The 57041-nt window shown below is 67.9% G+C and carries 52 protein-coding genes (2 of these 52 cut by a window edge); 32 read left to right on the top strand and 20 right to left on the bottom strand.

Annotated elements, in window-relative coordinates:
* On the bottom strand, positions 1-1383 hold the 5' portion of the coding sequence (locus DTA22_RS06320) for a purine-cytosine permease family protein (protein ID WP_112298809.1). 30 nt of this gene lie to the left of the window's left edge; only the first 1383 of its 1413 coding nucleotides appear in the window; its start codon is at positions 1381-1383; its stop codon lies beyond the left edge, outside the window.
* A 146-nt stretch (positions 1384-1529) separates the two neighbouring features.
* Between DTA22_RS06320 and DTA22_RS06315 the strand changes: the two genes are divergently transcribed.
* A complete protein-coding gene (locus DTA22_RS06315; RefSeq protein WP_112298808.1) occupies positions 1530-2273 on the top strand; it encodes a DUF429 domain-containing protein in 744 nt (247 codons plus the stop codon).
* A gap of 112 nt (positions 2274-2385) precedes the next feature.
* Positions 2386-2841 carry a tellurite resistance TerB family protein gene (locus tag DTA22_RS06310; RefSeq protein WP_037226807.1) on the top strand — a complete coding sequence of 152 codons (456 nt, stop codon included), beginning with the start codon at positions 2386-2388 and terminating at the stop codon, positions 2839-2841.
* A gap of 42 nt (positions 2842-2883) precedes the next feature.
* On the opposite strand, the gene DTA22_RS06305 is transcribed toward DTA22_RS06310, so the two are convergent.
* Together DTA22_RS06305 and DTA22_RS06300 are read right to left on the bottom strand one after the other, a co-directional pair.
* Entirely contained in the window at positions 2884-6156 is a 3273-nt protein-coding gene (locus DTA22_RS06305; protein WP_112298807.1) for an arabinosyltransferase domain-containing protein, read from the bottom strand.
* 321 nt (positions 6157-6477) lie between these two features.
* A complete protein-coding gene (locus tag DTA22_RS06300) occupies positions 6478-7056 on the bottom strand; it encodes a DUF4232 domain-containing protein (RefSeq protein ID WP_112298806.1) in 579 nt (192 codons plus the stop codon).
* A gap of 164 nt (positions 7057-7220) precedes the next feature.
* Between DTA22_RS06300 and DTA22_RS06295 the strand changes: the two genes are divergently transcribed.
* Together DTA22_RS06295 and DTA22_RS06290 are read left to right on the top strand one after the other, a co-directional pair.
* A complete protein-coding gene (locus tag DTA22_RS06295; protein ID WP_112298805.1) occupies positions 7221-8645 on the top strand; it encodes an aldehyde dehydrogenase family protein in 1425 nt (474 codons plus the stop codon).
* 105 nt (positions 8646-8750) lie between these two features.
* Positions 8751-9548 carry an SDR family NAD(P)-dependent oxidoreductase gene (locus tag DTA22_RS06290; RefSeq protein ID WP_112298901.1) on the top strand — a complete coding sequence of 266 codons (798 nt, stop codon included), beginning with the start codon at positions 8751-8753 and terminating at the stop codon, positions 9546-9548.
* On the opposite strand, the gene DTA22_RS06285 is transcribed toward DTA22_RS06290, so the two are convergent.
* From DTA22_RS06285 to DTA22_RS06275, 3 genes are all read right to left on the bottom strand, one after another.
* On the bottom strand, positions 9542-10894 hold the full coding sequence (locus DTA22_RS06285) for a flavin monoamine oxidase family protein (protein ID WP_112298804.1): 1353 nt from the start codon (positions 10892-10894) through the stop codon (positions 9542-9544). The genes DTA22_RS06290 and DTA22_RS06285 overlap by 7 nt on opposite strands.
* A gap of 179 nt (positions 10895-11073) precedes the next feature.
* Entirely contained in the window at positions 11074-12144 is a 1071-nt protein-coding gene (locus DTA22_RS06280) for an LLM class flavin-dependent oxidoreductase (protein ID WP_112298803.1), read from the bottom strand.
* Position 12145: 1 nt separating this feature from the next.
* Positions 12146-13444, bottom strand: coding sequence for an O-acetylhomoserine aminocarboxypropyltransferase/cysteine synthase family protein (locus DTA22_RS06275; protein WP_037226821.1), 1299 nt, complete (start codon positions 13442-13444; stop codon positions 12146-12148).
* A gap of 219 nt (positions 13445-13663) precedes the next feature.
* Between DTA22_RS06275 and DTA22_RS06270 the strand changes: the two genes are divergently transcribed.
* From DTA22_RS06270 to DTA22_RS06235, 8 genes are all read left to right on the top strand, one after another.
* The gene (locus DTA22_RS06270) at positions 13664-14362 is read left to right on the top strand and encodes an alpha/beta hydrolase (RefSeq protein WP_112298802.1); all 699 of its coding nucleotides are present in this window, start codon (positions 13664-13666) and stop codon (positions 14360-14362) included.
* A 53-nt stretch (positions 14363-14415) separates the two neighbouring features.
* Positions 14416-15780 carry an aminotransferase class I/II-fold pyridoxal phosphate-dependent enzyme gene (locus tag DTA22_RS06265; RefSeq protein WP_112298801.1) on the top strand — a complete coding sequence of 455 codons (1365 nt, stop codon included), beginning with the start codon at positions 14416-14418 and terminating at the stop codon, positions 15778-15780.
* Positions 15781-15930: 150 nt separating this feature from the next.
* A complete protein-coding gene (locus DTA22_RS06260; RefSeq protein WP_112298800.1) occupies positions 15931-17322 on the top strand; it encodes an LLM class flavin-dependent oxidoreductase in 1392 nt (463 codons plus the stop codon).
* Positions 17323-17356: 34 nt separating this feature from the next.
* Positions 17357-18880: an ABC transporter substrate-binding protein gene (locus DTA22_RS06255; RefSeq protein ID WP_037226827.1), complete on the top strand. Its 1524-nt coding sequence runs from the start codon at positions 17357-17359 to the stop codon at positions 18878-18880.
* Positions 18877-19902, top strand: a complete 1026-nt coding sequence (locus tag DTA22_RS06250) for an ABC transporter permease (RefSeq protein ID WP_037226828.1) — start codon at positions 18877-18879, stop codon at positions 19900-19902. The genes DTA22_RS06255 and DTA22_RS06250 overlap by 4 nt, the downstream gene beginning before the upstream one ends.
* 7 nt (positions 19903-19909) lie before the next feature.
* Positions 19910-20767 (top strand): ABC transporter permease, encoded by an 858-nt coding sequence (locus DTA22_RS06245; RefSeq protein WP_112298799.1) that lies wholly within the window; start codon positions 19910-19912, stop codon positions 20765-20767.
* Positions 20757-21623, top strand: coding sequence for an ABC transporter ATP-binding protein (locus DTA22_RS06240; protein ID WP_112298798.1), 867 nt, complete (start codon positions 20757-20759; stop codon positions 21621-21623). Before DTA22_RS06245 ends, DTA22_RS06240 begins: the two co-directional genes overlap by 11 nt.
* A complete protein-coding gene (locus DTA22_RS06235) occupies positions 21616-22443 on the top strand; it encodes an ABC transporter ATP-binding protein (protein WP_112298797.1) in 828 nt (275 codons plus the stop codon). The genes DTA22_RS06240 and DTA22_RS06235 overlap by 8 nt, the downstream gene beginning before the upstream one ends.
* A 41-nt stretch (positions 22444-22484) precedes the next feature.
* Here DTA22_RS06235 and DTA22_RS06230 read toward each other — a convergent pair whose 3' ends face one another.
* Genes DTA22_RS06230 through DTA22_RS06220 form a run of 3 tightly spaced genes read right to left on the bottom strand, consistent with a single transcriptional unit; the run spans position 22485 to position 25039 of the window.
* Positions 22485-23147, bottom strand: a complete 663-nt coding sequence (locus DTA22_RS06230; protein WP_005252476.1) for a methionine ABC transporter permease — start codon at positions 23145-23147, stop codon at positions 22485-22487.
* Positions 23144-24166, bottom strand: a complete 1023-nt coding sequence (locus DTA22_RS06225) for a methionine ABC transporter ATP-binding protein (RefSeq protein WP_112298796.1) — start codon at positions 24164-24166, stop codon at positions 23144-23146. The genes DTA22_RS06230 and DTA22_RS06225 overlap by 4 nt, the downstream gene beginning before the upstream one ends.
* Complete coding sequence (locus DTA22_RS06220; protein WP_112298795.1) at positions 24167-25039, bottom strand: MetQ/NlpA family ABC transporter substrate-binding protein; 873 nt, start codon at positions 25037-25039, stop codon at positions 24167-24169. It abuts the gene before it with no gap.
* 200 nt (positions 25040-25239) lie between these two features.
* Between DTA22_RS06220 and DTA22_RS06215 the strand changes: the two genes are divergently transcribed.
* Genes DTA22_RS06215 through DTA22_RS06205 form a run of 3 tightly spaced genes read left to right on the top strand, consistent with a single transcriptional unit; the run spans position 25240 to position 26491 of the window.
* Positions 25240-25749, top strand: a complete 510-nt coding sequence (locus tag DTA22_RS06215) for an NADPH-dependent FMN reductase (RefSeq protein WP_037226838.1) — start codon at positions 25240-25242, stop codon at positions 25747-25749.
* Positions 25746-26246, top strand: a complete 501-nt coding sequence (locus DTA22_RS06210; protein ID WP_112298794.1) for a flavin reductase family protein — start codon at positions 25746-25748, stop codon at positions 26244-26246. Before DTA22_RS06215 ends, DTA22_RS06210 begins: the two co-directional genes overlap by 4 nt.
* Before the next feature lie 5 nt (positions 26247-26251).
* Complete coding sequence (locus tag DTA22_RS06205; protein ID WP_245973453.1) at positions 26252-26491, top strand: hypothetical protein; 240 nt, start codon at positions 26252-26254, stop codon at positions 26489-26491.
* A 24-nt stretch (positions 26492-26515) separates the two neighbouring features.
* Here the strand turns inward: DTA22_RS06205 and DTA22_RS06200 are convergent, their stop codons facing one another.
* The 6 genes from DTA22_RS06200 to DTA22_RS06175 form a co-directional block, all read right to left on the bottom strand.
* Positions 26516-27790 carry an NtaA/DmoA family FMN-dependent monooxygenase gene (locus DTA22_RS06200; protein WP_112298793.1) on the bottom strand — a complete coding sequence of 425 codons (1275 nt, stop codon included), beginning with the start codon at positions 27788-27790 and terminating at the stop codon, positions 26516-26518.
* Positions 27790-28716 (bottom strand): MetQ/NlpA family ABC transporter substrate-binding protein, encoded by a 927-nt coding sequence (locus tag DTA22_RS06195; RefSeq protein WP_112298792.1) that lies wholly within the window; start codon positions 28714-28716, stop codon positions 27790-27792. Before DTA22_RS06195 ends, DTA22_RS06200 begins: the two co-directional genes overlap by 1 nt.
* A gap of 39 nt (positions 28717-28755) precedes the next feature.
* A complete protein-coding gene (locus DTA22_RS06190) occupies positions 28756-29448 on the bottom strand; it encodes a methionine ABC transporter permease (RefSeq protein WP_037226844.1) in 693 nt (230 codons plus the stop codon).
* Positions 29445-30461: a methionine ABC transporter ATP-binding protein gene (locus tag DTA22_RS06185; protein ID WP_112298791.1), complete on the bottom strand. Its 1017-nt coding sequence runs from the start codon at positions 30459-30461 to the stop codon at positions 29445-29447. The genes DTA22_RS06190 and DTA22_RS06185 overlap by 4 nt, the downstream gene beginning before the upstream one ends.
* A 146-nt stretch (positions 30462-30607) precedes the next feature.
* Positions 30608-31534 carry an LLM class flavin-dependent oxidoreductase gene (locus DTA22_RS06180; protein ID WP_112298790.1) on the bottom strand — a complete coding sequence of 309 codons (927 nt, stop codon included), beginning with the start codon at positions 31532-31534 and terminating at the stop codon, positions 30608-30610.
* Positions 31535-31577: 43 nt separating this feature from the next.
* Positions 31578-31970: a DUF3592 domain-containing protein gene (locus DTA22_RS06175; protein ID WP_112298789.1), complete on the bottom strand. Its 393-nt coding sequence runs from the start codon at positions 31968-31970 to the stop codon at positions 31578-31580.
* A 248-nt stretch (positions 31971-32218) separates the two neighbouring features.
* Here DTA22_RS06175 and DTA22_RS06165 point away from each other — a divergent pair, with 248 nt between their 5' ends.
* The 11 genes from DTA22_RS06165 (at position 32219) to DTA22_RS06115 (ending at position 44890) form a co-directional block, all read left to right on the top strand.
* Positions 32219-33184, top strand: coding sequence for an ABC transporter permease (locus tag DTA22_RS06165; protein WP_174233745.1), 966 nt, complete (start codon positions 32219-32221; stop codon positions 33182-33184).
* Positions 33181-34044 carry an ABC transporter permease gene (locus tag DTA22_RS06160; protein ID WP_174233744.1) on the top strand — a complete coding sequence of 288 codons (864 nt, stop codon included), beginning with the start codon at positions 33181-33183 and terminating at the stop codon, positions 34042-34044. Before DTA22_RS06165 ends, DTA22_RS06160 begins: the two co-directional genes overlap by 4 nt.
* Positions 34044-35726, top strand: a complete 1683-nt coding sequence (locus DTA22_RS06155) for a dipeptide ABC transporter ATP-binding protein (RefSeq protein WP_245973454.1) — start codon at positions 34044-34046, stop codon at positions 35724-35726. The genes DTA22_RS06160 and DTA22_RS06155 overlap by 1 nt, the downstream gene beginning before the upstream one ends.
* Positions 35727-35782: 56 nt before the next feature.
* Positions 35783-37408 (top strand): ABC transporter substrate-binding protein, encoded by a 1626-nt coding sequence (locus tag DTA22_RS06150; protein ID WP_245973455.1) that lies wholly within the window; start codon positions 35783-35785, stop codon positions 37406-37408.
* A gap of 105 nt (positions 37409-37513) precedes the next feature.
* The gene (locus tag DTA22_RS06145) at positions 37514-38413 is read left to right on the top strand and encodes an LLM class flavin-dependent oxidoreductase (protein ID WP_112298786.1); all 900 of its coding nucleotides are present in this window, start codon (positions 37514-37516) and stop codon (positions 38411-38413) included.
* Positions 38414-38441: 28 nt separating this feature from the next.
* Positions 38442-39671, top strand: a complete 1230-nt coding sequence (locus DTA22_RS06140; protein ID WP_112298785.1) for an acyl-CoA dehydrogenase family protein — start codon at positions 38442-38444, stop codon at positions 39669-39671.
* A gap of 16 nt (positions 39672-39687) precedes the next feature.
* Positions 39688-40983, top strand: a complete 1296-nt coding sequence (locus tag DTA22_RS06135; RefSeq protein WP_112298784.1) for an LLM class flavin-dependent oxidoreductase — start codon at positions 39688-39690, stop codon at positions 40981-40983.
* A 27-nt stretch (positions 40984-41010) separates the two neighbouring features.
* Entirely contained in the window at positions 41011-41739 is a 729-nt protein-coding gene (locus DTA22_RS06130) for an IclR family transcriptional regulator (RefSeq protein ID WP_037226859.1), read from the top strand.
* Between the two features lie 113 nt (positions 41740-41852).
* Positions 41853-42809 carry a TauD/TfdA dioxygenase family protein gene (locus DTA22_RS06125; protein ID WP_112298783.1) on the top strand — a complete coding sequence of 319 codons (957 nt, stop codon included), beginning with the start codon at positions 41853-41855 and terminating at the stop codon, positions 42807-42809.
* 74 nt (positions 42810-42883) lie between these two features.
* Positions 42884-43825, top strand: coding sequence for a TauD/TfdA dioxygenase family protein (locus tag DTA22_RS06120; protein ID WP_112298782.1), 942 nt, complete (start codon positions 42884-42886; stop codon positions 43823-43825).
* A gap of 15 nt (positions 43826-43840) precedes the next feature.
* The gene (locus tag DTA22_RS06115; protein ID WP_112298781.1) at positions 43841-44890 is read left to right on the top strand and encodes an ABC transporter substrate-binding protein; all 1050 of its coding nucleotides are present in this window, start codon (positions 43841-43843) and stop codon (positions 44888-44890) included.
* A gap of 51 nt (positions 44891-44941) precedes the next feature.
* On the opposite strand, the gene DTA22_RS06110 is transcribed toward DTA22_RS06115, so the two are convergent.
* Positions 44942-45769 (bottom strand): alpha/beta fold hydrolase, encoded by an 828-nt coding sequence (locus DTA22_RS06110; RefSeq protein WP_174233743.1) that lies wholly within the window; start codon positions 45767-45769, stop codon positions 44942-44944.
* A 245-nt stretch (positions 45770-46014) separates the two neighbouring features.
* Between DTA22_RS06110 and DTA22_RS06105 the strand changes: the two genes are divergently transcribed.
* Positions 46015-46599 (top strand): C40 family peptidase, encoded by a 585-nt coding sequence (locus DTA22_RS06105; RefSeq protein WP_112298779.1) that lies wholly within the window; start codon positions 46015-46017, stop codon positions 46597-46599.
* Between the two features lie 70 nt (positions 46600-46669).
* Here the strand turns inward: DTA22_RS06105 and DTA22_RS06100 are convergent, their stop codons facing one another.
* The gene (locus DTA22_RS06100) at positions 46670-48259 is read right to left on the bottom strand and encodes a GMC family oxidoreductase (protein WP_112298778.1); all 1590 of its coding nucleotides are present in this window, start codon (positions 48257-48259) and stop codon (positions 46670-46672) included.
* 48 nt (positions 48260-48307) lie between these two features.
* Positions 48308-50053, bottom strand: a complete 1746-nt coding sequence (locus DTA22_RS06095) for an aldehyde dehydrogenase family protein (protein ID WP_112298899.1) — start codon at positions 50051-50053, stop codon at positions 48308-48310.
* A gap of 198 nt (positions 50054-50251) precedes the next feature.
* On the opposite strand from DTA22_RS06095, the gene DTA22_RS06090 reads away from it, so the two are divergent.
* The 3 genes from DTA22_RS06090 to DTA22_RS06080 all read left to right on the top strand — a co-directional run bounded on the left by DTA22_RS06090 (position 50252) and on the right by DTA22_RS06080 (position 54793).
* Positions 50252-51433 (top strand): PucR family transcriptional regulator, encoded by a 1182-nt coding sequence (locus tag DTA22_RS06090; protein ID WP_112298777.1) that lies wholly within the window; start codon positions 50252-50254, stop codon positions 51431-51433.
* Positions 51434-51548: 115 nt separating this feature from the next.
* The gene (locus tag DTA22_RS06085) at positions 51549-53492 is read left to right on the top strand and encodes an acyl-CoA thioesterase/BAAT N-terminal domain-containing protein (RefSeq protein WP_112298776.1); all 1944 of its coding nucleotides are present in this window, start codon (positions 51549-51551) and stop codon (positions 53490-53492) included.
* Positions 53492-54793: a type I glutamate--ammonia ligase gene (locus DTA22_RS06080; protein WP_112298775.1), complete on the top strand. Its 1302-nt coding sequence runs from the start codon at positions 53492-53494 to the stop codon at positions 54791-54793. Before DTA22_RS06085 ends, DTA22_RS06080 begins: the two co-directional genes overlap by 1 nt.
* Here DTA22_RS06080 and DTA22_RS06075 read toward each other — a convergent pair whose 3' ends face one another.
* A complete protein-coding gene (locus DTA22_RS06075; RefSeq protein ID WP_037226872.1) occupies positions 54794-56014 on the bottom strand; it encodes a fatty acid desaturase family protein in 1221 nt (406 codons plus the stop codon).
* A 173-nt stretch (positions 56015-56187) separates the two neighbouring features.
* Between DTA22_RS06075 and DTA22_RS06070 the strand changes: the two genes are divergently transcribed.
* Positions 56188-56613: a hypothetical protein gene (locus DTA22_RS06070; protein ID WP_322789937.1), complete on the top strand. Its 426-nt coding sequence runs from the start codon at positions 56188-56190 to the stop codon at positions 56611-56613.
* On the opposite strand, the gene DTA22_RS36690 is transcribed toward DTA22_RS06070, so the two are convergent.
* Positions 56586-56885, bottom strand: a complete 300-nt coding sequence (locus DTA22_RS36690; protein WP_245973457.1) for a hypothetical protein — start codon at positions 56883-56885, stop codon at positions 56586-56588. The two genes, DTA22_RS06070 and DTA22_RS36690, sit on opposite strands and share 28 nt — an antisense overlap.
* A gap of 54 nt (positions 56886-56939) precedes the next feature.
* On the opposite strand from DTA22_RS36690, the gene DTA22_RS06065 reads away from it, so the two are divergent.
* A protein-coding gene (locus DTA22_RS06065) for a TPR repeat region-containing protein (protein WP_255309414.1) crosses the window boundary here: on the top strand, positions 56940-57041 show its 5' portion. It continues 1920 nt past the right edge of the window; the window shows 102 of its 2022 coding nt (coding positions 1-102); the start codon lies at positions 56940-56942; its stop codon lies off the right edge, out of view.

The following is a 57041-nucleotide window of genomic DNA, read 5'->3' as shown; positions in this document are numbered from 1 at the left end:
GGAGGTGGTCTTCGCCCCGGTCGGGCCGCGCCGCGCCAGGAGCAGGTAGATGGGTCCGGTCACCACCAGTCCGGCCACCCAGGACAGGTCGGCGCCGCCGAGGAACGCGGACGCCGGGCCCGTGTAGAGCGACGTGGCCATGAACGGAATCTGGACGACGATGCCGAGCAGGTAGGCGGTGATGGCCGTCCAGTTGAAGCGGCCGTAGATGCCGCCGTCGAAGCGGAAGATCGAGTCGAGGTCGTACACGCCCTTGTGGATGATGTAGAAGTCGATCAGGTTGATCGCCGTCCACGGCACCAGGACCACGAGCAGCACGACCACCAGATCGACGAAGTGCGAGACGAAGTCGGCCGACAGCGCGATGGCGACGACGGACGCCGCGACGAGGATGATCGTCGAGAGGATCACCCGGGCGCGGGCGGTCGGAATCCAGCGGGCACGGAAGGTCTGGACCGACGTGATGATCGCGAGGACGGCGCCGTAGAGGTTCAGCGCATTGTGGCTGATGACGCTGAGCAGGAACAGCACCAGCATGATGCTGCCGAGGCTTCCCGTCGTCGCCTTGACGCCGTCCATGGTGCCCATGCCGACCGGTGCGGCGAGCGTGACGACCGCGCCGAACGCGAAGGCGAGGAACGAGCCGAGGGTGCAGCCGAGGTAGGTCGCCCAGAACGTCGACGGCACACCCACGTCCTTGGGGAGGTACCGCGAGTAGTCGGAGACGTAGGGCGCGAACGCGATCTGCCAGAGTGCGCCGAGTGACACGGTGGCCAGCCAGCCGGCGAAGTTGAAGTTGCCCCGGGTGAGGAAGTCCGACGGCAGGTCGCCGGTGAGGATGGCGAAGAAGCCCACGAGGATTCCGATTCCGAGAACCCAGGTTCCGATCCGGTTGAGGATGTGGATCAACCGGTAGCCGATGATGCAGATGACGGCGGAGCCGAGGGCACCGACCACGATCCCCACGTCCACGGGTATGCCGTTCACGATCCCGTGCATCGACTGGCCGGCCAGGACGATGTTCGACGAGAAGAACCCGAGATACATGACGGCGGCGATCACCACGATGATGAGCGCCCCGAACGTGCCGAACTGTCCGCGGCTCTGGATCATCTGGGGGATCCCCATCTGGGGTCCCTGCGCCGAATGCAACGCCATCAGGGCTCCGCCGGCGAGATGTCCGACGACGAACGCGACGAGGCTCCACCACAGCGAGAGTCCGAACAGGCTGGGGCCGAGGGCACCGGTCACGATCGGTAGCGGGGCGAGGTTGCCGCCGAACCACAGCGTGAACAGATCGCGAACCTTGCCGTGGCGATCGGATTCCGGGACGAACCCGATCGTGTGCTTCTCCAGCATCGGGGCGACGTGGGTGTCGGGCATCAATCCTCCGAACGGCGCGCAAGTGCGCCACTTCTAGGTCGAGTAGTGCAGACCACAATGGTCGGAGGCAGTGAATCTGTACAGAACAACTAACTGATGCGTTGCATCACTTCTTCTGATTCAGCAGGTCGGGCTAGCCTGGGTCGATGCGCACCGTGGGAGTCGACCTGGCGGCCGAACCGAAGAAGACGGCCCTGGCGATCGTCGACTGGTCCGGCGGTGTGGCCCGCGTCGAGTCCGTCCGGCTGGGAGCCGGGAACGACGCCGTCACCGAGGCCGTGCTGGCGTGCGACAGGGCCGGTATCGATGCACCGTTCGGCTGGCCCGACGCGTTCGTCCGCATGGTGTCCGAGCACCACGCCGGCCGACTGTCCGCGACCAGCGGTCTCGCGAACCGAGAGGGGCGTCGTCCGCTGACCAAGCGGCGCACCGACCTCGTGGTGCAGGCGGCGACGGGGATATCCCCGCTCAGTGTGTCGGCGGATCTCATCGCGCACGTCGCGTTGCGCTGCGCCGGAATCCTCGCCGACCTGGGCCGGCTCGGCGTCGACGTCGGCCGCGTCGACGGCCGCGTGGTGGAGGCGTATCCGGCGGCCGCGCTGCGCACCTGGGGCCTGGTGTCGCGCGGATACAAGAGCGCCCAGAACCGGGTGACGCTGGGGGAGTTGGTCGACGCGCTCCTGGCGGCCGCGGACTGGTTGGATCTCGGTGCATTTCAGACGATCTGCCGCGAGTCGGACGACGCCCTCGACGCCGTGCTGGCCGCCGTCATCGCGCGGGCCGCGGCCGTCGGCTGCACGGCACTACCCGAGGGCGACGACCGCGCCGTCGCCGAACGGGAAGGCTGGATTCACGTGCCGACGGGAGACCTGCAGTCGTTGCGGCCGTAGCGGCGGATTTCTGCGACTGTGCTGGTAGACCGACCGCGGCGACGCCCTCGGGTGAAACCTGGCAAATTGGACACCACACGCACCGTGCGTGGGCACACGACGAAGGAGTCCAATGGCTTTCTGGGATCAGCTGAAGGCAAAGGCGTTCGAGATGAACGGCCAGCTCAAGACCAAGACGGCACAGTTCCAGAACAAGGAGTTCGCCAACGCCAGCATGGCCATGTGCGCCCTCATCGCCGCGGCGGACGGGACCATCGACCCGTCCGAGCGGCAGAAGACCGCGGCGCTGATCACCAGCAACGAGGCGCTGAGTGTGTTCCCGTCGGACGAGCTGAGTCAGAAATTCGACTGGTACTGCAGCAAGCTGCAGTCGGATTTCGAGTTCGGCAAGATCGAGGCCACCGCCACCGTCGCGAAGCTGAAGTCCAAGCAGGATCAGGCACGTGCCGTCATCCAGATCGGCATCGTCATCGGTGGCGCCGACGGAAACTTCGACCAGCACGAGCGAAACGTGGTGCGCGACGCGTGTTTCGCCGTCGGCATCGCCCCGGCGGAATTCGAACTCTGACGTGATCGGTGACGCGCCCGGCGGCGGGCGCGTCACCGACGCTCAGTAGGCCGTAATGATCGGCGCCGGGTTCCACAAGCCCGAACGCTGAATCCGGGTGGTGTCGATCTCCGCGGTCTTCGCGCCGGGGTCGAGCGGCGAGTACTGCTCCACTCCGCCCCAGTCGCGGTCCCAGTCGTCGCGCAGATACGACGGTATGGTGCGGCTGGCCCGGGTCATCTCGATCCAGCCCAGCGGGCCTCCGCCGTACCGGTCCTGCCACAGGCTGGTCATGATCGCGCCGGGACGGTCGGGGAGGATCCGGTATTCGGGCGCCTCGGCGACACCCGCGCGGTGGTCGAACGGTCGCTGGCACGGAAAGGCAAGTCCCACAGCCCAGTCGATCATGACGGGCGCATCGGATCCGATCACATCGTTCAGTGTCTGCGTCCGCGGAACACGCGGCGGCGTCACCGCCAGCCACTGCTGCGGGTCGCTGTCCGAATCCGACGCCACCAGACGGATGACATCCGTATCGTCCGGCAGGGAGTCCAGCGGAACGCGCAGATTGCGCCACGACGGTGCCGGGCCGATGTCGATCGGCGTCACGCGTCCCGACACCCCGACCGTGCCGTCCGGTTGCGTGGTGCCGTACTCCACCTCGAGGTTCTGGCCGTAGGTGACGACGCCGTCCGCGTCGACGGAGTGGATGCGGCCCGCCGCGGCGATGGAGACGATGTCGCCCGCCCCGGCGTCCGTGTCGGGGTTCGGCAACCGGTACCAGCCGGTGGTCAGTGACGCGTCGCCGTCGCTGCCGTCGCTGCCGAGGACGGGCGTGCGGTCGGGGTCGAGGCCGAACGGCAGGGCCACGGCGCTGCCGTTGACACCCACCGCGCCTGCGCCGCCGCCGGTGCCCGCGGCGTTGCTCGACGCCGTCTGGTCGGTGTTGTCGGTCTTGACGGAGTTGGCGACGCCCGCATCCGACGATTCCTCGTCGGCACTGAGGTCGCCGGCGACGCCGTTCGGTGTGAAGCCCACGGTGCCGGTGCCCGCGAGGGCGGTGGCGGCGTCACCGGACAGTGGTTGCAGCAGCGACGCGTTCGGATCGGTTTCGAGCAGGACGTCGTTGGCGAGACCGCACGGTGCGCCGGTGACGGCGTCGACGTTGGAACGGGCGAGGGAGAAGGCGGGGTATTGCGCGACCGCGCCCTTCGCCATCGACAGCACCTCGAACAGCACCATCGCGGCGGCCGCCACCGTCAACGGCGGGATCGCCCACAACCGGCGTCGCCGCACGGAGTCGGCCCGGGTGTAGGGCTCGCGGAAGTAGCACCACGCCGCGATCAGCAGCATCACCAGCGTGGCGCCGAGCAGGATCGTGCCGGCGCCCAGGCCGGCGATCGACACCGGCTTGTCCCACCACGGGACGCTGTAGCTGGACACGTACCACCACCCGTTGGTGCTGGTGAAACACATCGCGAGCAGGAACAGCACGGCGGCCGCGAACAGGGCGCGGTTGCGCGGCGAGCGCACCACGGCGGTGCTCACCGCCACGGACGCCAGGACGGCGAGCGACCCCGCGAGTCCCGCGTAGATGCCGAAGTGGTGCGTCCACTTGGTGGGCGTGAACATCATCAGCCCCATCGCGGCGAGCGTGATACCGATGAGCCGTCGCGACGGGCCGGCCGCGGTCCCGGGAATCCGGCCGCCCTTGCGCAACATCACGAGGACCGTCACGGCGATGCTCAGCACCATCGCGAACACGCCGAACCGGCGGGAGAGGGAACCGTCGACGGAGATGTTCAGCAGGTACTGGTAGCGGAGGTACTCGTCGAACCAGGGAACGTTGGGGCCGATCGCATGAACGTGCTGCATCTCCATGACGGCGGCGAGGGTCTGATCGGCGAACACTGCCACCAGGATCACGGTCCCCGACGCGACGAGCGGCGCGAGTAATGCGACGTATCCCACGGTCTTGGCCCGGGCGATCACGATCTGCAGGATCGGCCGGGCGCCCGCGACCAGGGCTCCGAAGCAGATCAACCCGGACGGGCCCGCGGTCAGCGTCGCCGCACCGACCAGGATCGCCACCGCGGCGGGCAGCAGTCGCCGCGTCGCGACGGCACGTTCCACCGAGCACCACGTGAGCAGCACGCCCACCGCGACGATCGGCTCGGGCCGCAGACCGTTGTTGTACGGGAGCCAGAACGCGAGAAACACCAGGCCGCCGGTCCACAGCGCGAGCCGGTTGCCCCGGACCGCGGCGCCGAGTCGCGGTGCGACTTCACGGCTGATCACCAGCCACGCGACGATGCCGGCGAGCAGCGCGGGCAGACGCACGAACGGGCTCGCCGGGGTGATGTTCGCCAGCACCGCGAGGACGTCGTAGTACGGAGAACCGAACGGCGCCTCCGGGACGCCGTACCAGCGGAAGTAGTTGGCCATATAGCCCGCGGCCTCGGAGGTGCGGGCCATGTTGAACTGATAGCCGTCGTCGGAGGTGGAGGCGCCGATGAAATGCCACAGCACCAGCGTGCCGAGGACGACGGCGTCGACCGCCCCGAACGACCACCAGCGGGTGGGCAGGAATCGTCGTGCCCGGCGCCCGTCCACGTTGTCGAGACGGTGCAGCGCCACCAGCGCCAGAATCGTCGCGAGCGCACCCACCACCATGGCCACGAACTTGATCGTCGACGGCGTCGACGAGAAGCGGCTGTCGATCTGGGCCGTCACCCGCAAGCCGTCGGGCACCGCACCGTCGAGGTCGCTGAAGATGCCCACCATCTGCGGTCGGAGGTCGCCGTCGACGACGGTCGGCGCGTCCTCGCCCACCCCGACGAAACCGGCGGTGGTCCGTGTGGAATCCGACGACACCACGAGCGCGCAGTCGGCGGGCAGCTGGTCCAGCGGCGACGACAGCAGCACCTTGTTCCGCAACTGCACCTCGACGCCGGCGGGACCGTCCGGGGTCGCACGATTCACTCTGGCGACCAGTCCGTACTTCCCGGCGTCGGCGGCGCCCGCGGGCGCGGTGGACGTCAGGACCCCGCCGCGGTCGGCGAGTGCACCGACCGCCGAACAGGGGATCTGCACGTCGAGGCTCAGCGGCGCGTAGGAGACGAGCGGCGCCTCGACGCTTCCGGTGCTGCCGTTCTGCGGCCAGGTGAGGGTCGCGCTGTCCTGCTCGACCGGAAGGAACGGGAGCGACAGCGTGAGCAGCACTCCGAAGACGGAGGCGATGATCGCGAGAAGGCGGGCGGAGCGGACCGACTGACCGAGGGGCGAGGACTGGGGCGGGGTCCCGATCGGCGACTCGTCCGAGTCGTCTCTGGACACATTCGCCGATTCCAGCCTGCTGTCAGTCACGACGTCGGATAGTACCCATCCGCGCCAATGGTTAGCGAAGGCAAGGAACGGGCCTGGTCGGCGGCCCGCGGTCCCGGCCGATCACATGTGAAAGTGTTTCAGGATCCGCGATCGGCGCTCCGCTCGAGTGAGGAGATGGTGGTGGTGCCGCGGACCACGGCGGTGCTGAACTTCGGAATGCACTTCGCGGATGATCTCGAACATGCCTCCGCCTTCCTGCTACGCGAGTCGGTAGCCCGACGGTAGGTCGGGGCCGGGGTGAGCCGATTCACCCGACGCGGGTGAACCAGGTCACCCGGTCACGGGCTGCACCGACAGCTGTTTCACCCAGGTCTGCGCACATCCGGTGGTGGGGTAGGGAAGGAACACCGACCCCGTGTCGTTCGGTGGGTACACCCTGAACCCGGCCACGGGGGTGGGTCCACACGTCTCGGCCGGATAGTTCTGCACCACCGTGGCACGCACCGCTGCGGTGGCCCGTGCGCCCGGGGCAACCGTCACCGGAGTCTCGGCTCCCCCGTCCCGATCGGCCGCGGCACCCACCTGCGGACCGTCCGGGGCCGCGACGTAGGACACCCCCGGGTAACCGTGGAGGACGCAGTCGCGGGTGCCGGTGTTGGTGAAGACGAGCGGGATCTCCTGAGATCCGGCGGCCCCACTCGCCTGTCCGAGCGTCACCTGCAGTTCGCCGATCAGGCAGCGGTCGGGGTGCGGTGCGGTCGTCTCGGTGGGCGCGGATCTCGTGGAGGTGATGTCACGTGAGGGTTCGGCGGTCCCGGTCTCGTCCGTCGAGCCGCACGCCGAGGCGGTGAGCACGGCGGCGATTCCGACCACGCCGAGAAGGGTGCGTGCCGGTGACTGCGTGCGCATCCGATCGCTCCTCTTCGCTGATGTGCTGCGGTACGTCGATGGTCCGCGATCGGTGCCGTCCCGGTGGGTGGTTCGGGGAGATCGCATTCGCCCCTTGCCGGAGGGTTCCGGTCGTAGGCTGCGGGGCGCAGGGGATCCGCGACACTTTCACTGGAGGCTGACCGATGAGCGAAGTTCTGGACCGGACCAAGATCTACATCGACGGGTCCTGGGTCGATTCGCAGGGAACGGGCCGGATCGACGTGGTGAATCCGGCGACCGAGGACGTCATCGCGGTGGTCGCCGAGGGCACTGCCGACGACGTCGATCGCGCCGCGACAGCTGCGCGAGCGGCCTTCCCCGCATGGTCCGCGCTCAGCGGCAAGGAACGTGGCGAGTACCTCCGGAAGGCTGCTGCCCTGATCCAGGAGCGCCTCGACGACTTCACCGCCCTCGTATCCGAGGACATGGGCATGCCGCTGGGATTCGCGAAGCCCATCCAGATCGGAATGCCGCTCGCGAACCTCGCCGCCTTCGCCGAACTCGCCGCCACCTACGACTTCGACGCCCACGAGGTGGGCAACTCCCTGATCGTGCGCGAGCCCATCGGTGTCGTCGGTGCGATCACCCCGTGGAACTTCCCGCTCCACCAGGTGGTGCTCAAGGTCGGCGGTGCTCTGGCCGCGGGATGCACCGTGGTGCTCAAGCCGACCGAGGTGGCGCCGCTCGCCACCTACGCGCTCGCCGACGTCTTCGACGAAATCGGTCTGCCGGCAGGCGTGTTCAACCTCGTCAGCGGATTCGGGCCGGTCGTGGGCGAGGCGATTGCCGGCCACCCCGAGGTGGACATGGTCTCGTTCACCGGCTCCACCCGCGCGGGCAAGAGGGTCGCGGTGGTCGCGGCCGAGACGGTGAAGAAGGTGGCACTCGAGCTGGGCGGTAAGTCGGCCAACGTCATCCTCGACGACGCCGACCTGACGAAGGCAGTCACCGACGGCGTGGCCAAGTGTTTCCTCAACTCCGGTCAGACCTGCTCGGCACTGACTCGGATGCTGGTCCCCGCGGACAAGGTGAACGAGGCCGCCGCCATCGCGGCGCAGGTCGCGCAGAACTACTCCGTCGGCGATCCCACGGTCGCCACGTCGATGCTGGGGCCGTTGGTGAACTCGAACCAGCTGAAGCGGGTGCGCGGCTACATCGAACAGGGCATCGCGGAAGGCGCCCGCGCCGTCGTCGACGGCCGGGAGACCGGCCAGGAATCCGGCTACTTCGTCGGACCCACCGTGTTCGCCGGTGTCACCGAGGACATGACCATCGCCAAGGAGGAGATCTTCGGCCCCGTCCTGTCGATCATCGGGTACCGGGACGAGGACGACGCGGTGCGTATCGCCAACGCGACGGAGTACGGACTCGCCGCCGGCGTCTGGTCCGGTGACCAGGATCGTGCCGACCGCGTCGCACGGCAGCTACGTGCCGGTCAGGTCGAGGTGAACGGCGGGGCGTTCAACACCAACGCCCCGTTCGGCGGGTACAAGCAGTCGGGCATCGGCCGCGAGGCCGGCGTCCTCGGCTTCGAGGAGTTCCTCGAGATCAAGTCGATCCAACGGTAGGCGGCGGAGCGCAATTGGCCTCACGCTGAACCGAATCCGTGACTCCCGACCGTCGCTGTCCTACCCTCGAACCGAGGGGTGGACAGCGGAATAGAGGAGAACTACATGGATCTCGGTCTGGGCGGCAAGCGGGCCGTCGTCACCGGCGGCAGCCGCGGAATCGGTCTCGCGATCGCCCGCAGCCTCGCGTCGGAGGGGGTCGACGTCGTGCTCGCGGCCAGGAGTGTCGAGGCGCTGGAACTGGCGGCGAAGACGCTGTCGCAGGAGACCGGGCGGCGGGTGATCGGGGTACCCACCGACACCGGCGACGAGAATTCGGTGCGCGCCCTCGTGCAGCGGACGGTGGACGAACTCGGCGGCGTCGACATTCTGGTGAACGCCGCGGCCACACCGTGGAGCGCCGGCAAGCCGAGCGATTTCGCCTCCACCACCGACGACGTGGTGCGCGCCGAACTCGAGATCAAGGTGCTCGGCTACCTGCGGACCGCCCGTGCCGTGGCACCGCACCTCGTGGAGCAGGGGTGGGGACGGATCATCAATATCAGCGGGCTCGGTGCCCGCCAGGCCAACTCCATCGCGCAGACCGTGCGGAACGTCGGTGTGTCGGCGCTGACGAAGAACCTCGCCGACGAACTCGGGCCCCACGGCGTCAACGTCACCGTGGTCCATCCGGGACTGACGCGGACGGAACGCCTCGTCGACCGGCTCGCGGCACAGTCCGAGGAAGAAGGGGTGCCGGTCGCCGAGCTGGAGTCGCGGCTGGCCACCAACTCGATCCACCGGCTGATCGACGCGAGCGAGGTCGCGGACGTCGTCACGTTCCTGGCGTCACCGCGCAGCGTCGGGATCACCGGCGACGCGGTGGCCGTCGGCGGGGGCGCTCCGGGCGCTGTCTATTACTGAGCGGTGACCTCCCGGGCGGCGCGCTCCCCGGATCGGACGGCCCCGTCGACCCAGCCGCACATCACGGACGAACTCTCCGTGCCTGCCCAGTGAATGCGACCGCAGGGCTTGCGGAGGGCGTGCCCGAATTGGGTGAGCACACCCGTCGGCGCATGACTGAGCATGCCGCCGCCGGAGTAGCGCTCGACGCTCCAGTTCTGCTCGATGTAGTCGACGGGGGAAGCTGCCTTACTTCCGAACCTCGAGGTCAACTCGCCGAGCACCTGGTTCTTGCGTTCCGCTTCCGGCAGCGTCCCCAGCTTGCGGGCGATCGGTCCCTCGACGATGACGCACAGAACACCGGGACGTCCCGTGTCCGTGCTCGCGTCGATGGTGATTGTCGCGGGGGAGTCGGGTGCCGCCGACTGCCCGGACAAACCGTCGGCGCGCCAGAAGGGTTCGTCGTAGAGGACGGCGATCTTCATGACCGCGCCACTCGGCATTCTCTGATGGAGGAAGGCCCGATCCATCGGAAGCAGCGGCTCGTAGAGGATCTGGCTCGCGATCGCGAGGGGGACCGCGACGATCGCCCTCTGTGCCCGCACGGCCATGTCCGCGGATCGGACGGTCACGCCGTCGCCGTCCTGCGCGATGTCCCGCACGGGTTGCGACAGATGGAGGGCGTCGCCGATCTCCGCTGCCATCGGACGGTAGACGGCACCCATCCCGCCGACCGGCCGCGCATCCTCGGCAGCGTCCTTCACACCGAGAACGAAACTCGGACCGCCGCCGGACGCCATCTGGTACAGGACGAACAGCATCGACACCTCGGACGCCGCGGGCGTGTAGCAGCCGGCGATGGCGGTCTCGAGAAGGTCGTGGGCGGGACGGGACAGCGTGTTGTCGCCGAGCCACTTGGCGAGGCTGATCGCGTCCCACTTGGCCGCCTTCTTCGCCTCCCACGGCGCGTCCAGCGGGATCGACTTGCACATCTCACCGAGTTCGACGAACACGGCGCCGAGATTGGCGGCGGCCCAGGGGCTCATCGTCAGGGGAATCGTGCCCTTGTACCGGTACTGCTTGCCGTCGACGACCATCATCGCCTCGCCGTCGGTGTACTGCTTGTAACTCTTGACGCCGAATTCGTCCATCAGGGCGTAGATCCGGTCCTGTCCCGGCCCGATCCACGCACCGCCCCGATCGATCCACGAACCGTCCTCGCGGACTTCGGTGAAGGTTCGCCCACCGATCCGGTCACGCGCCTCCAGGAGCGCGACCGATCGTCCGGCCTGTTTCAGGCGCAGTGCCGCCGTCAATCCGGCGAATCCGGCGCCGACGACGCAATAGTCGACCTCGATGTCTGCCATGGCAAATCCCCTCGCGCTCCGCGCGCGGCCCTCGTGCGGCCGTATGTAATGGGTGCGCAGCCATTGGTCCTGGGGGTGTGAATTCCTCTCTCCGGGAATGAAATCGCCGCGCACAGAACATCTTCATCCTTACTCGCGGCGAGTCGTGCGGTCAAGGGCGTCCCGCTCGTGAGTACTTGTTAACCGCCCGTGGTTAACAAGTACTCACGGGTGGGGACGAGCGGGAACACCTGCTCGGCGATGCGCTCGAGTTCCTGGTGTGCGGGGGAGCACTGGATGAGCAGCAGGGTGAGACCGGCGTCCTGGTAGGCGCGGATCTTCTCGGCGACCTGTTCCGGTGTGCCGACGAGGTCGGGGCGCAGTCCGCGCGTGCCGACGGAGTACTCGCGCCTGGACAGCTCGACGTCGAGTTCGGAGTTCTTCACGAACTCCTCGAACGAGGCGTATCCGGGCGAGTGCGGATCGACGGTGGTGATGCGTTCGAGTTCGGCGCGGGCTTCGGCTTCGGTGTCGCGCACGATGATGTACGTGGACATGCCGAATTCGGCCATGTCCCGCTGGTGGATTCGCTGCGACCGGGCGTTCATGTCCGCGATCTTCGTCCGCACCTCGTCGACGGTGCCGCCGTGCAGCACGTACGAGTCGGCGAAGGTCGCGATCGATTCGCGGCCGCTCTCGCTCTCCCCCCCGGCGAAGACCGGGGGATGGATGCCGGGTTTCGGAGACAGGATCGAGTCGCGCACGCTGAAATGCTCGCCCTGGTAGGTGAACGGGGTGTGCTCCCAGAGCCCACGGAGAACGTCGACGAATTCGGTGGCTTGCCGGTATCGGTCGTCGTGCCGGGTGAAGGCGCCGCCGTATTGCCGGGCTTCCTCCTCCCACCAGGCGGCGACGACGTTGAGCGCGAACCGTGCCGCACCGGCCTCGGTTGTTCCGGCGATGTCGGTGATCGTCGCCGATTCCTTCGCGGTGACCGCAGGCAGGTGGAATCCGGGTCGCACCGCGGTCATTACCCGGAGCTGTTCGGTGACCGCGAGGATCGCCGACGACAGCGACCACGCCTCGAGGCTGGGCGCGTCGACGCCCTTGCGGTCGTTGAGATAGAGCTCGGGCACGAGGGTGGTGTGGTATCCGAGCCGGTCGGCGAGCTGGGAGAGCTTCTTGACGTAGTCCCAGGTGGCGGGCATCCCTTCGTCGCCGAGGTTGCGCAGGAAGCCGCCGTAGATGGGCGTCCAGTAGCCGAAGTGCATGTCATTCCTCCGTGATGGCGTCGAGCGAAGCACGCAGATCGTCGACGAGGTCTTCCAGGTTTTCCAGTCCGATCGACAATCGGACGGTGCGGTAGCCGAATCCGGCGTCCCGGAGTTGTGTGTCGCCGAGGTGGCTGTGCGTGGTGGTGGCGGGGTGCACTACCAGCGAACGGGCGTCGCCGATGTTGGCGACGATGGCGAACAGTTGCAGCGAGTCGATGAACTTCGCCACCTTCGAGTCGTCGACGGCGAGATCGAAGGAGAAGACCGAGCCGGCGCCGCGCGGCAGGTACCGCTGGGCGGCGTCGTGCCACCGGTTGTCCGGCAGTCCGGGGTAGTTCACCTTCGCGACCGCGGGATGACCGTCGAGAAAGTGGGCGATCGCCAGCGCCGAACCGACCTGCCGTTCGAGCCGCAGGTCCAGCGTCTCCAGCCCCTGCAGCAGCTGGAACGAATTGAACGGGGACAGTGCGGGACCGAGATCGTGGACGATCTTCGTCTTCGCGTAGACCAGGTAGGCGCTTCGCTCGCGGCCGAACTCCTCCCACAGCACGAGGTCGCCGATGCGGGGGTAGGGCTCGGTGAACTGGGTCCACCGCTGCGGTTCCGCGCCGAAGTCGAATGTGCCGAGGTCCACGATCACACCGCCCAGCGAACTGCCGTGCCCACCGATGAACTTGGTGGCCGAGTAGACGGTGATGTCGGCTCCGAAATCCTTCGGGCGCAGCAGGTACGGGGTGGCGATCGTGTTGTCGACGATCAGCGGGACCCCCGCCTGGTGCGCGATGTCGGCCACGGCCCGGACGTCGAGCACGGAGGCGACGGGGTTGCCGATCGTCTCGGCGAAGAAGGCCCTGGTCTCGGGACGCGCGGCCGCACGCCAGGCGTCGAGGTCGTCCTGATCGACGAGCGTGACCTCGATCCCGAAGTCCGCGAACGTGTCGGTGAGGAGATCGACGGTTCCCCCGTACAACTGCCGAGCCGCGACGATGTGCTGTCCGGACTTGGCGAGCGTGAGAAGTGCGACCGCGACGGCGGATTGCCCGGATCCCGTGGCCAGGGCGGCGACGCCACCGTCGAGATCGGCGAGGCGCTGCTCGAACACGGCCTGGGTGGGATTCCCGGTGCGGCTGTACAGGTTCCCTTTCCGGCGGAGAGAGAAGATGTCCCGGGCCTGTTCGAAGCTGCCGAAGTCGTAGGCAACCGATTGGTAGATCGGGGGGATCGCGGTGTTCTGCGGCGTTCCGGGTTGATAGCCGGTGCGGACCTGCCGGGTCGCGAACCCTGTGGTCTCGGGCATCGGTGTGCCTGTCCCTTCGTCGATACGTCTGATGGGGTCTGGGTGAATGAGAAAGCGGGTGAGTGGCAGAGCAAAACGAATATGTTCGGAACAAAACACGAAGCGGGGCGAGAAGACACGCGTTTTGTTCTGCTCGAGCTTTAGTCTTGTTCGACCTCGCGCGTGTGGGTCAGGGTGACGCAGTCAATCCTGCGAACAACCCCCCGAATGAGGTAATCAGTGGACATCGACTGGCTGGAACCCGAAGCGACTGTGCGTGGCTCGGTGATCGTCGTCGCCGGCCGCGGTGAGCATGCTCACGTGTACCGCCGGTTCGCCCGCCGGATCGCCTTCGATGGTTACCGTGTCGCGGTGGTGGAGAACGATCCCGCTGCGACTGCCCGGGTGATCGACGATGCCGCCACCGATCTCCCGCTCACCGTCGTCGGGTCGGACAGTGGCGCCCTGACCGCCCTCGACCTCGCGGCGACGCATCCGGCCGTGTCCGGGGTGGTGGCAGCCGGTCTTCTCGTGGCGAGCGCCGACGCCTTCACCGGAGAGTGGGACGGCGAACTCGAGATCCGTTCCGCGTGTCCCGTGCATCGGGGGGTCCTGTCCTCGGCCGACGCTCTCGAGCGGGGAACGCTCGGTGCGGAGGCGCCGGTGGCCACGGCGGATTCGCTGAACCACGTGCAGGTTCCCGTCCTCGTCGTGCACGGAGGCGCCGACGCCCTGAGCCCGTCGGCGGATGTTCTCGCCGTCACGTCCGCGTTGCCCGACGCCCGGGTCGTCGTCGTCCACGAGGGGCGGCACGACATCCTCAACGACGTGTCCCACCGGTCGGTCGCCGCGGAGATCGTGCAGTTCCTCGAGCGCCTGCGCCTGCCCGGCATTCCCGACATCATCCTCCGCGAACCGGCCGGGGCACTCGCGCAGTGACCCGGACTCGCGGGGCGCGGGGCCGGTAGTGGTTGTCGATCGAAGGGGTGTGGATGTCAGCGGTGCTGGAGTCGGAGACGATTGCTCCGGAGTGGTTGCTCGAGCGGATCGACGGCCGCACCACGGAACTGGCCGATGCCGTCGCCGACCTCATCAGGTCGGGTGAGCTCAGCCCCGGCGATCGCCTGCCGACCGTCCGCGCACTCGCGAAGTCGACCGATCTCAGTGTCGGCGCGATTATCAGCGCCTGGGGCCGGCTGCAGGAACAGGGGTTCGTGCAGACCCGCCGCCGCGGCGGCACCGTCGTTCTTCCGCCGCTCGACAGCGTGCCCGAGCGCGGCATACCCGACTGGCGTGGCGTCGACCTGGCGCAGAATGCGCCCGACCTGGCTCTGCAGCCGTCCCTGTCCGACGCTTTGTTGTCCAGTCTGGACGCCGAGACGCTGAATGTGTTCGGCCGCGAACTGATGACCGAGCGGTTGAGGAATGCCGTCGCCCCGGGTTGGCCGTTCGAACCCGAGGCCTGGGCCACGGCGGGCGGTGGCACCGAGGCCCTGTTGCTGGCCGTGGAGGCGGCAGCGCCACCCGGTTCGATGGTGGCCGTCGACGAGCCCCTGGGCCCGGGTGTTCTCGACACCCTCCGCGACCTGGGCCTGGATGCGGTCGGCGTCGGCGCGGACCGCGACGGCCCCCGGCCGGACGCTCTCGACGCGGCCCTGACCGCCGGCGCGGTGGCGTTCGTGTTCCAACCCGGTGCGCCGTTCGCCGTCGATCATGCGGTCAGTGCGAGGCGCACGAGTGAACTCGCCGAGGTGCTGCGGCGGCATCCGGCGGTGTGGGTCGTGGAGGACGACTCGATCGGACCGCTCGAACCGCAGCAACCTCCCTCTCTGGGATCGGTACTGCCGCAGCGTGTCGTCCGGATCCGCAGCTACTGCAAGGCATATGGGATCGATGTGCGGACCTCCGTTCTCGGCGGGTCCCGCGAACTGATCGAGAAGGCGATGAAGGTGCGCAGTCACGGAGTCGGCTCGAACAGCCGGATCCTGCAGAACACCCTCGCCCATCTGATCGGCAGCGCCGACGCCGAGCACGCGGTCACGGCGGCGCACGAGCGCTACGCGTCCAGACGCACGTCGCTGCTGGAGGCGCTGATCGACCGTGGTATCGAGGCTTTCGCGGGCCCGCACAGTCTGGTCGTGTGGGTCTCGGTGTCGGACGAGACCGCCGCCCTCGTCGCGCTGGCGCGGCAGGGCATCTCCGTGGGGGCCGGCTCCCGCTCGTTCGTGCAGGCGCCCGCGCGTCAACTCCTGCGCCTGTCGGCCACCCAACTGCCCGACGACCCGGACCTGATCGGGCAACTCGCCGACGTCGTCGCGGTGGCCGTCGCGGAGTCGTCACGCGAGTTCTTCGACTGATCGGACTTTGTTCGACAGCCCTGCGGGACATACGAAATATGTTTTGAAACATCGAGAATTTAATACTCTGCACGCGTCTGTTTGCTCCATACACTTCAACGCGGCGTGCCGAGGCAGGTGCCTGACGGCGGACGACGAAGGAGCGAGAACATGACGAGACGGCAACTGAAATTGGGAGCTGTCCTCACCCCCACGGGTGGGCCCGGGCACCCGTACACCTGGCTGGACCCGGAGATTCCCGCCGACGCGAGCGTCGACATCGACTGGTACATCCAGTACGCGCGGCTGGCCGAGCAGGCGCGGTTCGACCTCGTGTTCATCGTCGACAGCCAGTTCATCACCCCGGACTCGCCCCCGCACTACCTGAACCGGCTCGAGCCGCTGACGCTGCTGTCCGCGCTCGCGGTGGCCACCGAACACATCGGGCTCGTCGGAACACTGACCACGTCGTTCAACCAGCCGTTCAACCTCGCGCGACGGTTCGCGTCCCTCGACCTGATCAGCCGTGGCCGTGCCGGCTGGAACGTGGTCACCAGTGGCGACTCGGGTACCGCCGGAAACTACGGCCTCGAGGAGCATTACGACTACGCCACCCGCTACGGCCGGGCCCTCGAACACGTCGAGGTCGTCAAGGCTCTGTGGGACTCCTACGAGGACGATGCGTTTCCGCGCGACCGGGAGGCCCGGCGCTTCCTCGACCCGGACAAGCTGCACACCCTCGATCACCGGGGTGAGCACTTCTCGGTGGTGGGCCCGCTCAACATCGAACGCTCGCGGCAGGGGCAGCCGGTGATCTTCCAGGCCGGCGACTCCGACCAGGGCCGCGACCTCGGAGCGCGCATCGCCGACGGGATCTTCACGCACGCGCCGAGTTTCGAGGCGGGCGCCGCGTTCTACGCCGACATCAAGACCCGCGCCGCGGCCTACGGGCGCGCTCCCGAGGACATCGTGATCCTGCCGGGAGTCAGCGTCACCGTGGGCGACACCGACACCGACGCACGCGAGATCGAACGCGCAACCCAGCTGGCGGACAACGACTTCGGAAAGTCCCTCCGGGAACTCGGCCGGCCCTTCGGCTGGCACGACTTCCGGCAGTACGACCTCGACGCGCCGTTCCCCGCCGAGGCACTGCAGCACGCCGAGCGCAGCTTCTACACGCAGGCGAAGAAGATCGCCGACCTCGCCGCCGACCGCGGGCTGACACTGCGGCAGACGGTCGAGGCGCTCAGCGCGCCGAAGACGTCACCGTTCACGGGCAGCGCCGAGACCGTCGCGAACGAACTGCAGCGCTGGCTGGACGGCCACGCCCTCGACGGCATCAACATCCACATCGGCCACCCGGCACAGTTTCAGCGCTTCGTCGACGAGGTGCTGCCGATCCTGCGTGAGCGCGGGGTCGTCCGGGAGGACTACGAGCAGAACACGTTGCGCGGCAACCTCGGCCTGCCGTTCGCGGAGAACCGCTACACCCGGGCGCGGCGTGCGGGAATCGACCCCGCCCCGCTGCCCGGCACCACCGCATCGCTGCCCGCGAGCGTCTGAATCACCACCCCCTCTGCATGGTCAGGAGCACCCAGTGAGCAAGAAGAGCCGGCGGATCGTCGGCGCGGTAGTACTCGGAGTGATCGTCGGGCTCGTTGCCACCGCGTGCGGTGGCGGCAGCAGCTCGGACGGCGCCGAGGTCAAGTGGGCGTTCAACCTCCCCACCTCCTGGGATCCGGTGACGAGCCGGACAGGAAACGACATCAACACGATCAGCCTCGCGTACGCGTCGCTGACCCGGCTCGACGCCGAGGGCAACGTCGAACCGTCACTCGCCGAGAGCTGGAAGTACAACGCCGACGGCACCGCCGTGACGTTCACCCTGCGTGACGGTCTCACCTTCTCCGACGGGACCACCCTCGACGCCCCGGCGGTCAAGGCGTTCTTCGACCGCGGCAAGACCCAGGACGACTCGTTCCTGCGCGATCAACTCGCCGGTGTCACCGAGACCACGGCCGACAGCGCCACCGACGTCACACTGCACCTGGCCGACGCCGACTACCAGATCCCGTACCTGGTCGCCGGGCGCACCGGTGCGATCGCCAGCCCGACCGCGGCCGCCGACCCGCAGAAGCTCAGTGTGTGGCCGGTCGGCGCCGGTCCCTTCCGGATCACCGATTTCGTCGCCGAGGATCACGCGTACTTCGAGAAGAACCCGAACTACTGGGACGCCGAGAACATCCACATCGACCACTTCGAACTCAGCGTCGCCCCGGACCCGGCCACACTCGTCGCCGGGGTCCAGTCCGGCTCCATCGATTTCGCGACGCTGCCGGCCCTGCAGTCCAAGGAAGCCGAGGCCGCGGGTCTCGATGTCACCGTGAAGCCGTCGCTGGCCGCGAACGACGTGTCCATCAACCTGAACAAGGCCCCGTTCGACAATCCGAAGGTCGTCGAGGCGTTCCGTTACGCATTCGACCGCCAGGCGTTCGTCGACGTCATCACGAACGGGTTGGGCAGCACGACGAGCCAGCCCTTCCCGGAGGGATACCTCGCGTTCAACCCGGAGATCGAGAAGCTCTGGAACTACGATCCGGACAAGGCATCTCGTCTCCTCACCGAGGCGGGCTTCGGTCCCGGACAGTTGTCGATCGAGATCACCGCGCAGTCGGCGGCCACCAACCGGGCGGAGCTCGTGCAGTCGCAGCTGAAGAAGATCGGCGTCGAGTCCACCATCAAGGTGGTGCCGCCGGGATCGTCGACGTGGCAGAGCGAGGTCTACATCGCGAAGAACCCGCAGCTGGCGACGGACGGCACCATCGGGCGTGAATCCCCGGTGCAGAATCTGCTCGCCGTCTACGGTCCGGAAGGCATCATGAACCTCAGCGGCCCGCACGCGTCGCCGGAGTTCACTGCCGCGCTCGACGCCGTGCGTCGCACGCCCCTCGAGGACCCGGAGTACAAGCCGCGGCTGTGGCAGGCCGTCAAGGTCGGCGTCGAGCAGTCGCCGACGAATTACATCTTCAGCAATCCGTGGATCATCGTGTCCAACCCGGACCTGAAGAACCTGAACATCCTGCCGTCCCAGGTGCGGTGGGAAGGCGTCACGGTCTCGTGACCACCGCCGACGTCCAGGCCGCAGGCACCGGGAGGACATTCGCTCTCCCGGTGCCTGCGGGCGCGCTCGGCACGGCGCTGCGGGTCGTGCTGAGTACCGTGCTGATCGTGGTCCCGGTCTTCCTGTTCTCCACCCTGATCACCTTCCTGCTCGGCGCGGCCAGCGGGCTGAATCCGGCCGCCGGGATCGCCGGCGACGCCGCGACGCCGGAGACGATCGCCCGCATCAACGCCGAATTCGGGCTGGACAAGCCGGTCTGGCAGCAGTACGTCGACTGGATGTCGAGCATGCTGAGCGGCGACCTCGGGGTCTCGTGGTTCAGCAAGATCCCGGTCAGCGAGTTGATCGGCGAGCGGCTGGCCGTCAGCGCCTCGATTGCGGGTGTGGCTCTGGTCATCGGACTCGTCCTCGGTGTCGGACTCGGTGTGCTCGCCGCCGTCTACAAGGGCAGCCTGATCGACCGGCTGATCACCGCCTACACGTCGGTGGCCTCGACGCTGCCGCCGTTCGTCATCTCGATCGGACTGATCCTCGTCCTCAGCGTCGGGTTGCACTGGCTGCCGTCGGCCGGGTACGTCCCGCCGGACGAGGACTTCGGCCGCTGGCTGTCGCTGATCATCATGCCCGCGATCGCGTTGAGCATGGACGTCGTCGCCGACATCGCGCGACAACTCCGCACCGGATTGGTCGCGGAGCTGGACCAGAACTACGTCACCGGCGCGGTGGTCCGGGGTATCGGTCCGTCCCGGATCCTGTTCGTGCACACACTGCGCAACGGCAGCGGTCCCGCGCTGTCCATCCTGGGTATGAAGATCCCCACGCTCATCGGCGGCGCCGTCGTGATGGAGACCATGTTCTCCATGCCCGGCTTCGGTCGCCTCGCCGCCGACTCCGCGCTGCGCGGAGACGTTCCCATCGTCCAGGGAACGCTCGTCGTGGCGATCGTGTTCGTGCTGTTCTGCAACATCGTCGTCAACGTCGCCCAGAGCGTCTTGCAGCCGGCAACCAAGCGGAGAGACTGAAAATCCCATGCTCACAGCAATCCTGCGCTACCACTCCGCTCGCGCCGCGGTGGTCGTCCTCGGGCTGATCGTGGTGCTCGCGGTGTTCGGGCCCGCCCTCGCGCCGTTCGACCCGCTCGAGCAGGACACGTCGGCGATCCTGCAGGGCCCGAGTGGAACTCACTGGCTCGGGACGGACAACGTCGGACGGGACGTGTTCAGCCGGCTTCTGGCGGGTTCGACCGTGTCGGTGCTGTCCGCACTGCAATGCGTCGTGGTCGGATTCCTCCTCGGCGTGATCCCGGGCTTCCTGTCGGTGTACCTCGGGCGCGGCGTGGAATGGTTCACCCTCCGGTTGATGGATGCGCTCATCACGCTGCCGTTCCTCGTGTTCGCCGTCGCGATGACCGCGCTGCTCGGAAACGGGCTCGCGCAGGCGATGTTCGCGGTCGGCATCCTCATCGCACCCGCGTTCTACCGGGTCACGCGTGCCGCGGCACTGACCGTGGCCAACTCCCAGTACGTCGAGGCCGCCGAACTGATGGGCGCCGACACGTCCTGGATCATCCGTCGTCACGCGGTGCGCAAGGTGCTGCCTGCGGTGGGGGTGACCTTCGCGGCGATGACCGGAGCCAGCCTCGTCATCGTGTCTTCGCTGACGTTCCTCGGGATCGGCGTCGTTCCGCCGGACCCGACGTGGGGCGGACTCCTCGCCAGCGGATTGCAGTACCTCTACCAGGTTCCGTTCGGCCCCGTCGTCCCCGCCCTGTTGATCGTGGCGACCGTGTGGGCGCTCAACGCCATCGCCGACGCGCTGCGGGATGCAACGGGGCAACCCCAACGCCGCGCCCGCGGGAAACAGGAGGTCACCTCGGATGTCCACTGACACATTGGATGCCACATCGGCACCCGCAACGACGCGCCACGACAGGCCGGTGCTCACCGTGAGCGACCTGCGCATCGCACTCGACGACGGAACCGAACTGGTCCACGGCGTCGACTTCTCCCTCGCGCGCGGCGAAGCCCTCGGGATCGTCGGCGAATCGGGCAGCGGCAAGTCGCTGACCTGCCGCGCCATCCTCGGAATCCTGCCCGGCGGAATCGACGTCACCGCAGGCTCGATCGACTTCGACGGCATCGAACTCACCGATCTCGGTCGCAAACACTGGCGGCCACTGCGCGGAACCCGCATCTCCGCGGTGTTCCAGGACCCGGCGTCCTATCTGAACCCGTCCATCCGGGTCGGTGAACAACTGGCCGAGGCGCTCCGGTCGACCCTCGGCCTGTCCCGCGCGGACGCCCGGCGGCGCGGCGTCGAACTGTTCCGGAAGATGGGGTTGAACGACGCCGACACCGTGTACCGCCAGTACCCGCACGAACTGTCCGGGGGAATGCTTCAGCGCGTGCTCATCGCAATCGCGGTGTCCGCGGAACCGGAACTCCTGATCGCGGACGAGGCGACCACAGCCCTGGACGTCACCGTTCAGGCCGAGGTGCTCGACCTCCTCGAGGACCTGCGCGACGAACTGGGCCTCGCCCTCGTCCTCGTCTCGCACGACCTCGCCGTGGTCGCTCAGGTCTGCGACAGCGTGATCGTGATGCGGGACGGCGCCGTCGTCGAGTCGGGGCGTGCGGAGGACCTGCTCACCGCGCCCCGACACGAGTACACCCGCCAACTCGTCGAGAACCATCGGGAGTACGGGCTCGAGTCGTTCACCGGGAAGGAGGCGGCTCGTGTCTGAGTCGTTGCTGCGCATGACCGGCGTCCGGGTGGAGCGTGGGCCCCGGGGGGCCCGCAAGCAGATCCTGCACGGCGTCGACCTGACCATCGATGCCGGTGAGAAGGTGGGACTCATCGGTGAAAGCGGCTCCGGGAAAACGACACTGGCCCGCACGATTCTCGGTCTGATCACTCCGACGTCCGGGTCGATCGAGATCCGCGGGCAGCGCGTCGACGATCTGTCCACGGCGCACCGCAGGGCGCACCGCCGCACGGGGACCGTCCAATACGTGTTCCAGGATCCGCTGCTGAGCCTCGATCCGGACATTCCGGTGGGTGAGTCGATCGCCGAGGGACTGCTCGTGCGGGGCGGACTCGACCGCGGCGTCGTGCGGTTGCGGGTGGCAGCGGTACTGAGCAGTGTCGGACTCGACGCCGGCATCGCGGCGCGGATTCCCGCCGACCTGTCGGGTGGGCAGCGTCAGCGGATCGCGATCGCGAGGGCCCTCGTCCTCGACCCGGCGCTGCTGCTGCTCGACGAACCGGTCAGCGCCCTCGACTCGGTCAACCGCATCCAGATCCTGAAACTGCTCACCGAACTCGGGCACTCGCGGCAACTCGCTCAGCTGTTCATCTCACACGACCTGGGGGCGGTCGCGGCCCTCGTCGACCGGATCGTCGTGCTGTACCGCGGCAACATCGTCGAGGACGGACCGACCCGTCAGGTGATCTCCGATCCCCAGCACCCGTACACCGCGCTCCTTGTCGGTTCGGCTCCCACGTTGAGCGGCGGCGCGGTGACGCGGGAACGTCGCCGCGAACTGAGGCTCCGCCTCCCGTGAGTACTTGTTAACCGCGGGCGGTTAACAAGTACTCACGGGAGCTAGCGGCGCAGTGCCTTTCGTGCCAGCCAGTTGCCGAAGAACTGGGAGGCCTGGACGAGCAGGATGATGACGAGGGTGGCGACGAGGGTCACCTGCCAGTTGAATCGCTGATATCCGTAGACGATGGCGAAGTCGCCGAGCCCGCCGCCGCCGATCGTCCCCGCCATCGCGGACATGTCGACGATGCCGATGAGGACGAACGTGTAGCCGAGAATCAACGGGCCCAGGGCTTCCGGGATGAGCAGGGTGACGATGATCCGCAGGGGTCCCGCACCCATCGCGCGGGCAGCCTCGATCACGCCGGGGTCGACGGTCACCAGATTCTGTTCCACGATGCGTGCGATGGCGAACGACGACGCGATGATCATCACGAAGATCGCGGCCTCGGTTCCGATGGTCCGGCCCACCACGGCAAGGGTCACGGGCCCCAGCGCGGCGAGCAGAATGATGAACGGAATCGGCCGGACGATGTTCACCAGAATGTTCAGCACCGTGTAGGCGGCCGTGTTCTGGAGAATCCCGCCCTTCCTCGTGGCGTACAGCAGCGTGCCCACCACGAGCCCGATCAGCCCGCCGACCACCAGGGTGATCACCACCATGTAGATGGTGGTGCCGATGGATTCGAACAGTACGGGGCGCAGTTTGTCCCAATTCGTGGTCATGCCTGTACTTCCTCGACGTCGGTGACGGTCCGCAACCGGCGGATCACGTCGTCGACGCCGTCGTCGGGACCGACGAGTTCGAGCGTGAGACTGCCGAACGAGCGGTCCTGCAGGGTGGTGATGCCGCCGTAGACGATCTCGAACCGGACGCCGTGCCCGCCCGCGTCGGAGAGGACCTCGCCGATCCGGCTGCCGTCCCGCACGTCGGCGGTGACGATCCGGCCACCGAATCGCGACCGCAGCCGTTCCAGGTCGGCGGGCTCCGGGCGGTTGCGCAGGATCGTGCTCACGAAGCTCTTCGACGCCGGCGCCTGGGGTTCGGAGAAGACGTCGAACACCGTGCCGAGTTCCACGACACGACCCTCCGCCAGCACGGCGACACGATCCGCGACGGCCCGGACGACGTCCATCTCGTGCGTGATCACCACGATCGTGACCCCGAGCTCCCGATTCACCTTGCGGAGCAGGCGGAGTACGTCCTGCGTGGTCTCCGGGTCCAGGGCACTGGTGGACTCGTCGGCGAGCAGCAGGTCCGGCGACGTCGCCAGCGCGCGGGCGATCCCGACGCGCTGCTTCTGCCCGCCCGACAGCTGGTCGGGGTAAGCCCGCGCCTTGTCGGAGAGACCGACGAACTCGAGGAGTTCGGCGACGCGTTCGCGGCGCTTCTGCCGCGGCCACCCCGCCACGACGAGGGGGTAGGCCACGTTCCCGGCGACGGTCCGGGAGCGGAACAGGTTGAACTGCTGGAAGATCATCCCGATCTTCGCGCGCACGTGCCGGAGTTTCGATTCCGACAGCGCGGTGATGTCGACGTCGTCGACGACGACGCGCCCACTGGTTGGGCGTTCCAGACCGTTGATCAGCCGAACCAGCGTGCTCTTCCCGGCCCCGGAGTACCCGATGACCCCGAAGATCTCACCCCTCTCGATGGTGAGATCGACGGCGTCGACGGCGGTGAGAGTCTTCCTTCCCGACTGGAAGGTTTTCGTGACGGATTCGAATCGGACGATCGGTGTCATCTACTTGGCCGAACGAATTCCCTCTTCGACCCGCGACAGGATCTGCTGCAGTTGGGCACCGTCGCGTTCGACCTCGACCGACGTTCCCTTCGACTCCTCGCGCACGGCGGCCTGGATCTCGGGGTCGTGCCAGATCTTCACGAGTTCGAGGTAGGTGGCGTTGTCCTTGTCCTCCGCGCGGGTGACGAACGTGTTGATGTACGGCTCGGCGGCAGGGCTGGACGGGTCGTCCTTGTAGAGAGCCGATTGGGGGTCTATGCCCGAACGCTCCAGGAACGTGTTGTTGACGATCGCACCGTCGACGGATGCGAGCGACAGCGCCGTCTGGGCGGCGTCGACCGGGGTCACCTTCACCTTGGACGCAGCCGTGTCGATGTCGGCGGGTGTCGGGGACGGGTTGTCACCGGTCAGCGTGAGCAGGCCGGCGCCCTTCAGCACGAACAGGGCACGAGCCTGGTTGCTGGGGTCGTTGGGGATCGCGATCTCGCCGCCCTGCGGAATGGCGGCCAGGCTCTGGTGCTTCTGCGAGTACAGGCCGAGCGGCACGATCTGGGTGGCACCGATCGGGGTGAGGTCGTCGTCCGCGCCGGTGTTGTACTCACCGAGGAACTGCAGGTGCTGGAAGAGATTGGCGTCGATCTGCCCCTGCGACAGGGCGATGTTCGGCTGCGAGTAGTCGGAGAAGTTCACGACGTCGAGCGTGATGCCCGCGTCCTTCGCCTTGTCCTCGAAGATCTCCCACGAGCGGTCACTGGCCTCGGTGGTTCCGATCCGGACCGTGTCGCCGTCGGCGCCGCCGGATCCACCGGAGCACGCTGTCAGTGCCGCCAGGAGTGGAACGGCGGCAAGGGCGAGAGAACGGCTGAACTTCACGGAAAATCCCCACGATCGATCGGATGACCACGGAGTGTGGCCGCTGGCACGGTAGCGCGTCCGGGCGCCGCGCGGAATGGTTTGGATCGCCGTGATTCGAAGGAATGTGTCGCGACTTCCGTTCCTGCACTGCATTATTCGACCGGAACCCCCGAGTGCTCTAGGGTGGCCGGGGTAGGCATGCGAGAGGTGATGAAGCAATGAAGGTAACGGTAGTTGCGGGCAATCCCAAGCCCGGTTCACGGACGCTGGACGCGGCCGGTCTGGTGGCCGCCGCGGTGACGGGTGCCGCCGCGGATTCGACGGTCGATGTGATCGAGCTCGGTGCGGGACTGCTCGGGTGGGGTGACGAGAAGGTCGCGGCGGCCGTGGAGACGGTGGCGTCGTCGGACCTCGTCGTGTTCGCCAGCCCGACGTTCAAGGCGTCGTACACGGGCGTGCTGAAGCTGTTCCTCGACCAGTTCGCGACCGGAGACGGCCTGAAGGACGTCGTGGTGGTGCCGCTGATGCTCGGGGCCGGGCCCGCACACGCCATGGCGCCGGACCTGCTGCTCAAGCCGGTGCTCGTCGAACTCGGCGCGACGTCCCCCGCCCCCGGCCTGTACCTCATCGACACCACGTACACGACCGACACACGCATCGCCGACTACGCCGAGCGGTGGGGTCCGATCCTCACCGCGGCGGCCCGGACCCGGACGGAACTCTCATGACGCAGGCAGGCGGCACACTGGACACGACTTCGCTCCGGGAGGCGTTCGGACATTTCCCGAGCGGCGTCGTCGCCGTCTGCGCCGAAATCGACGGTGAGCGCGTCGGGATGGCGGCGAGCACGTTCGTGCCCGTGTCGCTGGAGCCGCCGCTGGTCGCGTTCTGCGTGCAGAACACATCCACGACGTGGCCGAAACTCGAGGACCTCGCCCACGTCGGGATCAGCGTGCTCGGGGAGGCGCACGACGCCGCCGCCCGTGTGCTGGCCGCGAAGACCGGCGACCGGTTCGCGGGCCTGGACACCGAAACCACCGACGGCGGCGCATTGTTCATCGACGGGGCGTCGGTGTGGTTGGACACCACCGTCACCCAGCAGGTGCCCGCGGGGGATCACGCGATCGTGGTCCTGCGGATCAACGAGCTCAGGGTGCAGTCCGAGATCGAGCCGATCGTGTTCCACCGCAGCCGGTTCCGCTGGTTGCGTACCGTCGCGTCGTAAACCCGGTGGCGACTGAACTGACGACGCCGTCGGGGACGGGTGTTCATCCTCTGGACGACGCCATCCGGGAATCCCTGCGCGGTGCGCACGCGCATTTCGCCAGGTGGTCGGGCCGGGTTGCGCGGTACCACCCGGACGTCGCGCCGCACGTGGGCCACCCGGCGACGCTGGGGGACGGGGATTGGGCAGATCTCGCGACGCTGCTCGGGTCGACGGCGAACTGGAGGCGGCTCCGCCGCCCGTGAGTGGTTGACGAGTACCTGCACTCGTCAACCACTCACGGGGAGCGGGGCGCCCTCGAAGCGTTCGCGGAGGGTGGATTCGGCGTACTCGTACCGGAAGATCCCCTTCTCGCGCAGCAACGGCACGACGTGATCGACGAAATCGGTGAGCCCGGAGGGGAATCCGTCCGGCATCAGGTTGAAGCCGTCCGCCGCATCCGCTAGGAACCATTCCTCGATGGTGTCGGCGATCTGTTCGGGTGAGCCGACGACGAGCCGGTGGCCGAAGCCGCCGGCCTTGCGGAGCAGTTCGGACACCGAATACCGGCTTTCGAGTGCCAGTCGCACGACGGCTTCCCGGAACCCCAGTGAACCGGAGAACGACGGATCGACGGGAGCGAGGAGCAACTCCTCCGGGATCGGCCGGTCCGGGTCGAGCGAGCTCATGTCGACGCCGAGCATCCCGCCGAGCCGTTCGGCCGAGAAACCGTCGGCAGCTTTGGATTCCCAGTCTTCGTACCGGGCGATCGCCTCGGCCTCCGTGCTGCCCACCACCGTGACGAGACCGGGAAGGATCTTCACCGCCCGGGGATCGCGACCGGCTGCGCGGGCGACGTCCTTCACTTCCCGGTAGTGCTGCCGCCCGGCGTCGAGCGTGAGCTCCGCCGAGAACACCGCGTCGGCGCTGCGTCCGGCCAGTGCGCGTCCCTGCGGGGAACCGCCGGCCTGCACGAGCAGCGGATGGCCCTGCGGCGACGGCGGCACGGGGAGTGCGCCGTGAACGTGGAAGTACTCCCCGTCGTGCTGAATCGGGACCCTGGTGGTCGCCGATTCCCACAGCGCCGTGACGACGTCCACGAACTCCGTCGCCCGGCGATACCGCGACTCGCGGTCGGGAATCCGGGAGAGCCCGAAGTTGTGGGCGGTCCCGGCGTGGAACGTGGTCACCACATTCCATGCCACCCGTCCGCCGGACACGACGTCGAGGGAGAGGAACCGGTCCGCCAGGTCGAACGGGTCGTTGAACGTCGTCGACGCCGTGCCGATCAGCCCGAGATGCTCCGTCGCGCTCGCGACCACACCGAGCACGGTGGTGGGTTCGAGGGCCCGCGTCGGCTTGACGGCGGGATCCTCGCGGAGCGCAGGTCCGTCCGCGAGGAACAGCGCGTCGAGGGTGCCGCGCTCGGCGATCTTCGCGACCTCGGAGTAGTAGTCCGGGTCGACGAACGACGTCGGGTGCAGGTCGGGCGCCCGCCACGCGGACGGGTGAAATCCCACGTCCAGCACGTTGACGTTGAGGATGACCTCTCGTTGCGCGGGCATCAGCCGGCAGGCTTCGCGGCCGCGCCGTCGACGTTCGTCTGGCTGCGGTCGGTGGCCCGCGCCGATTCGATGCTCTGCGCCACCCGGGAGAAGAACGGGTCGCTGTCGATGAGCTGGCCGATCCGCGGGTCGTGGTAGGTGTCGAGCAGCGGCGCGAAGTCGGGGTTGTCCTTGTTCTTCTCGTTGATGACGACCTCGATCCAGTACAACTCGTAGGCGGGGGCGTTGAAGACGATCTTGTCGTCGGGGACGTCGGCGAGGTCGAAGTTGGACCGCCAGCCCAGCGCCAGGTCGACGTCGGGGAGCGTGCGCGGCAACTGCGCCAGCGCGGCCTCGGTGAACTCGAACGACTTCGGGTTGTCCTTCACGTCGCGGATGGTCACCCGCGACGGGTCGACACCGTCCAACAGGGTCAGCTGGCCGAGGTCCTGCAGGGTCTGCAGCGCCTGCGCCTGATTCGACGGGTCGTCGGGGATGGCGACCTTCGCGCCCTTCGGGAGGTCCTCGAGCTTGCCGTACTTCTCGGAATAGCCCGAGAACTTGAGGACGTACCAGTCTCCGGCCGCATACAGTCCGAGGTTGCCGTCCTCGTTCTGCACGCGCATCCATTCCTGATGCTGGCTGTGGTTGGCATCGATGTCGCCCTGGGAAACCGCCAGGTTCTTGAGCTTCGAATCCTCGATCTGAACCGGTTCGACGGTGATGCCGTGGTCGGGGGCGAGTTTCGCGACTTCCTTGGCGAGCTTCTCGTCCAGGATCGATCCGGCGGTGTAACCGATCTTGAACGTGGTCTGCGGGCCGTCGCCCTCGGTTCGGTCGTTGCCCCCGCCCGCGCCGCATGCGGTGAGGAGGAGAAGCAGCGTGGCCGTCAGTCCGCCTGCCGCCACAGCACGGGCGCGCGTCACCGAGCGGGGTCGAGTCGTCATGGGTGTTGTCCTCTGATCTGGGTGAATGTGAAGGAAGGCTCAGCGCCGGTTGGTGAGGCGGGCGGCCAGATCACCGACGAGCTGGATGACCTGGACGAGTACCACGAGCGCGATGACCGTCGTGATCATCACGGTGTTGTCGAAACGGTTGTAGCCGTAGGCGATGGCGAGGTTGCCGATGCCGCCTGCGCCCACCGCTCCCGCGATCGCCGACATGTCGAGGATGCCGATCAGCGCGATGGTCAGGGCGCCGATGATCGTCGGGACCGCTTCGTGGAGTTGCACTTTGCGGATGATCTGAAAGTTCGACCCGGCCGAGGCCCGGCCCACTTCGACCACTTCGGGGGGAACGTCCCGCAGCGAATTCTCGATCAACCGCGCGACGTACGGTGTCGCGGCCAGGGTCATCGGAACCGCCGCGGCCTGCACCCCGAGCGAGGTGCCGACGACGAATCGGGTGAACGGAATGATGGCGGCCATCAGCACCAGGAAGGGGAGTGATCGACCGAGGTTGACCACCCAGCCCGCCACCGCGTTGACCGCCGGGTTGGGGAACAGCCCGCGGGGAGCGGTGTTGTGCAGGACGACCGCCAGCGGGGTGCCCAGCAGGATGGCCAGGATCACCGTGATCCCGACCATCTGCACGGTCTGCTGCAGGGCGGGGAGGAACAGCTCGGGAAGTTCCTCGACCGGAGTCGAGATGGCCAGGACGACACTGCCCGGGGCGCTCATGCCGCGGCCTCCTCGGTGGCCCGGGCGGATGCGTCGTCGTCGACCCGGGTTCCGTGCAGACCCCACGACGACAGCAGCTCGCCGACGGATGGATGCTCACCGGCCACCGAGATGGTGACCCGCCCCGCCGGGCGTCCGCCGACCGACTCCACGGTCCCGGACAGCACACCGATCGACCGGCCGGTGGCCTTGCCGAGAAGCTCGATCCAGTTGGTGGGAACGGTGTCGGAGCCGTAGGTGACGTGCCAGAGCACGTCCCGGTCCTCCGCAGTGATGTGCGAACGGTCGGGGAGGAGGCCGACGCCGAGTTCGGAGTGCGGATCCCGGAGGAGTTCGATCACCGGGCCCGATTCCACCACCCGCCCCGCGTCGAGGACGGTGACCACGTCCGCGACCTGCCGGACGACATCCATTTCGTGGGTGATCAGCACGATCGTCAGCCCGAGGTCGTCGCGCAGTTCGCGCAGCAACGCGAGGATGGAGCGCGTGGTATTGGGATCGAGCCCCGACGTTGCCTCGTCCGACACCAGGACCTTCGGAGCGAGTGCCAGCGAGCGGGCAATCCCCACGCGCTGCCGCTGCCCGCCGGACAGTTGCCGGGGGTAGAGGTCGGCCTTGTCGGACAGGCCCACCCGCTCGAGCAGTTCCTCCACCCGTGCCCGCCGCTCGGAGCGGCCCACACCGGCGAATTCGAGCGGCAGCGACACATTCTCGGTCGCCGTGCGACGGGCGAGGAGGCTCGACGCCTGGAAGATCGTGCCGATCGCGCGACGCTGATCCCGGAGCCGGCGTTCGGACAGCCCCGAGACGTCGGTGCCGTCGAGCAGTATGCGACCCTCGGACGGGCGCTCCAGCAGGCTGATGATGCGCGACAGCGTGGTCTTGCCCGCACCGCTCTGGCCGATCACCGCCGCGATCTGGCCGGTGCCGACGGAGAAGTCGATGTCGTGGAGCACTTCTACGGAACGGGACCTCTTCCCGAATCGCTTCGTGACGGAACGGACTTCGATCATGCTGTACCACCTGTGTCGGATGACGGCGCCTCGGGTCGGCCGTCGGGGCGGAATGCCGGCCCGCGGAAGGGCCGGTGGATTCCCGAAACGTTAGGCGTGAGTAAACGGAAAGTCATGCCTAAGAATCGACTTGATCAGAAGGACTGCTAGTTCTGCGCGCCCGGATAGACCGGACGGCGGTGCGCCGGTGCCGGTGCCGGATCGGGCAGCCGCAGCGTCGCCCGGAGCGATCGCTGCCGGTACCCGCGGGGCCGGCTCGGCCTCGTCCACGCGGCGAAGCCGGCGTCGAGGTCGGTGACGGTGGCGATGTGACCATCCACCCCGGTGGCGTCGGGATCGTCGACGACGAACAGCAATGCGCGCTCACGCACCGCCGGCCCGTGACGGTCGACCTGACTGCCGTCCAGCACGACGATGTCGGAAACCTCGGCGGCGGAGACGATGTCGTCGCCGTCCTGCGCCCACCACGCGACGGGAATCTTCTGCTGCGGCGGGGTGGGGACGTTGAGGGGGCCGGCGATGTCGAAGACCCCGCGGTGGTCGGCGTAGACGATCCGGTCGGAGTCCGCGAAACGCACGTCGTCCGGGCGTCCACGGATCGTGTCGGCTGGCCAGCTCTCCCACAGTGTCCGGGAGGCGTGGATCGCATCGGTCGTGGCTGCGGGACTCGGCCCGGCATCGATCCAGACCCCCGCCGAGGCCAGGTTGCCCGGCGCCGATCGGTCTTCCCCACCGGTGAGCCAGCCGACCCGGCCACGGCTGGTGTGATCGAGCGATGCGAGCCGGCGAGCCAGGTTGTACGGATGGTCGAGGTGGGGGACCGCAGTGACGAACACACCGACGTCGTCGGTGGCAGCGATCAGGGCTGCGGCGGACACGCTGGGGGACAGGGCTGCGGTGGGCCGGGGAGCGGTCCGCGACACCCGCTCGACGCCGAGCAGGACGAAGTCCGCGCCGGTGCGGGTGATGAATGCGGCGAGTTCGTCGACCCGGCCGCGGCGAATGGCGTCGACGAGCAGATGCTCACCGAGTGCGAGCCCGTAGAAGGTCCTGCTGCGCTGGATCACACTCATCGGAGGTCTCCCGTTGTCGGTTCGAGGGTCTGCTGTCGTGATGTCAAGGGGCATCTCCTGAGAAGAGGGTGGATGTCGCGAGGGCGAGGGATGTCAGCCCCAGGACGACCAGCAACATCGATACGAACGCACTGCGCCGGAGGACACTGGACTGCGGATTCCGCGGGTCGTACCACAGCCAGAGGGACTGTCCGACAACGAATTCGCCCCTACCCGCGTCGGACAGCGAGGCGCCGAGTGCCGGACCGGGATCGAATGTCCTGCGCTGACCGACGAACTCGTCGCTTCCGACCCGATACGAGTAGGTGATCGACGGCCGTATGCCGACGATCGAGCACTCGGATCCGGTCCACGACCGGGACCTCCACAGCGCGAGGACGCCCGGAACCCCACGGAACAGGAGGAACGCACCCGCGATGACCCAGACGGTGATCACACGGGCGACGTTACGGCCCGGTCGGTGTGTCGTACAGCCTTCTCCGCAGCGTGAGCGGAACGCGAACCTGCGTGTTCCTGGCAGGCCGCAGGGGTTCGAATGGCATTGGCCGGCAGCCGGTTAGGAAGTTCGTTGAAATCAGGACGAGCGGAAGACTCGGATAACGGAGGGTCGACGGCCTACGGTTGCCGGGCAGGAAAACTTCGCAGAACCTCCACATCCGGCAGCATTTTCCGAAGGTGCGCGCAATGAGACCGAATTACTGGTACCTGGCGCGACGGGTGGGGCAGGCGTTCGTCGTGATCGCGCTGGCCTACACGCTCGTGTTCTTCGTACTCAACGTTCTTCCGGGCAATCCGATCGAATCGCAGATCAACAGTCCCGAGAACCCGATCTCGGCGGAGGACGCCGAAGTGCTCATCGCCTATTACAACCTCGACAAATCGGCGTTCGAGCAGTTCGCGCTGTCCGTGCAGCGCCTGGTCGTGCACGGTGACCTCGGTTTCTCGCTGACCTCCGGCAAATCTGTGGAACACCTGCTGTTCTCGGCCCTTCCCTCGACTCTGAAGCTGGCGTCCACGGCGTTGCTGCTCGCCATCGTGTTCGCGTTCGGCATCGCACTGACCGCGGTGTTCGCCAAGGGGGCGCGCATCCGTGAGGCCGCCCGCGCCATACCGGCGGCGTTTCTGTCGACACCGTCGTTCATCGTCGGGCTGCTGCTGCTCCAGTTCTTCGCGTTCGAGCTCGGCCTGGTCTCCGCCATCAGGGACGAGGGCGTGCGCTCGGTGATTCTGCCGGCGATCGCGCTGGCCATCCCCGTGTCCGCGCCCATCGCGCAGGTGCTCATCCAGGGACTGCAGAATGCGTCCGGTCAACCGTATGTCGACGTACTGCGGTCGAAGGGGCTGACGGAGAACCGGATCATCTTCCGGCACGTCCTCGGGAACGGCTCGATCCCGACGATCACGATCGTCGCCATCACGGTCGGGGAACTCCTCGCGGGGTCGGTCATCACCGAAACAGTGTTCTCCCGCACCGGAATCGGTTACCTCACCGAGCAAGCGGTCCGCAATCAGGACACCCCTGTCATTCAGGCGGTGGTGATCCTGGTGTCGGTCATCTTCGTGGTCGCGAACCTGCTCGCTGATCTCGCGTACCCGCTGATCGACCCCCGGATCTCCCTCACACCGGACAAGAAAGTGGTCACAGCATGAGTGTTCAGGCGACGGTCCCGAGCGCACCGGTCGTTCCTGCGCCGCGGCCGGCGTGGGTACGTCGGCACGGACTGACCGTCGGCGACGTCCTGTCCGTGGCGTTCCTGCTCCTGGTGCTGGCATGCATTCTCCTGCCGGGCGTGCTGGCACCCTTCGATCCGCTGGCGGAGTCCCCGGAGCATCCGCTGGAGGCGCCGAGTCTCGGACATCCGTTCGGAACCGACTACATCGGCCGCGACGTGCTCAGCCGCGTCATCCACGGGTCGGCCACCACGATCAGCGGTTCCGTCATCGCGGTGATTCTCGGACTGGTCGTCGGGAGTGTACTCGGCCTGACCTCGGCGTACTTCGGCCGTGCCTACGACACAGCCGTCAGCCGTGTCGTCGACGTCCTGCTGTCCATTCCGGCTCTGCTGCTGGCCATCACCATCATCGTCGCGCTGGGCTTCGGAACGGTCAACGCCGCCATCGCCGTCGGCGTCTCCTCCGTCGCGATCTTCTGCCGATTGATGCGCTCGGAGGTCCTCACGATCAAACACCAGCCATTCGTCGAGGCAAGTGAGCATCTCGGCGCCAACAAGATCTGGCTGCTGGGACGCCACATTCTCCCCAACGCCTACTCCTCGGTGCTGTCCCTGGCGGCGCTGCAGTTCGGCTCCGCGATCCTCTCCATCGCGGCACTGAGTTTCCTCGGATACGGCGCGCAGCCGCCGAATCCGGAATGGGGCCTTCTCATCGCGGAAGGCCGCAATTACATCGCCACCGCGCCGTGGTTGGTGGCGTTCCCGAGCGTGGTCATCATTCTGACCGTGCTCAGTGTCGGCAAATTGAGTCACATCGTCCGGAAGCAGGTGGGTTGATGACAGCGGTCGCGGAAGCAGCGGCCACGAGTTCTGCCGGGCGGCGCGGCAACGGTCCCTTGATCGTTGCGAGGTCGCTGCACATCGAATACGCGTCCGAAGCGTCGCACCTCCCCGCCGTACAGGTGGTGGACGACGTGAGCTTCCAACTCGAGCGCGGGCAGACGCTCGCCGTCGTCGGCCAGTCGGGTTCGGGGAAGACCACCATCGCGCGGGCGGCCATCGGACTCCTCCCGTCACACGGCCGGATCTCGTCCGGGAGCGTGCACATCCTCGGACGGGACGTGACCCGGTACGAACAGAAGCAGTGGCGCGACCTGCGCGGCGGCACCATCGGATACGTGCCGCAGGATCCGCTCGGTTCGCTCGACCCACTGCAACGCGTCGGCGACCAGGTGGCGGAGACGCTCCTCGTGCACGGGCGGGCCACCCGCCGGGACGTGCGGTCGAAGGTGACCCGCCTGCTCGACCGCGTGGGTATCCGCAATCCCGCCGAACGCGCGCGGTCCTACCCCCACCAACTGTCCGGCGGCCAGCTGCAACGCGTCCTCATCGCGATCGCGATCGCCGTCGAGCCCGCGGTCCTGGTCGCGGACGAACCGACGTCGGCGCTCGACGTCACCGTGCAGAAACGCATTCTCGATCTCCTGGCCGACCTGCAGGACGAACTGGGCCTCGGCATCCTGTTCATCACCCACGACCTGGCGCTGGTGCGTGAGCACAGTGATTCGGTTCTGGTCCTCAACGAGGGCCGCGTCCGTGAGGCCGGACCCGCGAGTGAGGTCCTCGACCACCCGACGGACCCCTACACCGTCACACTGATGAGTGATGCGCCCGCGCTCTCACCCGGCAAGTACGCCCACCGGCGCGCCGTTGCGGACCTGTCCGCGACACCGTTGCTCGAAGTGCGGAATCTGACGAAGACGTTCGCGACAGGCAGACGGGGCAAGGGGCAGGCGTCCACGGTGGCCGCACTCGACTCGGTGTCGTTCTCCGTCGCCCGCGGCAGCACGCACGCGCTGGTCGGTGAGTCGGGCTCCGGGAAGACCACGACCGCGCGAATCATCGCAGGACTCAGCACGTTCGACTCCGGTGAGGTGTTCGTCGACGGGCGGCCCCTGAAGACCGACCCGCGGTCGTACCGCCAGAACGCCCGACTGCTGCAGACGGTGCAACAGAATCCTCTGGCCGCGATGGACCCCCGCTACACCATTGCCGACGTGATCGAGGAGCCCCTGCGCATCGTCGGATCGGGTGATCGGGCGAGCCGGCACTCCGCGGTGCGTGACGTCCTCGATCGGGTCGCGCTGCCGTCCGACGTGCTCGGGCGGAGGCCGCTGGAGATCTCGGGAGGTCAACGTCAACGGGTGGTGCTGGCGCGCGCACTCGTCCTGGCACCGCAGATCCTGGTGCTCGACGAGCCGACGTCCGCGCTGGACGTCACGGTACAGGCGCAGATCGTCGACCTTCTGGTGGACCTGCAGACGCAACTCGGTTTGACGTACCTGTTCATCTCGCACGACCTCAGCCTGGTCCGCCAGATCTCCGACACGGTGACCGTGCTCGAACACGGCCGCCTCGTCGAGTCCGGTTCGATCACCGAGGTTTTCGGCAACCCGGCCGACCCGTACACGGCGCGACTGATCGACGCGGTCCCCGGCAGGATTCCGCTCACGGTGTGACTGCTGCCGCCCAGAGAATTCGATGCCACTTCACACAACCCGGAGGTTCACGGCTCATGGCACGCAGGTTCGGACGCTTCCGCCTCGCGGCGTGCATCGCGGCGACGGCGGTGGTGGTGGCGTCCTGCAGTCAGGCGCACGGCGCCACCGAAACGGGATCGCAGGTCAAGCAGGGGGGAGACCTGGTGTATCTCGACGCCGAGGTGACGGCGTCGATGCAGATCCAGGTGTCGTACTGGCAGAACAGCCTGGTCAAGGATCAGCTTCTCGACAGGCTGGTGTACCAGGATCCGGAGACCTTCGAGTTCGTGCCGTGGATCGCGCGGAGCTGGACCGTCGACGAACCCGGAACCACCTACCAGTTCGTCATCCGGGACGGCGTCACCTACAGCGACGGCACTCCGCTCGACGCGGCCAGCGTGAAACGCAACATCGAATGGCTGGCCGAGGGCGACAAGCCGAAGGGGATTCCCCGCAACGCCTGGTTCCCGAAGGTGACGGCGGTCGACACCGATGCGGCCGCCCGCACCGTCACCGTGCACCTCGCGGAACCGAACGCCCCGTTCCTGGCAGCGTTGTCGATGAACACGGCAGGCCTCGTCGCGGACGCAACGATCGACGCGAGCAAGGAAGATCAATCGGTGGTGACCAATCTGATCGGCAGCGGCCCCTTCGTCGCGGAGTCGGAGATTCCGAACAAGGAGATCCGACTCGTCAAACGCCGCGGATACGACTGGGCGCCCGCCACCGCGAATCACCAGGGTGAGGCGTACCTCGATTCGGTCACGGTGGTGCCCATCGAGGAGGACAGCATCCGCGTGGGCGCGTTGCGCTCCGGGGAGGGCGACGCCCTCCGCTACACGCAACCGCCGGACGAGGCGCTGCTGCAGAAGGAGGGGTTCACCGTTCTGGGCCTGCGCACGCCGGGTCTGGCCAACGTCCTGGACGTGCGTCAGACCGCCGATTTCGTCGACGACGTCAACGTTCGCAAGGCCGTGATGTACGGGATCGACCGGGACCAGATCGTGTCCACGCTGTACTCGGACAACTGGAAGCCCGCGAACAGCATCATCACCGAGGGCGCGCTGGGGTGGAAGGACCGTTCCGACGAGGTGCGATTCGACCCGGACGAGGCGAATCGCCGGCTCGACGCGTCGGGGTGGACCACGCGGAACGCGGACGGGATCCGGGAGAAGGACGGCAGGCAACTCGAACTCAGCCTGTACATCGACGTCTACGACCACACGTCGCAACCGTTGTACGAACTCGTGCAGCGTCAGCTCCGTGCGGTCGGAATCTCGCTGCAGCTGAGGCAGACCGACTTCGCGAACTATCCGAAGGCGACCGCGGATCCGAAACTGAGCCTGCGCCGGAACGGGTGGCCCACGGCCGACACCTTCCGGTTGACCCAGAACTACGACAGCGACCAGGGTGATCTGTTCCAGCTCGAAGGCAACGACCCGTATCTCGACGGCCTGCTCCGTTCGCAGGTCACCGAGACGGACCGGAGCAAGCGGATCGCGTTGATCGAACAGATCCAGGATCACGTGATCGACAACGCCTACACGATCCCCCTGCTGCTGGATACCCAGATCTTCGCCGTCGCCCCGCACATCCACGACTTCCGCAATGCGGCCAACTCCGTGCCCTGGTTCTACGACACGTGGACGGAACACAAGTGAGTGCTGTTGTGGGACAACATGCGTCCAGAATCAGAGTGAGCGCAACGCTCGTCCCGTGAGCGATGCTCTGGGAAGGTTACGACTATCGCGGAAAGGGGAACCGTCATGAGCCGTCATTCCGTCGTCGGACTGCACGTCGACGCCGCCGTCGTCACCGAACTTCTCGACCCGAGGTGGCCGGCGCGACGAGAGGAGTTCGGGCGCAGCATCGACGAGTCGGGAATCGACTTCGTCGTTCTCGGCGGTGACCGCCTGGACGCGGGGGAATCGAGTCACGCGACGATCGATGCGACCGTGGCCGCCACCGTCCTGGCTCGTCACACGACGTCGGTCGGACTGGTGGTCGCCGGTGCTCCCGTCCGCGATCATCCCTTCAATCTCGCACGACGGCTCGGGTCGCTCGACCACGGATCCCACGGCAGGGTCGGATGGCTCATCGGGTCGGGCCCGGTGGACGCCGCGGTCGATGCCGTGTCGGTCGTCCGGAAGTTGTGGGAGAGCTGGCCGGCCGACAGCATCGTCGACGATGCCGAGCGCGGCATCTTCGCGGAATCCGACCGGATCGTCTACATCGATCATGCGGGTACGTTCTCCGTGTCGGGCCCGCTCAACGTCCCCGAACCACCGCAACGCAAGCCGCCCGTCTTCTGGCGCCCCGCGACCGCGGCCGAATTGGTGGCGGCGCGGCGCACGGCCGACGCCGTGATCCTCGCGGACGAGGATGCGGCGCGACGCTATCGGGCGCACTTCGACCCCGATGCCGCCCGTGACCAGGTGTTGCTGGTCGACCGGCAATGGACGCCCGGCGGCGTTTCCTCTCTGGCGACGGAAGCCGACGGGGTGGTCTTCCGGGGAGCCACCACGACCACCGTGCCCGCCCTGCTCGACGCGGTACGGCGGGAGCCGATCCTCCGGGACCCGCGGCGCACCCTGCGTGACCGTCTGGGCTTGCAGGCGGCGGAGACCGTACTGTCCGGCGGCCGCAGCGCGTTCCCGGTCAGCTGAGCATTCCACCGAAGACAGGAGATTCACCATGACAGCGGTATCCGAGGCCCCCGCACCGGAGGCGGTGCGTCCGCCGGCACGCGGTTCCGCCGAATTGGCGGCCGTGATCGCCGAGATTGCCGAGGACGCCGCGCGGCGGCGGGCCCGTGGCGGGACCGAAGGACCGCGGCGGGCCGTCGAGTTGATCCGCGAACACCGGCTCGGGGCCGTGCGTGTGCCACGGGAACACGGCGGCGGTGGCTATACGTTGCAGGATCTCTTCGATCTGGTGATCGACCTCGCCGAGGCCGATCCCGATGTGCCACACGTCATCCGGGTCCACTACGCCTTCGTCGAGGAAGTGCTGCGGGTCCCGCGCACCGAACGCAAGGACGCATGGTTGCCGGAGATCCTGTCGGGCAAACTGTTCGGTGGCGCATCCTCGGAGCTGAGCACCCGCGCCGTCGGCTCCTACAGCTTCGAATCCACACTGACACCGCATCCCGGCGGGTATCGCCTCGACGGGGTCAAGTTCTACAGCACGGGTTCGCTGTACTCCGATTTCATCCGGGTCTCCGCCAACCTCCCGGACGGCAAGGCGCTCAGCGCCATCGTTCCCGCCGACCGGGCGGGGATCGTCCACAAGGACGACTGGGACGGGATCGGCCAGCGCCACACCGGCAGCGGGACGACGGTGTTCGAGAACGTCGCCGTCGACAAGTCCGAGACGCTGCCGTTCCGAGGCGGCGACGAGGAGACCCGGCCGCGGCAGGCCCTTCCCCAGTTGTACCTGCACGCGATCGCCGCGGGCATCCTACGTACCGTCACGACCGAGTCCGCCGAGCTGATCCGCGGCCGGCGGCGCAGCTTCGTGTTCGCTGTCGCCGAGGAACCACGGCACGACCCACAGTTGCTCGAGATCGTCGGCACGCTCTCCGCGGCAGCCTTCGCGGCGGAGTCCGTTGTCCGGGCCGCCGCGGCAGCACAGGATGTGGCCGCGGACGTCGCGCGCACGTCCGGCGTCGACACGAGGCTCGAGCAGGACGCCGCGGTACTGGCTGCCAAGGTGAAGGTGTCCATCGAGGACATCGCGCTCCGGGCAGCCACCCGGTTGTTCGAGGTCGGCGGCGCCTCGGCCACCCGGGAGTCGGCGCACCTGGACCGGCACTGGCGCAACCTGCGAACCCTGTTCTCCCACAACCCGACGGTGTACAAGGCGCGGGTGATCGGCGACCTCGTGGTCAACGAGACACCGCTGCCCGACACCGGTTACTTCTGATTCGGAAGGCACTGCCGTGAGTAGCTCCCGACGCCAACTGGTGCTCAATGTGAACGTGCTCGACGTGGGGATCGCCCCCGGAGCGTGGACGCTCGACGACGTGCACGCGCACTCCTTCGTCGATCTCGACCACTTCACCAGGGTCGCCCAGACCGCCGAGCGTGGCACCCTCGACGCGTTCTTCCTCGCCGACGGTCCCGGGTTCTGGGAGAACCCCCGGGTGAAGCCGACCCGGGCGCTGGAACCGTCGGTGATCCTGGCGGCCGTGGCGACGGCCACCGAGAACCTGGGCCTGATCGGGACCGCCTCCACGACGTTCAACGACCCGCGTGATCTCGCCGAACGCTTCCTCTCCCTCGACTACCTCAGCGGCGGCCGGGTGGCGTGGAACGTGGTCACCACGTATTCGCCGACGGCGGCAGCCAATTTCGGATTCGACCAGATCCCGGACCGCGACTACCGCTATCGCCGTGCCGAGGCGTTCGTCGGCGTGGTGACCGCGCTGTGGGAGAGCGCCCGGAGCGGTGTCCCGGTGTCGCACCACAGCGAGTTCTTCGACGTCGACGGAGTGCTGCGGGTGCCGCCGTCGGTGCAGGGGCAGCCGCCCCTCATCCAGGCGGGCGGGTCACCGGCCGGGCGTGACCTCGCCGGACGTACCGCGCACGGCGTCTTCTCCGCGGAGCTGACGCTCGACGCCGGGCGCAGGCACTACAAGCACGTCAAGGACGTGGCGCGTGCGGCCGGCCGCAATCCCGACGACGTGAAGATCCTGCCCGGGCTGATCACGGTGATCGGCTCGACCGAAGCGGAGGCTGTCGCTCGACACGAACAACTCCGTGCCCACGTCCCCGCGCAGTTCGGCTGGGACCGGCTGAGCCTGACCCTGGGCGTCCCGCTCGCGGAACTCGACCTCCACAAGCCGATCCCGGCGTCGCTGCTGGCCGGGCCACCCGACCCGGCGACGTTCGCGGGTTCCCTCGGGTTCCGCGAATCAGTGGTCGGGCTGGCGCGTGAGCGGAATCTGACCGTGGCCCAGCTTCTCCGCGAGTTGGACGGCGGTGGCGGGCACCGCGCCGTGATCGGCACACCGGGACAGGTGGCCGACACCATCGAGGCGTGGTTCCGCGCCGAGGCTGCCGACGGATTCAACCTGATGCCCGACGCGTTCCCGTCCGGACTCGACACCTTCGTCGACGAAGTGGTGCCCCTGCTCCGCAAGCGGGGGCTCTTCCGCCACGAATACGCGGAGAAGACCCTGCGTGAGCGCTTCGCGGTGCCGCTTCCCGAGTACGGCACCGCGCGGTCGGCCTGAGTTCGTTCAGACGGTAGGGAGGGGCTCGTGACGTCACCGCGTTCGGGCTCGCAGGCGGTGGAACGGGCGATCGCGGTACTCGCCTGCTTCGAGGGGGCCACCGACCTGACCGTCAGTGCTCTCGCCGCCCGCACCGGGTTGGCCGTCAGCACCGCGTATCGCATCGTGCAGGCCCTCGTCCGCGGCGGACTGCTCGAGCGCGACGAGCGGACCGACTGCTACCGGGTGGGGCCCAGCCTGATCTCCCTCGCCGTACCGTCGCTGGGGCGTCTCGACGCCGAATCGTTCGCCCCGCACCTGTATTCGCTCGCCGCGCATGTGAAGCTGACGGCCAGCCTCGGGGTCGCGAAGGACGATGTCGCGGTCACCGTCTTCTCGGCGCGCCCACCCGAACGGTTCTGCACGCATCAGCTGCCCGGGGCACGCCAACCGCTGCAGAGCAGCGCGATGGGGATGGCGATTCTGGCGTTCGGAACGCCGTCGGCACGGCGAAGCAGTTCGGTGGCGGCGTCCTCGGATCTCGAACGGGTCCGGCGGCTGGGGTACGCCGCGGCCTTCTCCTCGGAGAACCGGGACGTGCTCGCCGTCGCGGTTCCCGTTCTCGACGCCCAGGGTCGGCCCCGTGGCGCGTTGGGGGTGCAGGCGCTGCGCCGGCGACTCACCGACGATCTGGTGCGGGAGATCGTGCCGCCGATGCGCGGCGTCGCGGCGCGGATCGGTGCGGGCGCCGGATCTGCGTTTCCCGCGTTCCGGTAGGGAAAAACTCAGGGTGAACCTTTTTCGCATTGTGAAAATACCGTTGTAGCACCGTGGTTCGGGATTCGATGATGATCGCGACGTATCGATTCAGCCCGAAAACAGGAGTACTCATGACACTCACCACCGCCGCGCCCGCGAACTCGGATCAGACCGCCGACACCGCGCTCGAGGTCCGTCCCGTCGCCGGGCACATCGGCGCCGAGATCTCCGGAATCGACCTCCGGAAAGAACTGGCCGACAACGAGGTAGCGCAGGTACGCGACGCCCTGCACCGCTACAAGGTCGTGTTCTTCCGCGACCAGGAGATCGGGCACGCCGAACAGATCGCGTTCTCGCGGAAGTTCGGTGACGTGACGCCGTCGCATCCGTACGACGACGAAGCCCCCGAAGGTTTCCCGCAGATCCTCGCCGTCGACAGCCGCAAGTACGAGAAGCGCTTCGGGCGCAAGAAGTACAGCTACGACAACAAGTGGCACACCGATGTCACCGCGCTGATCAACCCGCCTGCAGGCACGATCCTGCGCGCGCACATCGTCCCGGAACAGGGCGGCGACACCCAGTGGACGAACCTCGTCGCCGCATACGAGGGTCTGCCGGACTCGTTGAAGGGCCTCGTCGACGGGCTCCGTGCCGAGCACCGGTTCGGTGGACGGCACCCGCAGTGGGCCGAGGACAGCAGCTACGCCCAGAAGACGCGGGAGAACCCGCTCGTCACCGAACACCCGGTGGTCCGCGTGCACCCGGTGACGGGGGAGCGGGCACTGTTCGTCACGCCCGGTTTCACCAGCCGCATCGTCGGGGTCTCGCCGTCGCAGAGCGACCGCCTGCTGGACCTGCTGTTCGCCGAGGTGACGAATCCCGCGTACACGGTGCGGTTCCGCTGGGCGCCGGGCAGCCTCGCGTTCTGGGACAACCGTGCCACCGCCCACCTCGCGCCTACCGACCTCGACCACCTCGACGTCACCCGCGTCCTCTACCGCACCACCCTCGAGGGCGACGTTCCCGTCGGCCCCGACGGCAAGGAGTCCACGTCCATCGCCGGTGCGGCCTTCCGCGGCGAGAAGTAGGCGCTGCGCGCCCGTGCGCGGTTGGCGAGTCTCTGGACTCGTCGGCCGCGCACAGAACCAAGGAGACAACAGAAATGACAGTTATCGACGACCGTCCCGGTGTCGCCACCGAGCTCCGCATCGCCCCCATCGCCGGCTACATCGGCGCCGAGGTCAGCGGTGTGGATCTCGCGGGTGACCTGGACGAGGCCACCGCTGCACGACTGCGGCAGGCGTTGCTCGACCACAAGGTGCTGTTCTTCCGCGACCAGCCTCTCGACCACGCGGCGCAGATCCGGTTCTCCCGTCACTTCGGGAAGGTGACGCCCGCCCACCCGTACGACTACAACGCCCCCGAGGGCTACCCGGAAATCCTGGAGGTGGACAGCCGCAAGTACGCGTCCCGCGGCGGCGCCCGCAAGTACAGCTACGCGAACTTCTGGCACACCGACGTCTCGGCGCTGGTGAACCCGCCGGCGATCACGTTTCTGCGGTCGGAACTGGTGCCGGACGTCGGGGGTGACACCACCTGGACCAATCTCGCTGCGGCGTATGCCAACCTGCCGGAATCGTTGAAGACGTTCGTGGACGGACTGCGCGCCGAGCACCGCTTCGGCGGGCGGCAGAAGCGGTGGGAGTCGGGCAGTGATGCCGAGCAGAACGTCACCACCAAGCCGATCGTGACGGAGCATCCGGTGGTCCGGGTGCATCCCGAAACCGGTGAGCGCGGGCTCTTCGTCACCCCGGGTTTCACGAGCCGCATCCTCGGTGTCTCCCCGGCGCAGAGCGACCGGATTCTCGACCTGCTGTTCGAGGAGGTCACGAACCCGGCCTACACCGTGCGTGTTCGCTGGCAGAACAACAGCATCGGGGTGTGGGACAACCGCATCACCGCGCACCTCGCGCCGGCGGATCTCGACCACCTGGACGTCGTGCGGGTTCTGTACCGCACCACCGTCGAAGGTGATGTTCCGGTCGGCGTCGACGGTCAGCCGTCGCGGTCGGTGGTCGGCAGCGCGTTCCACGGCGCCGACTGAGCCCCGGGAGACGACATGATCGCGGACTCGCCGATCGGGTTGCGCCGCAACAGATCGATCGTTGCAGCGGTGTTGGGAGCAGCAGTGGCGCTGGTGGTGGCCGCGTGTGGTGGGTCGGCGTCGGGCGGGGTCACCACGGCGGACGGCAAGACGGTGCTGCGGTACGAGGGGAGCCCGGCCAGTGTCACCTTCCCCGAACTCGCGGAGGATCTCGGCTACTTCGAGAAGGTGCAGCTGGAGTGGCTGGGCGACACCACGAGTGGACCGCAGAGCATTCAGTCGGCGGCCACCGGGGACACCGATTTCGGGTCCGCGTTCAACGGCGCCATCGCGAAACTCGTCGACGCCGGCGCGCCGCTGACCGGGGTCGTGTCGGTGTACGGTTCGGACGGCGACACCGAGGACGACAGCTTCAACGGCTACTACGTCGTCGAGGGCAGTCCCATCCGGACGGCCCGTGATCTGATCGGCGAGAAGGTGGGGATCAACACCCTCGGCGCCTACCACGAGTACGTCATCAAGGAATGGCTGTTCCGTGCCGGACTGACCAACGACGAGATCAACCAGGTCGAGCTGACCGTCGTGCCCCCGAACAACACGGAACAGGCACTGCGGTCGGGACAGATCGACGTGGGGAATCTCGGCGGGATCGTGAAGGATGCCGCGCTCGGCCGGGGCGGGTTGACGCCGCTGTTCACGGATGTCGATCTCACCGGACCGTTGGGGATCGGGTCGGTGGTGTTCCGGAACGACTTCATCGCCGAGAACGAGGACGCCACCCGCGACTTCGTGCAAGGTGTCGCGCGTGCCGTGCGATGGACGCAGACGGTCCCGAAGGAGGAGGTGGTCGACCGGTTCGTGAAGATCATCGAGGGTCGTGGACGGAACGAGTCCACGGAGTTCGTCCGGCAGTGGAAGAGTGCCGGCGTGCCCGCGCCCGGGGGAGTGATCGCCCCTGGGGAGTTCCAGATCTGGATCGACCAGGGCGTGCGGTTGGGGGTGCTGAAACCCGGAGGAGCGGCGGCGGAGGACCTCTTCACGAACGAGTACAACCCGTACGCGTAGGCGGCTCCGCCGCCCGTGCGTGGTTTGTGAGTCTCTGGACTCGTCAACCACTCACGGGCTGCGGAGTGACCGGCGGACGGCGTCGGCGAAGGACGTCGGGTCGTGGATCAGCCAGCCGTGACCGCCCGTCACGGTGAGGACGGGCGGATTGCGGAGTGCCTTCCTCATCGACTCGAAACTGGCGAGTGGAATCGTCCGGTCCCCGCGACCCCAGACGAGGGACACCGGTAGGCCCCGGTCGGCGAGGACGCCCAGTTCGCGGCGCAGGTCCGCCCGTCTGGCCAGGTGTGCCGTGCGCCACACCGCACCCGGATCCCGCAGCGTGTTGGGCAGGAAACCGTTGACGAGCGACGCCGTCGTGTGGGCGATGGTCCGGATCGACAGCGCCTCACCCAGTGCCGACGCGCCCCAGTCCCACAGTGGCCGCTCGCCGATGGGCCGGATTCCCCAGCCGTCGGACGACCAGGCGCCACCGCCGACCGAGTTGACGAGCACCAGGCGCGCGACCCGCTCCGGGAGGTCGTGGGCGGTCTGAATGGCGACGCCCCCGCCGAAGGAGTGGCCGACCAGTGTCACCGGCTCGCTGATTCCCGCGTCGTCGAGGAACCGTCCCAGCCAGGCCGCGTAACCGGCGAAGGTCCGGGCCTCGGGCGGATGGTCAGGAGTTCCGCCGAATCCGGGCAGCGTCGGAGTGACGACGCGATGCCCCTGCTGGGCGAGCATCGACAGGCTGTGGCCGTACACCCGCGGGGTGAGCCCCCAGCCGTGCAGGAAGACGACGGGCGAGCCACGCCCCACGACAGTGAGGGGCGCGGCGTCCGCACCTGCGGGTTCCCCGAAGATCTCGGGTTCTGAGTTCTGGATCAGTGACACGCACAACAGCGTGGACGACGCGCATGCCTCCGGTAACGGGCCGAATTGCCTGAAGGCATACCTGTTTTTGACGTTTCGTGACGGACCGGTCGGTTCGAGATCGGATTGTTATATACCTGGATTGCGAAAACAGGTATGTGTATGGGCCATTCGGCCGTTGTCCGCTGAGTCCGTGACCGGCATGTTATCTAACGTCTCGTCCGAGCGGCACCGATGTCGCCGGATTCTCATGAATCGAAGGACTCAGCTCAATGGCCAAGCATAGATTGCGTCGGGGCAATCGTCTGCAGTTTTCGACCGGCGGTCTTCTGATCGCCGCCGGTGTGGGAGTGGGAGCGTTTCTGCTTCCCGTTGCTCCCGCTGCAGCGGAGCCGATCACGATCCCAGGGATTGGGACGTTCGAGGTACCAGGCATACCACCAGTGCCTCCGGCTCCGGCTCCGAACCCAGGGCCCCTCCCGGGACCCCTGCCTGCCCCGCCGGCGTTGCCGTCCACGCACGGCACGCAGGCTCTCGCGGCCGCCGAATCGAAGATCGGATCGCCGTACGTCTGGGGTGCCACCGGGCCGAACGCCTTCGATTGCTCGGGTCTGGTCCAGTGGGCGTACAAGCAGGCGGGCATCTCGGTGCCCCGCACCACCTACGACCAGGTGAACGGGGGAACACCCGTCGACAAGGGCAGCCTGCAGCCGGGTGACCTCGTCCTGTTCAACGGGGCGCAGCACGTCGGGCTCTACGCCGGGAACGGCACGGTCGTCCACGCGCCCACCTCCGGGCAGCCCGTGAAGCAGGCGCCCCTCGATTCGATGCCGTTCTACGCGGCGCGCCGGTACTAGGCGGCTCCGCCGCCCGTGCGTGGTTAACGAGTCTCTGCACTCGCAAACCACGCACGGGGCGCGAAGCGCCCTACGAGTTGCGGATCAGATCCGACGCCCGCTCACCGATGAGGACGGAGGGTGCGTGGGTGTGCCCGCGGATGATGGCGGGCATGATCGACGCGTCGGCGACGCGCAGTTTGTCGACCCCACGGACCCGCAGGTCGGGCGTGACGACACTCGCGTCGTCGTTGCCCATCCGGCACGTCCCGACCGGGTGGTAGAGCGTGTGGGCGTTCTCCTGCAGCGCCCGGTCGAGGATCTCGTCGAGTGGCGTGCTCGGCGTGACCGCCGGGCGGATCATGTTGCCGAGCCGCGACTTCAGCGCCGGCGCCGATGCGAGGGCGTCACACAGGCGCAGTCCTTCGAGCATCGCCCGCCGGTCGACTCCGCCGCTGTCGCTGAGGTAGCGGGGATCGATGATCGGCTTGCCGAGGGGGTCCGCCGACTGCAGTGAGATCTCGCCTCGACTCTCGGGTTTCAGGAGGATGGTGCCGATGACCGCGGCGTGACCGGTCGCCGGGATGAGGCCCTCGTCGAAGAACGGCGCCGGCCCGAAGATCATCTCGAGGTCGGGCAGTGCCAGATCGTCACGACTGCGCGTGAAACCGTACGCCTCGGCGACATTCGACGTGAGCATGCCCCGGCGACGGGTCAGGTAGTTGAGCAGCTCGGGGACCTTCTCCGCGGCGAACAGCGAATCCGAGTCGACGCTGTAGCCGAGGAACGACACCAGGTGATCGAGCAGATTCTTCCCGACCTCCGGCAGGTGCTGCTGCACTGCGATTCCGTGCTCACGCAGTTGTGTCTCGTCGCCGATCCCCGACAGCATGAGGAGTTGCGGGGAGTTGATCGCCCCGCCGGCGAGGATCACTTCCTTCGCGGCGCGGATGGTGCGTCGCACCCCGTCCTTCTCGTACTCGACGCCGACGGCCGCGGAACCCTCGAACAGAACCCGGGTGGCGTGGGCGCCGGTGAGGACGGTCAGATTCTTCCGTTTCAGCGCCGGCCGGAGGTAGGCGTCGGCCGTACTCCACCGCGCGCCCCGCTTCTGGGTGACCATGGTCTGTGAGAAGCCCTCGGGGCGAGTGGTGTTCGCCCGCTCGACGGGGTAGCCGGTCTCCTCGGCCGCCGCGAGGAACGACCCGGTGAGCGCGCGGGGGCTCCGCTGGTGCGAGACGACGATCGGTCCGCCGGTTCCGCTGTCGGCGTCCGCCGCGTCCTGCACGTCCTCGATGCGGCGGAAGTACTTGACCACTTCCTTGAACGACCAGGAGTCGTCGGTGAGTTCGGCCCACTCGTCGTAGTCGGCGGCGAATCCACGCACCCACATCATCGCGTTCATCGAGGACGAGCCGCCGAGCATCTTGCCACGCGGCCAGTAGATCGTCCGCCCGCCGAGCCCGGGTTGCGGCTCGGTCAGGTAGTCCCAATCCATCTCACTGCGAAACAGTTTCGAGAACGCGGCGGGGATGTGCGCGAACTTGTCCTTGTCCTCACCACCGGCCTCGAGGACCACGACCGCGCTGCCGGAGTCGGCGCTGAGCCGGTCGGCCAGCACGGCACCTGCCGAACCCGACCCCACGATCACGTAGTCGGCCACAGACAGTTCCTGATTCATCGTTCATCTCCACTTCGACGGGGGTGAGGGATCGAGGACACGCAACCCTCATCCACGCAGCGCGGACGCGAAGATCGCCGGCAGCCGGGTCCATGAGGGTGCACCGGCAAATCCTGTCAGCAATCGGCCCGTCGTGGCGGCGGTTCGGTTGGTGACGAACCACGGGGGCTTGGGCGAGATGGACATCTCACGGTTCAGGATCGACCGCGGCGACGGACGGAACGGGCCCCGGACGACGGTGCGCTCCGGACGGTCGATGAGGAGGGCGTTGTGCACCACGCCGATGCCGCTCTGAACGTCGTTCAACGTGTGGCCGGGGAAGGCCCCCCAGGTCGCGGTGGCGGTGAGGTACCCGACGCCGGTCCACGCGTTCACGGCGATGGTCCCGTACTGCAGGCTCTCGAGCAGCGAGTCGAACTGCGCGCCGAGGTCGCGGATGGTCTGCGGGGCAGCGACGATGTTGACCCCCAGCGTTCCGACGAAGTCCTCGTTCACGAGGTCGGCGGCCTGTGCCGCGAACGCGGCGCCCGCGTGGGGGAGGTCGATCACGCCGAGTACCGGAGCGAAGTACTCGGTCTGCAGGAGCGGGGCGTAGGCGCCGGGCTCGAGATCGGTGACCAGGACGCGTCCGCCGTTCTCGCCCAGACGCGCGGCGGTGGGGAACGACGCGGTGGCGCCGGCGACCCGGGAGTCGCTGCCGGGGTAGTACGCGGGGCGGTCCGGTGCCGTGTCGAGGGCCTCCTTCAGGGCTGCCACGAACTCGTCGCGCTGCTTCCACTCGGACGACACGACTACCGCCTGCGCCGCGACGCAGTTGTAGCCGCCGTTGTGGAGTCGTTGCGTCGCAATGTGTTCGGCCTGGAACTTGATGTCGGCGCGGCTCCACTCGCCGGGCAGCACGATGGTGGGCGACACGCCGCCGAGCTCACTGGAGATGGCCTTGCCGAGCATGGGCTCGTTCGCAGCCTTGCGCCGCGCGCCCTCCTCGCCGGTCCCGAACACGATCGCGTCGTGGGTGAGCGCGCTGCCCGTCATGTGCACGTGGTCGACGAGGTCGTGGTGCACCAGATACGTCCCGACCTCCGCGCCGCCGGTCAGCAATCGGACCGCGCCGATGGAGATGAGCGGTTCCAGGACACGCGTCAGCACGGGCAGCAGGCGGTCGGTGATGGGGTTGAGCTTGAGTGCGACGACGCGATTGTGCGCGATCAGTTCGTACAGGGTGTCGAGCGGGGCGATCGACGTGATGTTGCCGGCGCCGAGGACCACGCCGATGCCCAGCGTCCGCGACGGGTCGCGCTGGGCGAGGCCGGCGTCGCGCTGTGCCGTCGCACGATCGATTCCCGGCTGCAGCCACACGTCCGCGCTGAATCCGCTGAGCAGCAGCTTGTCGAAGATGTTCAGGGGCAGCACCTTGACGGTCGTGCGGCCGCCGGGGGCGGTGCCGAACGTGGCGCCGTCCAGAGGGCTGGTCCCGGCTTCGAGTTTCGCCAGGCTCGCGGACAGCGCCGCGGTGCCGGTGGCCAGCGGGTACGGCCCGGACATCCATTCCTCGCCGACCAGCGGCGACTTCGGGTCGAGCCCCTTGATCGCGACCGCGGCGTCCACCCAGTCGGCGGCGTACTGCACGGTGAGGTCGTGCACCTTGTCGAGGAGTGTCCGGCGATCGGCGAGGGTGAGGTCGGCCCAGGTCTTCTCGCCCTCGGCGAGGTCGGCGAGGGCGGCATCGACCTCCGGATGCGGGGAGGCCGCGTCGGGGGTGTTGGAGGTGGCCTCGGGTTCTGAAGTGCTCACTGTGGACAGCTCCGCTCGGGTCGAGTACATGAAGGACCGCGCCGCAGAAACGAAAAACTACTGTGGCGTAGAACACTGATTCTCGTCCCAGTTCCGGGCGCCGCGCCATAGGCAGCGGCTGTCAATGTGAACATACGGGCTATGCCGTCGCACAAAAAGGGGATGGCGCGGACCACGTCCGGTGGATAGTCTTGCCGGATGACTGTCAGCTCGGATGTCGCGCCGTCGCCCACCGAAGTTCTGGGATCGATGCTGGAGTCCGTGGATCAGTTGTCCGAGCAACTCGTCTCGCGCATCCTGTCGGCCGAGCACGGCTACGTGGAGGCGACCCTCCTCACTCCCGAACAGTTGTACGCGGCATGCGTCGACAACCTGACGGCGATGCTGGGCAACCTCGCGGGCAGTGCGCCGATCCGGCTCGAGGCGGCGCGGGCAGCCGGACAGTTGAAGGCCGAACAGGGTGTGCCGCTCGCGGCGCTGCTCCACGCGTTCCGGCTCGGCGGCCGCCTGATCTGGGACGAACTGATGGACCGCTCGGAGGGCCGCGCCACCAACGCCCTTCTCGACATGGCCGCCCAGGTGTGGGCTCTCGTGGACGTCTACTCGGACAGCGCCGCGGAGGCATACCGGGAAACCGCCGACCTGCGGGCCCGCGAGGACGCCGAGTCGCGGGGCCGGCTGATCAGAACCCTGTTCGGTGACCACGCCGCCAACCCGGCCGGCGCCGCCGACGCGCTCCGCACGTTCCGGATTCCGGAGAACAGCACGTTCCTCGTCGTGTCCGTCGAAGCGGCGGCGTCCCCGTCCGCCGCGGACGTCGTGCAGTCGGACCTTCGCGGTGTGGGTGTCGACTCGGTGTGGGACACGGAGGTCGACGGCCGGATCGGACTGCTGTGGGCCGCCACCGCCGAGGTGCTCGATTCCGCACTGGACCTCCTCGGCCGCACCGGTCACGGACGGATCGGGGTCAGCTCGGTGTTCGGGCGTCCCGGTGGGACGAGCCGGGCCGTCGAGCAGGCGCGGATCGCCCGTCGCTGCGCGGGACACGGTGGATGCACCCTCACCCGCTACGAGTCGGTGCCGGTGTCGCTGCTACTCGTCAGCGTTCCCGACGCCGGCAAGCTCGCGTCGAGCCAGATCCTCGGACCGGTGCTGGCCCTGCCCGCGGAGGAGCAGGAGAGCCTGCTGGCCACGCTCGACGCCTGGTTCTCCTGTCGTGGCTCCACCACCGCGGCGGCTACCCAACTGCACTACCACCGCAACACCGTCCTGTACCGGTTGCGCAGAATCCACACCCTCACGGGACGCGATTTCTCCGACCCCATCGACGCCGCCGAACTGTACGTCGGTCTGCGGGCGCATCAGCTGCTCGGTGCGTGACCTGAGCGGCGCACCCTCGGCTCGGTGAATCCGGCCCCCGCGCCCGCCCGAGGGCCGACAATATGTGTGGGTCGGCCGTCGTCCGCTCGGGTGTGCCGAGCAGTGGGGCAGTGCAATGGGATTCATCATCGGATTCGCACCGTGGATCGTCTACTGGATTCTGGTGGGCAACACCGGATTCGTCGCTGCCGTCGCGATCGCATTCGGCATCGCGGCGGCAGGTCAGGTGCTGCAACGGTTACGGGGCGAGCCCTGGCGGACCCTCGAGGTCGGCACTGTCGCCGTCTTCGCGCTACTGCTGATCGCGGCACTCACCCTGGACGACGCCGTCCTCGAACGCTGGCTGCAGCCGGTCGGCAACTTCGGGTTGTTCGCGATCGCCGCGGTGGGCGTCCTGATCGGGAGGCCGTTCGTGCGCGAGTACGCGGCGGCCACCGTGGACGCCCGGACGGCGGCGAGCGGCGGATTCCGGTACATCACCACGGCCATGACGTGGATGTGGGTGGCCGCGTTCGGGCTGATGACCGTGATCTCGCTGATCCCGCCGATCGTCGACGGCGACGCCACCATGCGCGACGCCGGCGACACCCTGTCCGTCGTCTGTTACTGGGTGCTGCCGTTCACCCTCGTGGGCGTCGCGGGCCTGGTGTCCGCGGTGTTCCCCGGATGGTTCGAGAAGCGGTCGCAGCTTCTGGAGACGCAATCTTCGGCGGAGCCCGCGGTCACCGAGCAGCCCGTGCCGGCCGCGGACGTGTCGGCGGGGTCCCTCGAACTCGACGTTCCGGCGTCGTCGCGTCACGACGAGGCGTTCTCCCTGATCGTCCGCGGCGCCCGGCCCGGATCGTCCGTGACCGTCCGCACCACCGGGACCGACCTGTTCGGTGGGCAGTGGCTATCGGAGGCCACGTTCACCGTTCCCGCCGACGGGATCGTCGACGTCGCCGAACAGGTTCCGGACCACGGTGACTGGAATGTCGCGGACGCCGACGCCCCGCTGTGGGCAATGCGTTTCGTGTCCGAAGACCGGGTCCCCGACCTCTTCGTACCGCCACCCGACGCCTGGCTGGTCACCGTCGAGGCGAGCACTCCGGACGGAACGTCGCGGCGGACGGTGACGCGTCACGTGAGCGCCCCTGGAGTGTCCGTTCACCCATTGGATATCGGCGGTCGGCCCGCCCTGCTCGCGCTGCCCGCCGGCGACGCCCCCAGCGGCGGGTGGCCGGGCGTCGACTGCTTCGGCGGCTCGGAGGGCGGCGTCGACTCCCAACGTCCCACCATCGGGATGCTCGCCGCCAACGGGTATGCCGCACTGGCCTATTCGTGGGTGGACGAATCGGACACCGACGCGACGCTGGTCAACGTTCCGCTCGAGCGGTTCGCGTCCGCGGTCGGGGCGCTGGGTGCGCAGCCGACGGTGGACGCGAACCGCCTGACCGCGATGGCCATCTCGCGCGGTGCGGAGGGCCTGCTGGCGTCCGCCTGCGTCGGCGAACTTCCCGTTGCCGGGCTGATCCTGATCAGTCCGAGTTCGGTGTCGTGGCAGGCGATCGGCCCCGACGGCGAGATCGCCGACACCGCGTCGTGGACGTGGAACGGCGGGCCCGTGCCGTGGGCGCCGCTGCCGGGTGGGGTGCTGATGCCGCAGCTGATCCGCAACGCGTGGCGGGCGCACCACGACCTCGCCGCGCACCGGCCGAGCCTGCTGCGTCTTGCCGCCGCCTACCGGTCCGGGCTCGCGGCGGCACCGGTCGACGCGACGCTGCGGTCCGAGCAGGCGACCGCGTCGGTGCTGTGTCTGACCGGCGCCGACGACCAGTTGTGGCCGTCGGGCGAGATGGCCACGGCACTTCTCGGTCTCCGGTCCGACGACCGCGACGAACACCGGACGTTCGACGGCGCCGACCACCTCCTTCGTCTCGGAATGTTCCCCGCCGACGCGCAGTGGACCGGCGGCATTGCATTCGGTGGCGGGGGCGCAGGTCAGGGCCGGGCCCAGCGCGAAGCGGTGCACAGCGTGCTCGGCTTCCTCGCGCGGACCGCCGCAGTGGCGAGGGCCTGATGCGCGGCGCAGAGGACGGCTTCGGCCACTCGGACCGCATCGTCGGCTCGATCGTCGACATGGCCGGAGTCTCGCGGGCGAAGGTGCTGCCGATCTCGAGACTGTCCACCTTCGTCGACTCCGGTGCCGGCGCATCGCCGAGCTGGACTGTGTTCTGCGTCGACGGCCACCTCGCGTTCACACCGTCCTTCTCCGTCGGGGGCGACCTCCGTCTGCGTATCGACGGCGACGACGTGCGAGACCTGGGCAACGGCACGTACTGGGCGCCGGCGTGTCTGACCGAGCAGGACGGGACGCCGTCGCTCGCCTGCGCCCGGGGTGCGCTGCGGCGGGCGGCGACGCGGTTGGCGGAATCCGGGCTGACCGCACGAATCGGCCACGAGGTCGAGTTCACCCTGTTCGATGCGGCGACAGTCGAAGAATGGTCCGCGTACGGCCTGAATGCCGTTCTCACACAGGAAGAATTCCTCGAGCGACTGCTCGCGGCGGCGTCGACGGCGGAACTGCCGATCGAACAGGTCCACGCCGAGGCCGGGCTCAACCAGTTCGAGGTGTCGCTCGCCCCCGCGGATCCCGTCACGGCGGCCGACAACTCGGTGCTGGCCCGCGCCCTGATCAGCCGGGTCGCGCGTGCCCAGGGGCTGCGGGCGTCGTTCTCACCCATGCCCGTCGCGGGCGGAGCGGGAAACGGTGCCCATCAGCACGTGTCGATGTTCGAGGGTGACCTGCCGATCCTGTCGGGAGGCCCGGGCCCGCACGGGCTGACTCCCGCCGGTGGCGCCGCGGTCGCCGGGATTCTGCGGGCCCTGCCCGAGTTCACCGCCGTACTCGCCGGGTCGGCGCTGTCTCACCTGCGGTTGCGCCCGGGAATGTGGGCGGGGGTATTCCGCTGCTGGGGGCTGGAAAACCGCGAGGCAGCCGTCCGCCTCTGCGCGGCCACCGCCGGGAACCCACACGGCGCGAACCTCGAGATCAAACCCATCGACCCGTCCGCGAACCCGTATCTGAGCAGCGCCGCCATTCTCGGCGCCGCCCACGACGGCATCGCCGCCGCGCTTCCCCTCCCGGACGAGGTGTCGGTCGACCCCGCCGAACTGACCGAAGGCCACGCCGTCGATCTCCTCCCGACCCTGCCGTCCGACGTGCTCGGAGCGTTCCGATCGTCGGCGCTCGCGCGGGACCTGTTCGGTCCGCTGATCATGGAAGCCCTGGCGGCGGTCAAAGGGTACGAGCACGCCGAATACCGGGACAAACCCGTCGACGAGGTCGCGCAACGCTTCCGGTACGCGTGGACGTCCTAGTCAGTTACGGATCATCGCGAGCGCCGTGCGCAGCCCGCGCCGCTTCCCGGTCGCGGGGTCGACCCCGAATACTTCCTTCATCCCACCGCGGATGCGGAATCGCAGTTCCGACGCCGTCTCCGGTGCGTCGTCCGCGGACGCCGACAGGAAGCGGTTGGGCAGCGCGAGCTTGAAGATGGTGCGCAGGGTGAGTCCGTACTGGTGGGGGAGCGAACCCGTCGTATACGGGAGGTCGTACTTGTCGCACAGTTCCCGCATCTTCACACCGATCTCGGCGTAACGGTTACTGGGCAGGTCCGGGAACGCATGGTGCTCGATCTGGTAGCAGAGGTTGCCGCTCATGAACGCCAGCACCGGGCCGGCGTTGAAGTTGGCAGAGCCCAGCATCTGCCGCAGATACCACTCGGCCTTGGTCTCCTTCTCGAACTCCTCCTTCGTGAACTTCTCCGCGCCGTCCGGGAAGTGGCCGCAGAAGATCACGCCGTACGCCCACAGGTTGCGGATCACGTTGGCGGTGATGTTCGCCGTCAGCGTGCTCTTCCATGCGGGACCTGTCAGTGCCGGGAACACCACGTAGTCCTTGCCGACCTGCCGCGCGATCTTGCGTCCCACCTCCTTCGCGTTGCGGAGGGTTTCGGCGCGGTCGTAATCGCCGCGCCGGATACTCTCCACGTCCAGGTGGTGCAGCGCGACGCCCCATTCGAACAGCAACGCCAGCAGCACGTTGTAGAACGGCTGCGCCAGGTACACCGGCGACCACTTCTGGTCGCGGGTCATGCGCAGGATCCCGTACCCGACGTCGCTGTCGAGACCCACGATGTTGGTGAACTTGTGGTGGACGTAGTTGTGCGAGTGCTTCCACCCCGAGGACGGGCACGTGTTGTCCCACTCCCAGTTCGACGAGTGGATCTCGGGATCATTCATCCAATCCCATTGGCCGTGAATGACATTGTGGCCGAGTTCCATGTTCTCGATGATCTTCGCCGCACCCATCAAGGCGGTACCCAGGATCCACGCCGGTCTCTTCCGGCTACCGAACAGGACGACCCTGCCCGCGATCGCCAGCGACCGCTGCAGTTTGATCGTCCGGTCGATGTACCGGGCGTCGCGGGCGCCGCGGGACTCCTCGATGTCGGCCCGGATCGCATCGAGTTCCGCGCCCAGCGCCTCCACATCCGCCTCGGTGAGGTGGCTGTATTCCTTGATATCGGTGATGGCCATCTGGTCTCGATACCCGGTTCACACGATTCTCAATCTGCGAATCCGCCCAACCGTTGCGCAACCGTGTTGTGGTCACACGTCCGTGTGAGGGCGTCCGCTATTCTCTCCACGGTCGCCGAGCGTGTCGGTGACCCGGGTCCGGGGGTGGATCTCGATGCGGATATCAGGGGGAGATGTCGATGTCAGAGGGCGATATGACGTGGCCGGAAAGTGTCATTGCGTCGCTGGACGGGACCGGTGCGACGCAGCCGCCGCTGGCTGCCGTCCCCGGGCTGCCGCCGGTGCTCGGTGGAACGGACGTCGCGGTCGTCAAGGTGAACCCCGACATGCTGCATGTAATGTCCAGCGCGCTGGGCGCCATCGCGCGCGAGGTCGAGGCGTTGGGTGGCCGGCGTAGCTTCGAGCATGCGGTCCGGGCCGTCGAGGGGTCCGACACCGCGGCGGCCTGCCAGGACGCCGGAGACATCCTCGCGTCCGCACTGGGCGTCGCCGCCAGTCGCATCGACGAGATGGCGTTCATCGCGGGTGACGGGGCCGAGAACTACGAGGTCACCGACACGTCGTTCGCGTCTCAGCTGTCGGCGATGGGGGAGCTGTGATTCCGCGGAGGTCGCAACTGCATGTCTGGAACCCGCGGGACCTGACACTGGCGGGCGAGGAAATCGGGCGGACCGCCGAGGACACGCGGAGCCGGGCGGACGACGTCCAGCGTGCTGTCGCGGATCTGGGTCGGCACGACGACTGGCGCGGTCCGGCGCAGGCCGCCGCCGAGCAGCGAGCGAACAGTGAGCGGGCGGAAATCCGCCGGCTCGCAGATGATCTGGAGGATCTGTCGAACGCGCTCGTGGGTGGGGCCGATCGCCTCGGCCATGCGCGGGACTACGTCGCCACCGTGATCGACAAGGCGGCAACCGACGGATTCACCGTGTCCGACGACTGGCAGATCGTCAGCCCCCCGACGACGATGAGCGAGGCCGAAGCCGCCGAGCATGCCGAGCTGATGGAGTACTGGCGCAGCCAACTCGGT

Origin of the sequence: Rhodococcus wratislaviensis, assembly GCF_900455735.1 — a bacterium.
GTDB lineage: Bacteria > Actinomycetota > Actinomycetes > Mycobacteriales > Mycobacteriaceae > Rhodococcus_F > Rhodococcus_F wratislaviensis.
This window is presented reverse-complemented; position numbering and strand designations above follow the sequence as displayed.

What these genes read in the sequence shown, in the direction of transcription:
- DTA22_RS06315 (WP_112298808.1), top strand. Translation starts at nt 1,530, where the DNA reads ATGCGCACCGTGGGAGTCGACCTGGCGGCCGAACCGAAGAAGACGGCC.
- DTA22_RS06310 (WP_037226807.1), top strand. Translation starts at nt 2,386, where the DNA reads ATGGCTTTCTGGGATCAGCTGAAGGCAAAGGCGTTCGAGATGAACGGC.
- DTA22_RS06300 (WP_112298806.1), bottom strand. Translation starts at nt 7,056, where the DNA reads ATGCGCACGCAGTCACCGGCACGCACCCTTCTCGGCGTGGTCGGAATC.
- DTA22_RS06295 (WP_112298805.1), top strand. Translation starts at nt 7,221, where the DNA reads ATGAGCGAAGTTCTGGACCGGACCAAGATCTACATCGACGGGTCCTGG.
- DTA22_RS06290 (WP_112298901.1), top strand. Translation starts at nt 8,751, where the DNA reads ATGGATCTCGGTCTGGGCGGCAAGCGGGCCGTCGTCACCGGCGGCAGC.
- DTA22_RS06285 (WP_112298804.1), bottom strand. Translation starts at nt 10,894, where the DNA reads ATGGCAGACATCGAGGTCGACTATTGCGTCGTCGGCGCCGGATTCGCC.
- DTA22_RS06280 (WP_112298803.1), bottom strand. Translation starts at nt 12,144, where the DNA reads ATGCACTTCGGCTACTGGACGCCCATCTACGGCGGCTTCCTGCGCAAC.
- DTA22_RS06275 (WP_037226821.1), bottom strand. Translation starts at nt 13,444, where the DNA reads ATGCCCGAGACCACAGGGTTCGCGACCCGGCAGGTCCGCACCGGCTAT.
- DTA22_RS06265 (WP_112298801.1), top strand. Translation starts at nt 14,416, where the DNA reads ATGTCAGCGGTGCTGGAGTCGGAGACGATTGCTCCGGAGTGGTTGCTC.
- DTA22_RS06260 (WP_112298800.1), top strand. Translation starts at nt 15,931, where the DNA reads ATGACGAGACGGCAACTGAAATTGGGAGCTGTCCTCACCCCCACGGGT.
- DTA22_RS06245 (WP_112298799.1), top strand. Translation starts at nt 19,910, where the DNA reads ATGCTCACAGCAATCCTGCGCTACCACTCCGCTCGCGCCGCGGTGGTC.
- DTA22_RS06240 (WP_112298798.1), top strand. Translation starts at nt 20,757, where the DNA reads ATGTCCACTGACACATTGGATGCCACATCGGCACCCGCAACGACGCGC.
- DTA22_RS06230 (WP_005252476.1), bottom strand. Translation starts at nt 23,147, where the DNA reads ATGACCACGAATTGGGACAAACTGCGCCCCGTACTGTTCGAATCCATC.
- DTA22_RS06225 (WP_112298796.1), bottom strand. Translation starts at nt 24,166, where the DNA reads ATGACACCGATCGTCCGATTCGAATCCGTCACGAAAACCTTCCAGTCG.
- DTA22_RS06215 (WP_037226838.1), top strand. Translation starts at nt 25,240, where the DNA reads ATGAAGGTAACGGTAGTTGCGGGCAATCCCAAGCCCGGTTCACGGACG.
- DTA22_RS06210 (WP_112298794.1), top strand. Translation starts at nt 25,746, where the DNA reads ATGACGCAGGCAGGCGGCACACTGGACACGACTTCGCTCCGGGAGGCG.
- DTA22_RS06200 (WP_112298793.1), bottom strand. Translation starts at nt 27,790, where the DNA reads ATGCCCGCGCAACGAGAGGTCATCCTCAACGTCAACGTGCTGGACGTG.
- DTA22_RS06195 (WP_112298792.1), bottom strand. Translation starts at nt 28,716, where the DNA reads ATGACGACTCGACCCCGCTCGGTGACGCGCGCCCGTGCTGTGGCGGCA.
- DTA22_RS06190 (WP_037226844.1), bottom strand. Translation starts at nt 29,448, where the DNA reads ATGAGCGCCCCGGGCAGTGTCGTCCTGGCCATCTCGACTCCGGTCGAG.
- DTA22_RS06185 (WP_112298791.1), bottom strand. Translation starts at nt 30,461, where the DNA reads ATGATCGAAGTCCGTTCCGTCACGAAGCGATTCGGGAAGAGGTCCCGT.
- DTA22_RS06180 (WP_112298790.1), bottom strand. Translation starts at nt 31,534, where the DNA reads ATGAGTGTGATCCAGCGCAGCAGGACCTTCTACGGGCTCGCACTCGGT.
- DTA22_RS06165 (WP_174233745.1), top strand. Translation starts at nt 32,219, where the DNA reads ATGAGACCGAATTACTGGTACCTGGCGCGACGGGTGGGGCAGGCGTTC.
- DTA22_RS06160 (WP_174233744.1), top strand. Translation starts at nt 33,181, where the DNA reads ATGAGTGTTCAGGCGACGGTCCCGAGCGCACCGGTCGTTCCTGCGCCG.
- DTA22_RS06155 (WP_245973454.1), top strand. Translation starts at nt 34,044, where the DNA reads ATGACAGCGGTCGCGGAAGCAGCGGCCACGAGTTCTGCCGGGCGGCGC.
- DTA22_RS06150 (WP_245973455.1), top strand. Translation starts at nt 35,783, where the DNA reads ATGGCACGCAGGTTCGGACGCTTCCGCCTCGCGGCGTGCATCGCGGCG.
- DTA22_RS06145 (WP_112298786.1), top strand. Translation starts at nt 37,514, where the DNA reads ATGAGCCGTCATTCCGTCGTCGGACTGCACGTCGACGCCGCCGTCGTC.
- DTA22_RS06140 (WP_112298785.1), top strand. Translation starts at nt 38,442, where the DNA reads ATGACAGCGGTATCCGAGGCCCCCGCACCGGAGGCGGTGCGTCCGCCG.
- DTA22_RS06125 (WP_112298783.1), top strand. Translation starts at nt 41,853, where the DNA reads ATGACACTCACCACCGCCGCGCCCGCGAACTCGGATCAGACCGCCGAC.
- DTA22_RS06120 (WP_112298782.1), top strand. Translation starts at nt 42,884, where the DNA reads ATGACAGTTATCGACGACCGTCCCGGTGTCGCCACCGAGCTCCGCATC.
- DTA22_RS06115 (WP_112298781.1), top strand. Translation starts at nt 43,841, where the DNA reads ATGATCGCGGACTCGCCGATCGGGTTGCGCCGCAACAGATCGATCGTT.
- DTA22_RS06105 (WP_112298779.1), top strand. Translation starts at nt 46,015, where the DNA reads ATGGCCAAGCATAGATTGCGTCGGGGCAATCGTCTGCAGTTTTCGACC.
- DTA22_RS06100 (WP_112298778.1), bottom strand. Translation starts at nt 48,259, where the DNA reads ATGAATCAGGAACTGTCTGTGGCCGACTACGTGATCGTGGGGTCGGGT.
- DTA22_RS06090 (WP_112298777.1), top strand. Translation starts at nt 50,252, where the DNA reads ATGACTGTCAGCTCGGATGTCGCGCCGTCGCCCACCGAAGTTCTGGGA.
- DTA22_RS06085 (WP_112298776.1), top strand. Translation starts at nt 51,549, where the DNA reads ATGGGATTCATCATCGGATTCGCACCGTGGATCGTCTACTGGATTCTG.
- DTA22_RS06080 (WP_112298775.1), top strand. Translation starts at nt 53,492, where the DNA reads ATGCGCGGCGCAGAGGACGGCTTCGGCCACTCGGACCGCATCGTCGGC.
- DTA22_RS06075 (WP_037226872.1), bottom strand. Translation starts at nt 56,014, where the DNA reads ATGGCCATCACCGATATCAAGGAATACAGCCACCTCACCGAGGCGGAT.
- DTA22_RS06070 (WP_322789937.1), top strand. Translation starts at nt 56,188, where the DNA reads ATGTCGATGTCAGAGGGCGATATGACGTGGCCGGAAAGTGTCATTGCG.
- DTA22_RS36690 (WP_245973457.1), bottom strand. Translation starts at nt 56,885, where the DNA reads ATGGCCGAGGCGATCGGCCCCACCCACGAGCGCGTTCGACAGATCCTC.